Origin of the sequence: Vibrio sp. J1-1, assembly GCF_021728395.1 — a bacterium.
GTDB lineage: Bacteria > Pseudomonadota > Gammaproteobacteria > Enterobacterales > Vibrionaceae > Vibrio.
Window position 1 is genome coordinate 57,672 of sequence record NZ_JAKKCM010000005.1, and the last position, 55,788, is coordinate 113,459.

At 45.8% G+C, this 55,788-nt stretch carries 67 protein-coding genes and 1 riboswitch (2 of these 68 running past the window's edge); of the genes, 22 read left to right on the top strand and 45 right to left on the bottom strand.

The window, feature by feature from the left end; all coding sequences use genetic code 11:
• The 4 genes from thiP to mpl all read right to left on the bottom strand — a co-directional run.
• On the bottom strand, positions 1-908 hold the 5' portion of the coding sequence (gene thiP, locus L3V31_RS09530; protein ID WP_237315844.1) for a thiamine/thiamine pyrophosphate ABC transporter permease ThiP. Its footprint begins 685 nt before the window's first position; 908 of the gene's 1,593 nt are visible here — the first part of the coding sequence; it begins with the start codon at positions 906-908; the stop codon falls past the left edge of the window.
• A gap of 9 nt (positions 909-917) precedes the next feature.
• Entirely contained in the window at positions 918-1,910 is a 993-nt protein-coding gene (gene thiB / locus L3V31_RS09535; protein WP_237315845.1) for a thiamine ABC transporter substrate binding subunit, read from the bottom strand.
• 71 nt (positions 1,911-1,981) lie between these two features.
• Positions 1,982-2,130: riboswitch (TPP riboswitch) on the bottom strand.
• 103 nt (positions 2,131-2,233) lie between these two features.
• A complete protein-coding gene (locus L3V31_RS09540) occupies positions 2,234-2,869 on the bottom strand; it encodes a flavin prenyltransferase UbiX (RefSeq protein WP_237315846.1) in 636 nt (211 codons plus the stop codon).
• 5 nt (positions 2,870-2,874) lie between these two features.
• Complete coding sequence (gene mpl, locus L3V31_RS09545) at positions 2,875-4,233, bottom strand: UDP-N-acetylmuramate:L-alanyl-gamma-D-glutamyl-meso-diaminopimelate ligase (RefSeq protein WP_237315847.1); 1,359 nt, start codon at positions 4,231-4,233, stop codon at positions 2,875-2,877.
• A gap of 311 nt (positions 4,234-4,544) precedes the next feature.
• Between mpl and fbp the strand changes: the two genes are divergently transcribed.
• Together fbp and ppa are read left to right on the top strand one after the other, a co-directional pair.
• Entirely contained in the window at positions 4,545-5,558 is a 1,014-nt protein-coding gene (gene fbp, locus L3V31_RS09550; RefSeq protein WP_237315848.1) for a class 1 fructose-bisphosphatase, read from the top strand.
• A 114-nt stretch (positions 5,559-5,672) separates the two neighbouring features.
• The gene (gene ppa, locus L3V31_RS09555) at positions 5,673-6,203 is read left to right on the top strand and encodes an inorganic diphosphatase (RefSeq protein ID WP_014230697.1); all 531 of its coding nucleotides are present in this window, start codon (positions 5,673-5,675) and stop codon (positions 6,201-6,203) included.
• 148 nt (positions 6,204-6,351) lie between these two features.
• On the opposite strand, the gene L3V31_RS09560 is transcribed toward ppa, so the two are convergent.
• Genes L3V31_RS09560 through L3V31_RS09570 form a run of 3 tightly spaced genes read right to left on the bottom strand, consistent with a single transcriptional unit; the run spans position 6,352 to position 12,344 of the window.
• Entirely contained in the window at positions 6,352-6,699 is a 348-nt protein-coding gene (locus L3V31_RS09560) for a gamma-glutamylcyclotransferase (RefSeq protein ID WP_237315849.1), read from the bottom strand.
• 27 nt (positions 6,700-6,726) lie between these two features.
• Positions 6,727-10,632 (bottom strand): translocation/assembly module TamB domain-containing protein, encoded by a 3,906-nt coding sequence (locus tag L3V31_RS09565; RefSeq protein ID WP_237315850.1) that lies wholly within the window; start codon positions 10,630-10,632, stop codon positions 6,727-6,729.
• Positions 10,629-12,344, bottom strand: coding sequence for an autotransporter assembly complex family protein (locus L3V31_RS09570; RefSeq protein ID WP_237316082.1), 1,716 nt, complete (start codon positions 12,342-12,344; stop codon positions 10,629-10,631). Before L3V31_RS09570 ends, L3V31_RS09565 begins: the two co-directional genes overlap by 4 nt.
• A 175-nt stretch (positions 12,345-12,519) precedes the next feature.
• Here L3V31_RS09570 and msrA point away from each other — a divergent pair, with 175 nt between their 5' ends.
• Positions 12,520-13,158, top strand: a complete 639-nt coding sequence (msrA, locus tag L3V31_RS09575) for a peptide-methionine (S)-S-oxide reductase MsrA (protein ID WP_237315851.1) — start codon at positions 12,520-12,522, stop codon at positions 13,156-13,158.
• Between the two features lie 87 nt (positions 13,159-13,245).
• Here the strand turns inward: msrA and L3V31_RS09580 are convergent, their stop codons facing one another.
• Entirely contained in the window at positions 13,246-13,449 is a 204-nt protein-coding gene (locus tag L3V31_RS09580) for a DUF1107 domain-containing protein (protein WP_237315852.1), read from the bottom strand.
• 279 nt (positions 13,450-13,728) lie between these two features.
• On the opposite strand from L3V31_RS09580, the gene L3V31_RS09585 reads away from it, so the two are divergent.
• The 7 genes from L3V31_RS09585 to L3V31_RS09615 all read left to right on the top strand — a co-directional run bounded on the left by L3V31_RS09585 (position 13,729) and on the right by L3V31_RS09615 (position 19,368).
• Positions 13,729-14,280, top strand: coding sequence for a YtfJ family protein (locus L3V31_RS09585; RefSeq protein ID WP_237315853.1), 552 nt, complete (start codon positions 13,729-13,731; stop codon positions 14,278-14,280).
• A 146-nt stretch (positions 14,281-14,426) separates the two neighbouring features.
• Positions 14,427-14,750 carry a DUF2607 family protein gene (locus L3V31_RS09590; protein WP_237316083.1) on the top strand — a complete coding sequence of 108 codons (324 nt, stop codon included), beginning with the start codon at positions 14,427-14,429 and terminating at the stop codon, positions 14,748-14,750.
• 107 nt (positions 14,751-14,857) lie between these two features.
• Positions 14,858-15,604 carry a DUF2796 domain-containing protein gene (locus L3V31_RS09595; RefSeq protein WP_237315854.1) on the top strand — a complete coding sequence of 249 codons (747 nt, stop codon included), beginning with the start codon at positions 14,858-14,860 and terminating at the stop codon, positions 15,602-15,604.
• 52 nt (positions 15,605-15,656) lie between these two features.
• Positions 15,657-16,385: an ABC transporter ATP-binding protein gene (locus tag L3V31_RS09600; protein ID WP_237315855.1), complete on the top strand. Its 729-nt coding sequence runs from the start codon at positions 15,657-15,659 to the stop codon at positions 16,383-16,385.
• Positions 16,382-17,641 carry an FtsX-like permease family protein gene (locus L3V31_RS09605; RefSeq protein ID WP_237315856.1) on the top strand — a complete coding sequence of 420 codons (1,260 nt, stop codon included), beginning with the start codon at positions 16,382-16,384 and terminating at the stop codon, positions 17,639-17,641. The genes L3V31_RS09600 and L3V31_RS09605 overlap by 4 nt, the downstream gene beginning before the upstream one ends.
• Before the next feature lie 4 nt (positions 17,642-17,645).
• Positions 17,646-18,143 carry a DUF3299 domain-containing protein gene (locus tag L3V31_RS09610; protein ID WP_237315857.1) on the top strand — a complete coding sequence of 166 codons (498 nt, stop codon included), beginning with the start codon at positions 17,646-17,648 and terminating at the stop codon, positions 18,141-18,143.
• Positions 18,144-18,462: 319 nt separating this feature from the next.
• Positions 18,463-19,368 carry a TIGR03899 family protein gene (locus L3V31_RS09615; RefSeq protein ID WP_237315858.1) on the top strand — a complete coding sequence of 302 codons (906 nt, stop codon included), beginning with the start codon at positions 18,463-18,465 and terminating at the stop codon, positions 19,366-19,368.
• 89 nt (positions 19,369-19,457) lie between these two features.
• On the opposite strand, the gene cysC is transcribed toward L3V31_RS09615, so the two are convergent.
• From cysC to cobA, 5 genes are all read right to left on the bottom strand, one after another.
• Positions 19,458-20,075 (bottom strand): adenylyl-sulfate kinase, encoded by a 618-nt coding sequence (gene cysC, locus L3V31_RS09620; RefSeq protein WP_237315859.1) that lies wholly within the window; start codon positions 20,073-20,075, stop codon positions 19,458-19,460.
• 24 nt (positions 20,076-20,099) lie between these two features.
• On the bottom strand, positions 20,100-21,824 hold the full coding sequence (locus L3V31_RS09625) for an SLC13 family permease (protein WP_237315860.1): 1,725 nt from the start codon (positions 21,822-21,824) through the stop codon (positions 20,100-20,102).
• Positions 21,825-22,067: 243 nt separating this feature from the next.
• A complete protein-coding gene (cysN, locus tag L3V31_RS09630) occupies positions 22,068-23,498 on the bottom strand; it encodes a sulfate adenylyltransferase subunit CysN (protein WP_237315861.1) in 1,431 nt (476 codons plus the stop codon).
• 18 nt (positions 23,499-23,516) lie between these two features.
• Positions 23,517-24,425: a sulfate adenylyltransferase subunit CysD gene (cysD, locus tag L3V31_RS09635; protein WP_014230681.1), complete on the bottom strand. Its 909-nt coding sequence runs from the start codon at positions 24,423-24,425 to the stop codon at positions 23,517-23,519.
• Between the two features lie 58 nt (positions 24,426-24,483).
• A complete protein-coding gene (gene cobA / locus L3V31_RS09640) occupies positions 24,484-25,359 on the bottom strand; it encodes a uroporphyrinogen-III C-methyltransferase (RefSeq protein ID WP_237315862.1) in 876 nt (291 codons plus the stop codon).
• Positions 25,360-25,623: 264 nt separating this feature from the next.
• On the opposite strand from cobA, the gene L3V31_RS09645 reads away from it, so the two are divergent.
• A complete protein-coding gene (locus L3V31_RS09645) occupies positions 25,624-27,585 on the top strand; it encodes a bifunctional 2',3'-cyclic-nucleotide 2'-phosphodiesterase/3'-nucleotidase (RefSeq protein ID WP_237315863.1) in 1,962 nt (653 codons plus the stop codon).
• Positions 27,586-27,700: 115 nt separating this feature from the next.
• Entirely contained in the window at positions 27,701-28,273 is a 573-nt protein-coding gene (locus L3V31_RS09650) for a Crp/Fnr family transcriptional regulator (RefSeq protein WP_237315864.1), read from the top strand.
• A 54-nt stretch (positions 28,274-28,327) separates the two neighbouring features.
• Here the strand turns inward: L3V31_RS09650 and dbpA are convergent, their stop codons facing one another.
• Positions 28,328-29,707: an ATP-dependent RNA helicase DbpA gene (gene dbpA / locus L3V31_RS09655; RefSeq protein ID WP_237315865.1), complete on the bottom strand. Its 1,380-nt coding sequence runs from the start codon at positions 29,705-29,707 to the stop codon at positions 28,328-28,330.
• A 147-nt stretch (positions 29,708-29,854) separates the two neighbouring features.
• Between dbpA and L3V31_RS09660 the strand changes: the two genes are divergently transcribed.
• Positions 29,855-30,316 carry a GNAT family N-acetyltransferase gene (locus L3V31_RS09660; RefSeq protein WP_237315866.1) on the top strand — a complete coding sequence of 154 codons (462 nt, stop codon included), beginning with the start codon at positions 29,855-29,857 and terminating at the stop codon, positions 30,314-30,316.
• 94 nt (positions 30,317-30,410) lie between these two features.
• Here L3V31_RS09660 and L3V31_RS09665 read toward each other — a convergent pair whose 3' ends face one another.
• Positions 30,411-31,010 (bottom strand): LysM-like peptidoglycan-binding domain-containing protein, encoded by a 600-nt coding sequence (locus tag L3V31_RS09665; RefSeq protein WP_237315867.1) that lies wholly within the window; start codon positions 31,008-31,010, stop codon positions 30,411-30,413.
• A 230-nt stretch (positions 31,011-31,240) separates the two neighbouring features.
• On the opposite strand from L3V31_RS09665, the gene L3V31_RS09670 reads away from it, so the two are divergent.
• Positions 31,241-31,861, top strand: coding sequence for an FKBP-type peptidyl-prolyl cis-trans isomerase (locus L3V31_RS09670; protein ID WP_237315868.1), 621 nt, complete (start codon positions 31,241-31,243; stop codon positions 31,859-31,861).
• Positions 31,862-32,003: 142 nt separating this feature from the next.
• Positions 32,004-32,480, top strand: a complete 477-nt coding sequence (locus tag L3V31_RS09675; RefSeq protein WP_237315869.1) for a DUF2780 domain-containing protein — start codon at positions 32,004-32,006, stop codon at positions 32,478-32,480.
• A 166-nt stretch (positions 32,481-32,646) separates the two neighbouring features.
• Here L3V31_RS09675 and rplQ read toward each other — a convergent pair whose 3' ends face one another.
• The 29 genes from rplQ to rpmE all read right to left on the bottom strand — a co-directional run bounded on the left by rplQ (position 32,647) and on the right by rpmE (position 46,985).
• Positions 32,647-33,027: a 50S ribosomal protein L17 gene (rplQ, locus tag L3V31_RS09680; RefSeq protein ID WP_005383141.1), complete on the bottom strand. Its 381-nt coding sequence runs from the start codon at positions 33,025-33,027 to the stop codon at positions 32,647-32,649.
• Positions 33,028-33,053: 26 nt separating this feature from the next.
• On the bottom strand, positions 33,054-34,046 hold the full coding sequence (rpoA, locus tag L3V31_RS09685; protein WP_014230672.1) for a DNA-directed RNA polymerase subunit alpha: 993 nt from the start codon (positions 34,044-34,046) through the stop codon (positions 33,054-33,056).
• A gap of 23 nt (positions 34,047-34,069) precedes the next feature.
• Positions 34,070-34,690, bottom strand: a complete 621-nt coding sequence (rpsD, locus tag L3V31_RS09690; RefSeq protein ID WP_014230671.1) for a 30S ribosomal protein S4 — start codon at positions 34,688-34,690, stop codon at positions 34,070-34,072.
• A 27-nt stretch (positions 34,691-34,717) separates the two neighbouring features.
• The gene (gene rpsK / locus L3V31_RS09695; RefSeq protein ID WP_001118870.1) at positions 34,718-35,107 is read right to left on the bottom strand and encodes a 30S ribosomal protein S11; all 390 of its coding nucleotides are present in this window, start codon (positions 35,105-35,107) and stop codon (positions 34,718-34,720) included.
• Between the two features lie 18 nt (positions 35,108-35,125).
• Positions 35,126-35,482 (bottom strand): 30S ribosomal protein S13, encoded by a 357-nt coding sequence (gene rpsM / locus L3V31_RS09700; protein WP_005383154.1) that lies wholly within the window; start codon positions 35,480-35,482, stop codon positions 35,126-35,128.
• Between the two features lie 151 nt (positions 35,483-35,633).
• Positions 35,634-35,747 carry a 50S ribosomal protein L36 gene (gene rpmJ, locus L3V31_RS09705; RefSeq protein ID WP_000868186.1) on the bottom strand — a complete coding sequence of 38 codons (114 nt, stop codon included), beginning with the start codon at positions 35,745-35,747 and terminating at the stop codon, positions 35,634-35,636.
• A gap of 38 nt (positions 35,748-35,785) precedes the next feature.
• Entirely contained in the window at positions 35,786-37,120 is a 1,335-nt protein-coding gene (gene secY / locus L3V31_RS09710; protein WP_237315870.1) for a preprotein translocase subunit SecY, read from the bottom strand.
• Positions 37,121-37,140: 20 nt separating this feature from the next.
• A complete protein-coding gene (rplO, locus tag L3V31_RS09715; protein WP_005383155.1) occupies positions 37,141-37,575 on the bottom strand; it encodes a 50S ribosomal protein L15 in 435 nt (144 codons plus the stop codon).
• A 5-nt stretch (positions 37,576-37,580) separates the two neighbouring features.
• Entirely contained in the window at positions 37,581-37,757 is a 177-nt protein-coding gene (rpmD, locus tag L3V31_RS09720; RefSeq protein WP_000201159.1) for a 50S ribosomal protein L30, read from the bottom strand.
• Positions 37,758-37,764: 7 nt separating this feature from the next.
• Complete coding sequence (gene rpsE / locus L3V31_RS09725; protein ID WP_004745894.1) at positions 37,765-38,268, bottom strand: 30S ribosomal protein S5; 504 nt, start codon at positions 38,266-38,268, stop codon at positions 37,765-37,767.
• A 14-nt stretch (positions 38,269-38,282) separates the two neighbouring features.
• On the bottom strand, positions 38,283-38,636 hold the full coding sequence (gene rplR, locus L3V31_RS09730) for a 50S ribosomal protein L18 (protein WP_005435088.1): 354 nt from the start codon (positions 38,634-38,636) through the stop codon (positions 38,283-38,285).
• Positions 38,637-38,645: 9 nt separating this feature from the next.
• Entirely contained in the window at positions 38,646-39,179 is a 534-nt protein-coding gene (gene rplF, locus L3V31_RS09735; protein WP_237315871.1) for a 50S ribosomal protein L6, read from the bottom strand.
• A 13-nt stretch (positions 39,180-39,192) separates the two neighbouring features.
• Positions 39,193-39,585 carry a 30S ribosomal protein S8 gene (gene rpsH / locus L3V31_RS09740; protein ID WP_005450567.1) on the bottom strand — a complete coding sequence of 131 codons (393 nt, stop codon included), beginning with the start codon at positions 39,583-39,585 and terminating at the stop codon, positions 39,193-39,195.
• Between the two features lie 29 nt (positions 39,586-39,614).
• Complete coding sequence (rpsN, locus tag L3V31_RS09745; RefSeq protein WP_004410442.1) at positions 39,615-39,920, bottom strand: 30S ribosomal protein S14; 306 nt, start codon at positions 39,918-39,920, stop codon at positions 39,615-39,617.
• Positions 39,921-39,937: 17 nt separating this feature from the next.
• Positions 39,938-40,477: a 50S ribosomal protein L5 gene (gene rplE / locus L3V31_RS09750; protein WP_005455660.1), complete on the bottom strand. Its 540-nt coding sequence runs from the start codon at positions 40,475-40,477 to the stop codon at positions 39,938-39,940.
• A 24-nt stretch (positions 40,478-40,501) separates the two neighbouring features.
• Positions 40,502-40,819, bottom strand: a complete 318-nt coding sequence (gene rplX, locus L3V31_RS09755; protein ID WP_014230668.1) for a 50S ribosomal protein L24 — start codon at positions 40,817-40,819, stop codon at positions 40,502-40,504.
• A gap of 13 nt (positions 40,820-40,832) precedes the next feature.
• Positions 40,833-41,204 carry a 50S ribosomal protein L14 gene (gene rplN, locus L3V31_RS09760; protein ID WP_004410450.1) on the bottom strand — a complete coding sequence of 124 codons (372 nt, stop codon included), beginning with the start codon at positions 41,202-41,204 and terminating at the stop codon, positions 40,833-40,835.
• A gap of 162 nt (positions 41,205-41,366) precedes the next feature.
• Complete coding sequence (rpsQ, locus tag L3V31_RS09765; protein WP_005379575.1) at positions 41,367-41,621, bottom strand: 30S ribosomal protein S17; 255 nt, start codon at positions 41,619-41,621, stop codon at positions 41,367-41,369.
• Positions 41,621-41,812: a 50S ribosomal protein L29 gene (gene rpmC / locus L3V31_RS09770; RefSeq protein ID WP_098416675.1), complete on the bottom strand. Its 192-nt coding sequence runs from the start codon at positions 41,810-41,812 to the stop codon at positions 41,621-41,623. The genes rpsQ and rpmC overlap by 1 nt, the downstream gene beginning before the upstream one ends.
• Complete coding sequence (gene rplP, locus L3V31_RS09775) at positions 41,812-42,222, bottom strand: 50S ribosomal protein L16 (RefSeq protein WP_005379577.1); 411 nt, start codon at positions 42,220-42,222, stop codon at positions 41,812-41,814. Before rplP ends, rpmC begins: the two co-directional genes overlap by 1 nt.
• Before the next feature lie 11 nt (positions 42,223-42,233).
• Complete coding sequence (rpsC, locus tag L3V31_RS09780) at positions 42,234-42,932, bottom strand: 30S ribosomal protein S3 (RefSeq protein ID WP_005383161.1); 699 nt, start codon at positions 42,930-42,932, stop codon at positions 42,234-42,236.
• 18 nt (positions 42,933-42,950) lie between these two features.
• Positions 42,951-43,283: a 50S ribosomal protein L22 gene (rplV, locus tag L3V31_RS09785; protein WP_014230666.1), complete on the bottom strand. Its 333-nt coding sequence runs from the start codon at positions 43,281-43,283 to the stop codon at positions 42,951-42,953.
• Positions 43,284-43,293: 10 nt separating this feature from the next.
• A complete protein-coding gene (gene rpsS / locus L3V31_RS09790) occupies positions 43,294-43,572 on the bottom strand; it encodes a 30S ribosomal protein S19 (protein WP_004394525.1) in 279 nt (92 codons plus the stop codon).
• Positions 43,573-43,593: 21 nt separating this feature from the next.
• Positions 43,594-44,418 carry a 50S ribosomal protein L2 gene (gene rplB, locus L3V31_RS09795; RefSeq protein ID WP_237315872.1) on the bottom strand — a complete coding sequence of 275 codons (825 nt, stop codon included), beginning with the start codon at positions 44,416-44,418 and terminating at the stop codon, positions 43,594-43,596.
• Between the two features lie 15 nt (positions 44,419-44,433).
• On the bottom strand, positions 44,434-44,736 hold the full coding sequence (gene rplW / locus L3V31_RS09800; protein ID WP_004398471.1) for a 50S ribosomal protein L23: 303 nt from the start codon (positions 44,734-44,736) through the stop codon (positions 44,434-44,436).
• Positions 44,733-45,335: a 50S ribosomal protein L4 gene (gene rplD / locus L3V31_RS09805; protein ID WP_041156801.1), complete on the bottom strand. Its 603-nt coding sequence runs from the start codon at positions 45,333-45,335 to the stop codon at positions 44,733-44,735. Before rplD ends, rplW begins: the two co-directional genes overlap by 4 nt.
• A 17-nt stretch (positions 45,336-45,352) precedes the next feature.
• On the bottom strand, positions 45,353-45,982 hold the full coding sequence (gene rplC / locus L3V31_RS09810; protein ID WP_237315873.1) for a 50S ribosomal protein L3: 630 nt from the start codon (positions 45,980-45,982) through the stop codon (positions 45,353-45,355).
• Between the two features lie 14 nt (positions 45,983-45,996).
• A complete protein-coding gene (gene rpsJ / locus L3V31_RS09815; protein WP_004410492.1) occupies positions 45,997-46,308 on the bottom strand; it encodes a 30S ribosomal protein S10 in 312 nt (103 codons plus the stop codon).
• Positions 46,309-46,766: 458 nt separating this feature from the next.
• Entirely contained in the window at positions 46,767-46,985 is a 219-nt protein-coding gene (rpmE, locus tag L3V31_RS09820; protein ID WP_237315874.1) for a 50S ribosomal protein L31, read from the bottom strand.
• 296 nt (positions 46,986-47,281) lie between these two features.
• Between rpmE and priA the strand changes: the two genes are divergently transcribed.
• The 7 genes from priA to rraA all read left to right on the top strand — a co-directional run bounded on the left by priA (position 47,282) and on the right by rraA (position 55,555).
• Entirely contained in the window at positions 47,282-49,486 is a 2,205-nt protein-coding gene (gene priA / locus L3V31_RS09825; RefSeq protein WP_237315875.1) for a primosomal protein N', read from the top strand.
• A 335-nt stretch (positions 49,487-49,821) separates the two neighbouring features.
• Positions 49,822-50,829 carry a DNA-binding transcriptional regulator CytR gene (cytR, locus tag L3V31_RS09830; RefSeq protein WP_237315876.1) on the top strand — a complete coding sequence of 336 codons (1,008 nt, stop codon included), beginning with the start codon at positions 49,822-49,824 and terminating at the stop codon, positions 50,827-50,829.
• A gap of 161 nt (positions 50,830-50,990) precedes the next feature.
• Positions 50,991-51,536: a cell division protein FtsN gene (gene ftsN, locus L3V31_RS09835; RefSeq protein WP_237315877.1), complete on the top strand. Its 546-nt coding sequence runs from the start codon at positions 50,991-50,993 to the stop codon at positions 51,534-51,536.
• Between the two features lie 321 nt (positions 51,537-51,857).
• The gene (hslV, locus tag L3V31_RS09840; RefSeq protein WP_237315878.1) at positions 51,858-52,409 is read left to right on the top strand and encodes an ATP-dependent protease subunit HslV; all 552 of its coding nucleotides are present in this window, start codon (positions 51,858-51,860) and stop codon (positions 52,407-52,409) included.
• A 23-nt stretch (positions 52,410-52,432) separates the two neighbouring features.
• Entirely contained in the window at positions 52,433-53,764 is a 1,332-nt protein-coding gene (hslU, locus tag L3V31_RS09845; protein ID WP_237315879.1) for an HslU--HslV peptidase ATPase subunit, read from the top strand.
• A gap of 257 nt (positions 53,765-54,021) precedes the next feature.
• Complete coding sequence (locus tag L3V31_RS09850) at positions 54,022-54,939, top strand: 1,4-dihydroxy-2-naphthoate polyprenyltransferase (RefSeq protein WP_237315880.1); 918 nt, start codon at positions 54,022-54,024, stop codon at positions 54,937-54,939.
• A gap of 76 nt (positions 54,940-55,015) precedes the next feature.
• Positions 55,016-55,555, top strand: coding sequence for a ribonuclease E activity regulator RraA (gene rraA / locus L3V31_RS09855; RefSeq protein ID WP_237315881.1), 540 nt, complete (start codon positions 55,016-55,018; stop codon positions 55,553-55,555).
• Positions 55,556-55,629: 74 nt separating this feature from the next.
• Here the strand turns inward: rraA and zapB are convergent, their stop codons facing one another.
• Positions 55,630-55,788: the 3' portion of a cell division protein ZapB gene (gene zapB / locus L3V31_RS09860; RefSeq protein WP_237315882.1), read on the bottom strand. Its footprint extends 84 nt past the window's final position; only the last 159 of its 243 coding nucleotides appear in the window; the start codon falls outside the window, past its right edge; its stop codon occupies positions 55,630-55,632.

Consider the following 55,788-nt stretch of genomic DNA (forward strand, 5'->3'; position numbering starts at 1 on the left):
ATCACCATCGCAAGTGGCGGGATAACCAGTAAAAAGGCACCAATGATCCAAAAGCTATCCCAAGCTTTTGACCACCTATGATCCTTCGTTAAGTATTGCTGTACTGATGTGCTGCCAGAGCTTACCGATACTGGCTTTGTCAGCTTCTGTACTCCTATCGCAAGTACCCCGCACAACAACATTTGCCACAGTGCTAATAGGGCGCCAGCCTGCAGGTCAAAGTCAAATTTAATCGCTTGGTAAATAGCCAGCTCAATGGTGGTCGACTTAGGTCCGCCCCCTAGCGCCATAACCGTGGCGAAACTGGTAAAGCACAGCATAAAGACTAGGCCGCTTACATGAGGTAATTGTTGTCTTAACCGCGGCCATTCAACCCAGTGAAACTTATCCCAATTACTCATGCCGAGATGAGCACATAGCTTATGTTGCTCAGCAGGAATCGACTCAAGTGCTTGCAACAATAATCGCGCAGCATAAGGCAGATTAAAGAACACATGCGCCAGTAAAATACCGTTCAAGCCATAGATAGAAAATGGCAGCTTAGCATCAATATTTTGTAGCCACTGAGCGATCAGACCGCTGTTGCCATATATCGCCAACAATCCAAAAACCCCGACTAAAACAGGCAGTACCAACGTTGAAGCGAATAGTTTGAGCAGTAGTGATTTACCAAAAAATTCACGGCGGGAAAGCGAATGTGCGACGGGAATCGCCAAGCCCACACTGAGTAACGAGGATAGAAAAGCCTGATAAAAGCTGAACTTAGTGACGTGCTGATAATAGGGATCATTCCAGATCAGCGATACATCTAGAGACGGTGCCTGAAAAGCCAAAGCACTCAGCGCAGAAAGAACAAAGGCCGCGATGACTATCGCGACCCCTATGCCTAATTTGGGTACAGTATTCAAAGCTAACTCTTAGAAAGTCAGGGCGCTTTGCCATTCACGAATCCAAGTCTTACGCATTTTCGCCACTTCATCGGCGCTAAAGCTCAGTGACTTACTTGGCACGTTCAAGGTTTCAAAGCCTTTTGGAAGAGCAACGTCAGTGACTGGGTACATCCAGTTCCCAGTAGGCATTGCTGACTGGAATTCATCACTCAAAATGAAATTCATGAACTCGTCTGCTAACTCGGCATTCTTCGAATCTTTCACCTTGGCAGCGACTTCCACTTGCATGTAATGCCCTTCAGCAAAGTCAGCGGTAGCAAACTTAGCATCTTGCTCAGCAATCAGGTGGTAGGCCGGTGATGTAGTGTAAGAAAGTACTAAATCAGACTCTCCATTGAGGAACATGGAATACGCTTCAGACCAACCTTTGGTCACCGTGACTGTTTTACCAGCCAACTGCTGCCAAGCTTGTGTTGCATTGTCGCCGTATATTGACTTCATCCAAAGCATTAAACCCTGCCCCGGTGTTGAAGTGCGTGGGTCCTGATAAATCACTTTAAGGTCATCACGTTCTTCAACCAGCTCTTTCATGCTTTTTGGCGGGTTAGCCAATTTTTCTTTATTGTAAACGAACGCGAAATAACCGTAGTCATAAGGAACGAATACTTTATCGCTCCAACCGTTTGGTAAAATGGTTGTAGAGGTATCAACCTTGTGCTCTGTCAGCAGGCCTGTTTTCTGTGCCTCTACCATCAGATTGTTGTCCAGCCCCAAAACAATATCGGCTTTGCTGTTGCTACCTTCCAAACGAAGACGGTTCAAAATCGACACACCATCATCAAGGGCAACAAAATTTACGTCACAGCCGCATTTCGTTTCAAAAGCTTGTTCGATTTTAGGACCCGGTCCCCAATCCGCAGCGAATGAGTCATAGGTGTAGATGGTTAATGTGTTTTCAGCCGCAAAGGCTGAAGTTGTTGTCATTGCAGCAAGGGCAATCAGGCTTAGAGTGGGTTTCACTGCTCGCTCTCCATGTCTATTTCAGAGAAATTAGTTGAGCGGCACAGGTATGAGGTGGCTATTTGGGATTGCTAATATCCAGACTCAATTCCTACGCCAGCATTATCTGGTTCAGGTATTACGGGTCCCCGTAGCCTAACTAGGTTAAGCCATTAGGTCTCAGCGCCCTTATGTCTTGATGAACACAATACAAAATGGGGTTGCTCCCCGATGAGTTGAATGGATTGTATACCCAAACACCCTCGCGATGCTAGGTTACGCGAGGGGAATTGCTTTGGGACTTAACTACAGATAATGATCAGAATACTTTGCGAGATAACTATTTATGAGCGTTGGTCGTATCCCCAGCGAGGGACCAAACCTTGCTCAATCCCCAGATGATCGAGAATTCGCGCCACCATAAAGTCGATTAAGTCTTCGATGCTCTTTGGTTGATGATAAAAACCCGGCGCCGCCGGCATAATGGTGACCCCCATTTGCGACAGTTTATGCATATTTTCCAGATGCAGGGTTGAGAACGGCGTTTCTCGCACAACCAGAAGCAACTGGCCACGTTCTTTCATCACCACATCGGCTGCACGCTCAATCAGATTATCCGACATGCCGTGGGCAATCGCCGCGACGCTCCCAGCCGAACACGGACAAACCACCATTTGTTTTGGTGCTGCGGAGCCTGAAGCAACAGGTGAGAACCAGTCATCTTTACCACACACAGTAATGTTGTCAGGATCGCACTTAAGGTGCTCCACCAGCGCTTTTTGTGCAGCTTCAGGACCACTCGGTAACTTCAGGTCATGCTCGGTTGCCATCACAACCCTCGCCGCGGAAGATATCAACACATAGACGTGATAATCCGCAGCGACCAAACACTCCAGAAGTCTCAGACCATAAGGCGCGCCAGAAGCGCCAGTGAGAGCTAAGGTAATGGCTTTTTTTTGCTGCTGTTTTTTGTCAGACATAACGATTAAGCTTTTTGTTTTAATTGTTCGAGAAGTTTACCGTGAATACCGCCAAAGCCACCATTACTCATAACCAGTATTTGGTCACCAGGCTTTGCACGTTCAACGATTTTCGTAACAAAATGGTCTAGATCAGCGTCAATAAAAGCCGGCTGCTGACATTGGTCAGCAATTTCCTGTACAGACCATTCAATATTATCTGGCTGGAACAAGAACACTTCATCGGCATTGTGCAATGAATCTGCCAGCGTATTCTTGTGTACACCTCGCTTCATGGTGGCTGAACGAGGCTCAAGTACTGCTAAGATACGTTTTTCACCCACCTTATTACGCAAACCGCCAACCGTTAATTCAATCGCCGTAGGATGATGAGCAAAATCGTCGTAAACCGTTACACCTTGCTCTTCACCTTTAAGCTCTAAGCGGCGTTTGGTATTGATAAAACGGCCCAATGCCTGACAAGCTAAATCTGGAGTCACGCCAACGTGCCTTGCAGCAGCGATCGCCATCAGCGCATTATCCACGTTGTGATCGCCCACTAAGTCCCACTCCACAACACCGACTTTCTCACCTTGCAACGATACTTCGAACTTAGATCCATCGACAATTAGTTTATGCGCTTGCCAGTCGCCATCTTCACCAGAAAACTGCTTTTCCGTCCAGCAACCACGCTCAAGTACATCAGAAAGTGCTTGATCTTGTTTAGGAGACAGAATAAGACCATTGCCCGGAACAGTTCGTACCAAATGGTGGAATTGACGCTTAATTGCTTCAAGATCGTCGAAGATGTCTGCATGATCAAATTCAAGATTATTCATGATTAACGTACGTGGATGGTAATGGACAAACTTAGAACGCTTGTCGAAAAAAGCACTGTCGTATTCATCCGCTTCAACAACGAAAAACATGCTTTCTCCCAGCCTGGCAGAAACGCCAAAGTTACCCAGTACGCCTCCGACCAAGAAACCAGGTTGGTAACCGCAGTCTTCCAGTATCCATGCCAGCATGCTTGAGGTGGTCGTTTTGCCGTGCGTACCAGACACGGCTAACACCCAGCGATCGTGAAGTAAAAACTCATTCAACCATTGCGGTCCAGAGGTATAGCGCATATTACTGTTAAGTACATGCTCTACGCATGGATTCCCACGGCTCATTGCATTGCCAATCACGACCAAGTCAGGTTGAGGTTCAAGCTGAGAAGGGTCGAAGCCTTCAATAATTTCAATGCCTTGAGATTCTAGCAATGTACTCATCGGTGGGTAAACATTCGCATCAGAGCCCGTAACTTTGTGTCCGAGCTGACGAGCTAAAATTGCCGCGCCACCCATAAACGTGCCGCAGATACCCAAGATATGGATGTGCATAAACTTAACCTTGTAATGCCTTGTTTGATGCTTTCATTATCGCGATAACCACCAGAAAAGCGAGTGACTTTCACCTTGTTCTTACTGTCACTTTCAAAAATATAACAAGTCTGAACACGGACTGTACAGTCACCGAACTAAATGATGAACTCGTCAGTGACAAGACAATTAAATTGAGATCTCAGACGGTTACTTCATTACCATTAAAAAGATCTTCGACATAAAATCACGTTTAGCGCAAACGTTTAACATCCGTAAAGAGATGCACCGTTGCGCAACACCCCCATTAAATAAAAATGTAAGGATTAACCATGTCTGGATTGCGCACCCTAGGCGAATTCATTGTCGAGAAACAATCGGATTTCCCCCACGCTAGTGGTGATCTATCATCTCTTTTAGCATCCATTCGTTTGGCAGCTAAAATCGTTAACCGCGAAATCAACGCTGCCGGCCTTGGTGATATTACTGGTGCTGTCGGCACAGAGAATGTCCAAGGCGAAGCTCAGCAAAAACTAGACGTTTATGCAAACGACAAGTTTAAAGCGGCACTTGAAGCTCGTGACCAAGTTTGTGGCGTAGCCAGCGAAGAAGAAGATGAGGCGGTTGCATTCAATAAAGAACTCAACCAAAACGCCAAATATGTTGTATTAATGGATCCACTTGATGGTTCATCTAATATCGACGTGAACGTCTCTGTAGGTACTATTTTTTCAATCTACCGTCGTGTATCCCCAATTGGTACTCCAGCAACAGAAGAAGATTTCCTTCAGCCAGGTCACAAACAAGTTGCCGCTGGCTATGTGATTTATGGCTCTTCAACCATGCTGGTTTACACAACTGGTAACGGTGTTAATGGCTTCACGTACGATCCTTCTATCGGCAGCTTCTGTCTTTCTCATGAAAACATGATGATCCCTGACGATGGCAAAATCTACTCTATCAACGAAGGTAACTACATCCGCTTCCCACTTGGTGTGAAGAAGTACATCAAGTACTGTCAGGAAAACGTGCCTGAAGATGGTCGTCCATACACGTCTCGCTACATTGGCTCTTTGGTGGCTGACTTCCACCGCAACCTGCTTAAAGGTGGTATCTATCTGTATCCAAGCACACAAAGCCATCCACAAGGAAAACTGCGCCTACTTTACGAGTGCAACCCAATGGCCTTCCTGATAGAACAAGCCGGTGGTATCGCTTCTGACGGCGTGAATCGCATCATGGACATCAAGCCGACAGAATTACACCAACGTGTGCCGTTCTTCGTTGGTTCAACAAGCATGGTACGCAAAGTCGAAGAATTCCTTGAAAATAATCGCGACGAATAGACCTTTGTCCTACTCGGCAGGTGTTTACCTGCCGTGTTTTTGTCGCTAAAGTGAGTTGCGAATAAATCGTAATAAGATGAGGTTCCCTCATCCTCAATGAAAAGGAAGTTTCAAATGAGCCTAAACCATGTACCAGCAGGTAAATCTCTGCCTGAAGATATCTATGTCGTTATCGAAATCCCTGCCAACGCAGACCCTATCAAATACGAAGTAGATAAAGACTCTGGTGCTGTATTTGTTGACCGTTTTATGTCCGCGCCAATGTTCTACCCATGTAACTATGGTTACGTGAACAACACACTATCTCTTGATGGTGATCCTGTAGACGTACTTGTTCCGACTCCATACCCATTGATGCCAGGTTCAGTAATTCGTTGCCGCCCTGTTGGCGTGCTTAAGATGACGGATGAGTCTGGTGAAGATGCTAAAGTTGTCGCGGTTCCTCACTCTAAAATCTCTAAAGAGTACGAGCACATCCAAGATGTCGGCGACATCCCAGAGCTACTGAAAGCGCAAATTACGCATTTCTTTGAGCGTTACAAAGAACTGGAATCCGGTAAATGGGTGAAGGTTGATGGCTGGGCTGATGTTGAAGCCGCTAAAGCTGAAATCCTAGAATCTTACGATCGCGCTCAAAACAAATAAGTTAAAGCGGGTACGACAAAAAAGAGCTGCAAGTACGCAGCTCTTTTTTATGTCTGAACGCCAGATTAGCTTGAGTAGGTTTATCGATCGAATAGCATACGACCAACGTCGTAGTCATACTATAAATGCGTAGAGGTACCCCGCCGACCTATACTCTTTGGCACCAGTCACCGGATGATATCTCTTCGGTCAAATGCTCGGTATCTTGATAAATATAAATCCAAGCCTGACCAAACGGAGTACTGATGCTCTCACGACGGTACTCCACCGGAACATCCTCAAGCTTATCGAGTGCAACCAGCGTATCGTCATCAATCATATACACTTCCCCCTGCACTGAGCGGTGACCTTCAGACACTCCTGGGTATGGCCCTAAGTCGTACAAAGTATATTGAGCATCACTTTCATGGAGACCAAGAAATTGTGCCGAACTCAAATAGTGATGATTGTATTCCCCTTTGCGTAACGTTCCGTATACAAAGACTAAATGCTGCATAACCACTCCTTAGCTATGAGTTACGCCTTAATCAAACTCAAATTGATAGAGTAGGTCAACTGCGCTGTCTACACCAGAAACCGCTTCTAAATACAGATCCTGCATTAATCGGTAACGAACGGTAAATTCACCTAAAGAGTTAAAGATCCCTACGCCATATTTCACCTGTAGACCCGGTAAAATATAACCACTGACCGTCACCTGAGAATCATCTCCCGAACCAGCGGTATCGAGCTGCAAATCTTGCACGCCAAAGGCTTCTCCTATCTGACCAACAACACGACCACTTTTCGCCAGGCTCAAGCCAATCAAGGTGGTGGTCATGGCATTACCGCCTGACTCTGCATCGATATCCTGGCCACGTAACAGATAGGACAGCGCGTTAGCCTGAGCCATCGACGGTTCCGAGAAGATCTCCAAACTTGGGTTAGATGCGGGGCCAGTAACACGAACCCCAGCGATCACATCATCTTGAGTGTTATCAGGATTACGAATGGCAGAAATCGACAGATAAGGTTCATCCGCTGGTCCGTTCATCATAATTTTACCTTCTTCAATGACCAGGTCCTGGCCAAATGAGCGGTAAGAACCATCGACGATGTTTACTTCACCGACGATAAACGGGCCTTTATCTTTTTGAGTTACGTTGAGATTACCTCGCAGATCACCTTCCAAGCCAAACGCCGAAAGCCGGAAGTCGTTACCAATCTTGATGTTAATATCGGTTTCGACATTAAACGGTACCTCCACGGTATCATCGACCGGCTGTAAGTTTTCATCCAGAATAACCAAGTCATCTGAGACACCAACGGCACTAGGAGGCAACTCTTCAACGACAATGCGACCCCAAGGCAGATTAATATTCCCTTGTACCTTGGCAAGGTTCGGCGTCACCTCAATCGTCATGTCTGGCTCAACTTTGATTTTCACCATTGGCGGCATATCGACTTTTAACTCTTTAGCAAACACACGAGCGTTGGTGCGCCAGTTTTGTAAGTCTTGCCAATCGGCGTCACCCGTGATTTCCAGTTTTCCGTCAGGTGTATTGATACCGGCACTTAGGTCTGCTTGATGGCCTTTAAAGTTAATCGCAACCTGACCCGAGTCGATATCGATTGGTGTCACTTCACCGTTTAGTTCAATTTGGTCAATCAGGAACTGGCCGTTCACCATAGGGTGCATGACATCACCAGATAGCGTTAAATCGGTATTCATATTAGATTTGAACAGACTGTACTGGCCAATCAATGGCGCTAAGAAGTCCAGATGGAGCGTCGAAAGTGACACATTACCTGCGATCTCTGGAGACTCAGAAGAAACATTAATCAGCGAGACATTCCCGGATAGATCACCATTATCTGCCACGTCTACCAGCCACTGTGCATCTAGCTTATCTTTTGCTAAAGCCGCTTTAAAGCTGATACTTTCCCAGCCAACCGTAATTGGCTGTTCTAATGCTTGTTGTACCTGACCTTGTGGCATATCGACATTCAGCGTCACTTCTGGCTTCATATTTGGAGCCCACTTGGCAAAAGCTTGCGCATTCAATTCGCCTTGCAGCTTAGTTTCTGCCGGTAATAGTGTCTTGATTTGGCTAAAGTCAAAGTTATTCACCGCTAATTTCGCCTCGCCACTTTTACCCACACTGATGTTTTCAGATAAACACACGCTCGAATCAGCTTGCAGCCAACAATGCGCCTGAACATCCGCTATCTGCTTATCGATATTGATCTTTACAGGCGTCGACTTTTGCAGGGCCCAAGGTCCTTGAATGGTATCAAGTGACAAACGAGTTAAGGCACCATCCCAGATCATTTCTGGCTTTTGCGCCAATGAGCCTTGGATTTCTAAGCTAGTTGATACGATATCCGAAACCACATCTAAGGTGAGTTGATGCAGTTTTTCATCTCCTGAAACTTCAAGGTCTGCGCTATCAATATTAACGCTGTCATAGGTGATATTATTTGCCACTAGGCTCACGTTAGCTTTGGGTACGGGTAACGGTGAGACATCACCTTTCAGCCTGACCGTTTCTACTTTGGCTAGCTGCTGCCAGTTCGCTTTATTTACAGCGAGATCTAGGTTGATATCCGGCTCTTTCAAGCTGCCTCGTACGGCAATTTTACCGTTCATGTTACCGCTAAGATCAGGCACACTTTTCGCAAAATCAGGGAAGTTAACGTCAACATCCATCAAGATTTTTTTATCGATCTTACCCTTGGCACTCAGCTGGTTAGGACCATGAGCCAGTACTAAACCTTGAGTTATGAGCTGGATATCTTCGGCTTTCCCACTGTTATCGGATGCTTCTAACTGCCCTTTCACTTTTAGTGGGTAACCGCGTAAAACACCATCAATATCAAGCGTAGGAAGGCTAACCTGCCAGCCGCCCAGCTCTGTCAACGAACCTGAAGTTGATAAGCTACCACTAATGTCTCCTTCGGCTTCCTGCCACTGCAGACCAGGCTGAATATGTTGCAGGTTGAGATCGGCTTGCCAGTTAATTGGCGCCGCCCAGTTAGCCATGACCTTGCCCGACAGTTCTCCACCTAAGGTTTTTACCACAAGACTTTGTAGATCAATTTGTTCTAAGGTTCCTTTTCCGTTTAATGCCACATCAACAGCTGGAATATCCTTACCGGATGCTTTAGTTTCCAGCGCCACCTCGTAGCCATCTAACGAGCCTTTAGCGGTAAGACTCGGTACTGCAACCTGATAATCACTTTCTCCCAGCAGTGGCCACTGCGCTTCCACATTGTTAATCGTCACATCAAACGGTAACTGAACTTTCAGCGGCTGAAGTTTGGCTTGGATTTCGGCTTTAGTCAGTTCAGACAGCGTAGCTTTTAGTGATAAGTCCCCCGCTGAACCAGATGCCGACAGCGACAATTTCTGTCCTTTCACCTCAGCATGCTTCACTAACGCATCCAGTTGTACATTTAGAGGATAGTCTGCGGAAAGTGTCGCTTGCGTACTCAGCGTAGCCTCAACTTCAGGCATATCGAGCTCAAGCGTTTGCAGATCAACACGATCGCGGCCCGCCTTCGCCACCAGACCGAGATGATGAACGATAACAGGCGTTTCACCCGCTAACTTAAAGTTATGGATATCGAGGCGACGAACATCGACTGTCAACGGAATCCAGATTTCAGGTAAAACAATATCTTGCGGTTCTACATCGGCTGTTTTTACTGCTTCCGAATCCGTCGCCTTAGCTGCGTCACTCAGGGAGTCGGCGGCGTCAGTATCAGTCCCCTCGACTACGGTATTCTGCTGCTGACCTTCCTCACCTTCAGCACCTTCGGCTGCAGGAGTCTGGGACTGTGCAATTTCCGGATCAGCTGGTACCTGCTCGGTATCAGCTGGTGCTAATGCAACATTAATCTCTTTCAATGCCGTTGGAGCGATGACTAAGCGATCGCCTTGCATCGATAATGCGGTCGAGAAATCCTGCCAATCAACTTGATTACCCAAAATATTCAGATTGATATCATTAAGGCTAACTTTATTGACGAAGATTGGTACTGGCGTACTGACTGAACGAAGCGGTGGCGTCTCTTCTTCTGGCTCGTCACTCGCCGGTGGAAGTTCCGGCATCTGGAAGTTCACGCCCTGCAGAGATAACTCATCGACACACACTCTAGGATCGAAAAAGCAGCGGAAGTTCACCGCCAGTGTCAGGCGGTCTACTTTCGCATCAATATTCAGAGATTCATCAACAAAGCTGAGCTTTTCCAGTGCAAATCGTGGAAATAACGCGCCCTGAACTTTCTCCACCTTCAATTGTGGTACGGCCGTTTCTGCCCCCCATATGGCGAGCTTTAATCCAGGGTGAGTAAAGAGCACTGTTGAGAGTAAAATGATGAGCAACAACAGAAGACCAATCAAAACTAGCGATAGCCATTTGGTCCACTTAAACATCTTTTTCATCATAGTTCAGGCCCCAAAGAGAAATGGATACGAAATTCGTTCTTCTGTGGCTCATCCAATCCCCATGCAAAATCAAAGCTGATTGGGCCAACCGGCGAAGCCCAGCGAATACCTACCCCGGCGCCCGCTTTCCATTCGGGTGTATTATCAAATGCGTCACCAATATCGTAGAAAGTCGCGCCCCACCAGTTACCAGTAATACGGTACTGATATTCCAGTGTGCTACTCAGGATATATTTTGCCCCCGTTAACGCGCCACTTTCATCGACAGGCGAGATGGACTCATAACCATAACCACGGATGTTATTGTCACCACCCGCAAAGAAACGCAACGATGGAGGCAACTTATCAAACTCTTCCATAAAGTTAGCGCCGCCTTCTAAGCGGAAAAGTCCACGATGGTTTTCACCAATCCCTCGAATCCAAGAGGTTCGGCCCAAAAAGCGAAATACTCGGGTCGCAGACAAAACGCCTGGGTCACCATATTCAAAAGTGATGGTTTGCTTATCGCCCCACATTGGCATACTGCCCCCACGACTTCTCGTACGTGAAAACGTTGCTCCAGGTAGCAAAAAGTGCACCCCATCTTCCTGTAGACCCTGAGAAAAGTTTTCATACAAGTGACGTATGTACAAGGTCTTACGCCAGCCATCATCCACGATCCAGTGGCGTTCGACCGCTAAATTCGTTTCTAAACTATCGGTATCACGGCTGTCCAAATGTTTTAAGCCAAACTGGAGCTGGTAGTATTCATGCAGAACGTCATCAAGCGGTATTTTGTAGCCTGCAGTGATGGTTTGTTCCGGTTGGGACAGGGAAAGTGCGGTGTCTAGACTGTGGCCTCGAGAGCTGATCCAGGGTTTGTTCCATTTCAATGTGCCACGTACGCCAGTATCAGTGGAGTAACCAAGACCGGTTTCTATCTGGTTTTTGGCCGCCGGAGCAAGCGAAACCTTAACTGGTAATTCACGCCCTTCCTCCAGCATTGCCAGGTCGGGCTCAACAAATACAGACGAGAACCAGTCGGTATTAGACAGGTTCTGGTTGTACTCACCAACACTCGAAACTAAGTAAGGTTCGCCCGCTTCAAACGGTCTTAACGAAGCAACGCGCTCGTCCCAGATCTGGCTGCCGGTGATATTGATGGAACCAAAGTGATAGCGGATACCACTGTCATAATGCAAACGAATATTCGCTTCATTTAATGCGGGTACCACCTCCAAACGGCTAAGTTGATAATCCCCTTTGAAGTAACCGCGCTGCAACGCTAAATTACGTATTCCTGACTTGAGGCTATCGTATTCGCTTTGATTCAGAACCCGGCCCACTTTTAAAGGAGACGCCGCGAGAAGCGCTTCAAATGCTTCATCCTCTTGCGCTTCGCCAGTGATCACGACATCCATAACTTTAATTTTGACTGGTAAGCCTTTCGCAATATCGATGATCAATTCATCATTATTTTCAGTAACAGAGTATGAGATATCTGCGTGATAATACCCAAGCGCGTTGAGTGCCTCATTGATGCTTTCATCTAATCGCGCTTGAAAACGCAACGAAGTCGAGTAATCTTCTTCAGGAATCGAAGTCAGATAAGCGTTGACATTTTCTTCTAACGCGCCGTCTATACCTTGTAGCTTAATAGATACTTTGGCAGAGGCGTTATGGGAAAAGGCAAACAAGCCAACAACAATGATCGGGAGAGCTTTTTTTATCATGCGTTTTAGATGCGTGAGATTCGTGAGATTAAAGAAACATGTGTCATAATAACGCCAATTAAAGGCTAAGTCTGTAATATTCATAACTTTACCGCAGCCTTTGTAAATCCATATTCACATAAAGACGAACTGGGAAAAGTTCGCAAATTTAAGACAAATTTAAAGGACAGATAGCATGCTCAACAAACAGACATTAATCAGTATAGAAGATGCTCTACCTGGTCGAGAGCAGCCGATGCAAATTGAAGATACTCATTTTGTTAATCATTCCAGTTTAACGGCACCATTGCAGGCTAACCAACAGCAAATTCTTTTAGGTATGGGCTGCTTTTGGGGAGCAGAGCGCTTGTTTTGGCAACTGGATGGCATCATCTCAACATCAGTAGGTTACTCTGGTGGGTACACGAAAAACCCCACTTATGAAGAAGTATGTACGGGAAAAACCGGACATGCTGAAGTCGTTAGAGTGGTATTTGATGAGCAAGTTATCTCTCTGGAACAACTTCTGGCTGCATTTTGGGAAAAACACGATCCAACACAAGGGATGCGTCAGGGCAACGACCTCGGCACGCAATATCGCTCCGCTATTTATACTTATTCGCAAGAGCAGCAAGACATCGCAGAAAACTCAAAGCGTCAGTATCAACAAGCGCTGCAAGAGGAACAAAGAGCCTCTATCACCACCGAAATCCAGCCGGCGGGGACATACTACTTTGCTGAAACATACCACCAGCAATATCTGGCGAAGAACCCTGAAGGCTACTGTGGTCTTGGCGGAACAGGCGTGTGCTTTCCACCAAGTTTACAAAGCTGATTTGATTCAGAATCGAATAATATCAATAACCTATAACAAAAAAGAGCGACCTTCGTCGCTCTTATTATAACTTTGCCTGTTACCTGCTCATCGTAGTTTCAACGATGCTATCTCCTGATTCACTTCTTTGAACACAGTGAGTCTTTTCTGATCTGTTACATCAGGTAGAAGAACCTTGCCATTGTCAAAATCAAAGTTCCCGACGCCTGCGATGAAAAACTGACCTTTAAACAGCGTCTTTACAAAACGAGCCACCTGGAGTGGTCGGTATACCGTGAATTCACGAAGCATAATTCACCTCAATTCCTTTGAGAAAACACAGATTGTCTAGCCTTAACAATCTAGTAGCGCAATTTGCGAGCGGCTTCATTCTAGCAAATCCTAATTACAACGCAATATTACACCATTTCATACGTTAAATAAATGTTAACAAGCTCGCTGTAATTTTACTTGTTCTACTTATATACTGGCGACATCCAAATGGTTCCTGTAAACCAAGCTCACCTGACTGTATCAATCACTCAGAGGTGACTTGGTTGTAAAGCTCTCACTTGTATGGAATATAACAATATGAAAATTAAGACTCTCCTACCACTTCTTCTGGCTATGACGCCAAGCCTTTCATTCGCAAATAATTTAACCATCGGCGAAAATCTTCCAGACGTCCGAGTTGGTGCTTATGGTGAAATTGTGATGCAGGGCGAAGGCGTAGCGTACCAACCGTGGGTCACGCAGAACATGTTGGGCAAAGTACGCGTTATTCAGGCGATTGCCGGACGCAGCAGTTCGAAAGAGATGAACGCCCCGTTAATGTCTGCCATTACCGCCGCGAAATTTCCTCAAGAAAGTTACCAAACCACAACGATCATCAATCAAGATGATGCGATTTGGGGTACCGGCTCTTTCGTCAAGTCTTCAGCGCAAGACAGTAAGAAGGCGTTTCCTTGGTCATCGATGGTACTGGATGAAAATGGCTTAGTCGCAAAAGCTTGGGGGTTAGAGCAAGAGAGTTCAGCAATCATCGTTCAGGATAAACAAGGGAAAGTGCTTTTCACCAAAGAAGGTCCTTTAGAACAAAACGAGATCACGCAAGTGATTGAGTTAATCAAACAAAATATATAACCCGCATCAAAAGGCTCCTTGTCCCGACAAGTGCAAGGAGTCAGCTCCTCAGCATGGCCTGAATTTTCCCTTAACTGACAAAAGAGTAAACTTTTACCAAAAATGAGTGTTATATTATAACACTCAATTGGGTCTCAGGCACTATGATGGTTCTCTCCAGGCAAACAACATTTCAACATTGCTATCGTACTGTTGTACTTTTCAGTACGGCATTGCTGATCGTATGGAATTTTGCCAGCCTTTTTCATCAATTGGATGTAACGCCTGAGCACCACACGCACCATCACTGTCAAATGTTTGCCGGGACTCACCATGGTCTGGCAAAAGCTCTACCCACCATAACAGCCCAGACTTACACTCGGCTCAAGTTTCATGATGTAGCCGAAAGCTCACTCCACACTGAAAAAGTGCACAGTTCTGCCCGCGCTCCGCCTGATTTTGCTCATCTCTCCTCAACTCAAAATATTTAGTGTTATTTGCTCGCACATTCGCGGCTTTTAACAATGTATTAAAAGACTTAATATCAACTGGAATGCATAATCATTCAAATTGATAGACGCAAAATTAGGAAAGTAAAATGCCATCTAAACACACTTTGGCTCTTGTTATCGGCTTGTCTCTGTCTACAACAGCAATGGCAGAAGAATATCGACAACACAATGCGCACGAGCATGGCCATGTAGAGTTTAACATTGCACAAGACGGCAAAGATTTGTTAGTTGAAATCACCGCTCCGGGCGCCGACGTGGTTGGTTTCGAACACGCTCCAGAGAACGCAGAGCAAGAGCAGCAATTAAAACAAGCGATCGCAAAGCTGGAAGATACCAGCAGCCTTTTTACTATCAACTCACAAGCTGAGTGTGACATCGCAGATGTACATGTAGAGCATACCCTTGGTGGCTCTCACGACGAACATGACCACGAAGGTCACGAACATGATGAACACAAAGACCATGACGAACATGAACACCACGATGATCATGCTGCTCATGAAGGTCACGACCATGATGAACACAAAGGCCATGATCACAGCGCACATGACGAGCATAAACACCACGATGAGCATGAAGGTCACGAAGGTCACGAAGGTCACGAAGGTCACGAAGGTCACGAAGGTCACGAGCATGATGAACACAGCAGCCATGGCGAATTCTCTGCGCAATACCGCTTCAACTGTGAAAAGGTCAGCGATCTGAGCACAATCAAAACGGCTTGGTTCAATCAATTCCCAAACACAGAGTCAGTCAGCGTTAACCTGTTCACGGATACCACGCAATCAGCGACTAGCTTGAACAAAGGCAACGCCGAAATCGTAATCAAATAAACCGCATAGCGTGTAAGTACCCACTTACACGCTATTACTTTGGTAACTTTCTATGACTGATTCAATATCAAGCGTTGTTGAACTCAATAACGCCCAGTTTATTTGGCCGGGTTCAGACATCGCTACCATCGATATCCCTCACTTACGTATCATGCCCGGTGAGCATGTATTCATCAAAGGGCCTAGCGGGTGTGGTAAGTCGACGCTTCTCGCGCTGCTGACCGGCATTAACACATTGAGTGCGGGTACTTTATCGGTACTGGATACCGATTTATCGACACTGTCTGCAAGCCAAAGAGACAAGTTTCGTGCAGACCATATTGGCTATATTTTCCAGCAATTCAATTTATTACCCTACCTGAACGTGGTTGAAAATGTCTTGCTGCCGTGCCAATTCAGCAAAGTGAGACGTAACCGTATTGCAGCGAATGCCAGCCATGAGGCGCTAACTGAACAGGCTTCGGAATTATTAGAAAGACTGCATTTGCCACAAAGCCTGCATTCGCGTCCGGTCTCCGAGTTGAGTATCGGCCAGCAGCAGCGCGTTGCAGCAGCACGAGCGTTGATGGGGCATCCAGCGTTAGTGATTGCTGACGAGCCAACCTCCGCTTTGGATCATGACAATAGGATGGCGTTTATTGAGCTGCTCATGGAACAAGCCAATCAAGTCAACGCGACATTGGTATTTGTCAGCCATGATCCAACCTTAGAGCCTTTGTTTAACCGCACTATTAATCTCCCTGAAATAAACCAAGCGAATTCGTTAGGAGGTTTATCATGACTGTCGTTATCAGCCTTGCCTGGAAGAGTTTGATAAACCGTAAAGCGACCGCATTACTCACCGTGATGACCGTTGCGATTTCTGTGGTTTTGCTACTTGGTGTCGAGCGCATTCGTACACAGGCAAAAGACAGTTTTGCCAATACGATTTCTGGCACCGACTTAATAATTGGTGGCCGCTCAGGTCAGGTAAACTTATTACTTTATTCGGTATTTCGAATCGGCAATGCCACCAATAACATCGACTGGAAGAGCTACCAGGAATTCAGCCAGCACCGCTCTGTGGATTGGGCTATCCCAATTTCTCTGGGTGACTCCCACAAAGGCTTTCGTGTCATGGGAACCAACCACAGTTACTTCGAGCATTTCAAGTATGGAAGTAAGCAACCACTTACTTTCGAAAAAGGTCTAGAGTTCAATGGATTATTTGAAACCGTCATTGGTGCAGATGTTGCTAAAGCACTGGGTTACCAGATAGGTAGCGAGATCATCATTGCCCATGGCATCAGTGATGTGGGCTTTAGCCGCCATGACAACCTGCCTTTCAAAGTCGTGGGCATTTTAGCCCCCACGGGCACACCAGTAGATAAAACTGTTCACGTTTCTTTAGAAGCGATTGAAGCCATTCACGTAGGCTGGGAAAGTGGTGCGAATTTAGGTGCAACACCAAAGGCCGAAGATTTAAAAACCGTCGATTTTCAACCGAAGCAGATCACCGCCATGCTCGTCGGTTTAAAATCACGCATTCAGACGTTCGCCTTACAAAGACAAATCAATACCTACCCGCAAGAGCCGCTCAGCGCGATCATGCCGGGCGTTGCGCTGCATGAATTGTGGGGAATGATGTCAGTCGCAGAACAAGCATTAATGGCAGTATCAGGTTTTGTCGTCGTAGCCGGTTTACTTGGCATGCTAAGCAGCCTATTGACCAGTTTACAGGAGAGACGCCGAGAGATGGCTATTCTGCGTGCCATGGGAGCAAGACCACGCCATGTGTTCTCACTCCTGATAAGCGAAGCTAGTTTACTAACAACAGCCGGTATTATTACTGGGGTGGCTGGTCTTTATTCGATTCTGGCTCTATTGCAACCCATCATGCAGCAACATTATGGTATACATCTAACACTAAGCTTTCTTTCTTCATATGAATGGATGCTACTCAGTTTTGTACAATGTGCTGGTATTATGATTGGTTTCATCCCTGCACTACGCGCTTATCGACAATCTCTGAGTGATGGAATGACAATAAGGATTTAAACAAATGTGGAAAAAAATATTCGCTAGCTGCTTGCTGGTGATTTCTTTTACGACCCCGGCAATGGCAAGTGAAGATCCATTGAAACTCGACTGGCTTGATCTGGTTCCCGAATCGGAACGGAAACTGTTTGACAGTGTCGGCATGCCGTCGGCGTCAGAGCATAGCGGTGGTGCCGCACAACAATCTAAGATTGGCAGTGTAAGAACGGAGTTGAATGGCAGTCTGGTAAAAATACCGGGATTTGTGATCCCGCTAGAAGGTGATGCCAACACAGTGACTGAGTTTCTGTTGGTACCCTACTTCGGCGCATGTATTCACGTTCCACCACCACCACCAAATCAAATCATTTACGTGAAGTTCCCAGAAGGGGCGCCAGTTCAGGAGCTATGGGATGTTGTTTACGTCGTCGGGACGCTTAAAACAGAAGTCATTAGCCATGAGCTAGCTCAAACCGCATATTTGATAGAAGGGACGAAAATAGAAAGTTACGACGATATGTAATATCCCGTCTTTTCAGATACAACAATGGCGTCGCTTCGGCGCCATTTTTTAATCCAAAGCTAAATGATATAGCGAGACAGATACCCTAAAACGCCCACATAGAGAATCAAAAGAAACGCTATCGACAGGTGCTTTTTCAGTTTGCTTTCTTCTGAGAACTTCATTGCCCCTCCAAAGTAACGATAACAACTTTAACAATTCATTATCATTTTGGATAGCTTAATTTGATCAAATTTTGAAGTACACTTTCTGGTCGTTAGACAGATTAAGAGGTAAATTGAGGCAAGCGTTACTCATAACTCACTGAGTAGGAACATCAATGGCAGAATCAGCAAAGCAACCTAGCGAAATGGTACACCAGCCTCACTCCGAACAACGTTCTAAAAACGACAAGAAAAACAGCTATATCAAAGACAGTGCCAGCCAAATTCATAACATTGCGCAAAGTTATGGGTTCGATGCATTGCTTCAAGCTGACACTCCGAAGAAGTCTGCCCTTGAAAGAGCTCAACTGTGTGAGCAACGGCGTCAAGAGCAACGGCAAAAGAACCTGGAACAGGTTTTAAAATTAGCCCATAACGCCTGCCGCGATGAAACAGCGGGTGAGCCAGAACCGGATTGGTTGTACCGCTTTTTCGACATGGCGCAGGATATTCACAACAGCTCAATGCAAAAGCTCTGGGCGCAGATACTCAAACGTGAAGTCATCAATCCCGGATCAACATCGATGAAGGCGCTTAAAGCCCTCAAAGACATGTCACCAAAAGAAGCCCAAACACTGCAAAGAGCAGCCTCTTTGGCTTGCAGCTTTGGTGGCGATGGCAGCCGCAAATTATTGATTGGTTATAAAGCCCATAACGGTATTTTCAGCTTTGGTAAGCGGGATACCACCAGCAACCTCAATATGGGGACGTTCCAACTCCCTTATTCCAGCTTGTTAGTGTTGATTGAGTTGGGGCTGCTGCACAGTACCGAGATCGAGTCTGGAGAAATCGGTGTTGAAACTCCCTTAATACTCTCGTACCAAGGTAAAAACTTATCACTCCACGCCAACACCAAAGGAGTAAGGTTGCTTTACTATCGATTTACCTTAACGGGCAACGAACTGTGCAAACTGCTCGGCAACAAACCTAATACAGAGTACTACGATCAATTGCTCGCGCTTATAAATCATAAATTTACTGTACACACGGAATCACACAGTCGCGTAGATCATACCGTTTAGTTGTACTTTAAGAGCTTTTGGTCACCTATGTTCCAAAAGCTCTTTAAACACTTCACGACCTTTTAGTCACCCATGATCTAAATGCTTATTTAGCGGATCACACCACGCTGTTTTAAGTCATTGATGCACAGTTCTACCAACTCATCGACACTCTTTTCTCCCGCAGGTAAATCTATTTCTGGGTTTTCAGGTGCTTGATATTCGGAGTCAATACCCGTGAAGTTTGGAATTTCTCCCGCGCGAGCTTTACGGTACAACCCTTTAGGATCACGTCCTTCACACACCGCTAGAGATGCATTGACAAACACTTCGATAAACTCACCTTCAGGTAATAAATCACGCACCAGTTGGCGCTCAGCTCGATGAGGAGAGATAAAGGCAGACAGCACAATCAAACCAGCATCGGCCATCAATTTAGCCAGTTCTCCAATGCGGCGAATATTCTCGCGACGATCCTGCTCGGAAAAGCCTAAATCACTGCATAAACCATGACGAACATTATCACCATCAAGTAAATAGGTATGGTAACCAAGCGCGGCAAGGCGATTTTCTAATGCGCCCGCTACCGTTGATTTACCCGCACCAGATAAGCCCGTAAACCAGAGCACTGCTGGTTTTTGTTGCTTTAAGTCAGCACGAAACTGTTTATCGACCGAGTGCTGATGCCAAACAATGTTTTCATCTTTTACCGTGGTGTCGGCTGTCATAACGTATCCTTGTAAATATCGGAATTAAAAAGGAAAGAAGACCGGAATCAGTGTCAGTACTAATACGGAATACACAATAGAAATCGGCACACCAATTCGCACATAATCGGTCAATTTGTAATTACCTACGCTGTAAACCAACAAGTTAGTTTGATATCCGTAGGGAGAAATAAAGCTTGCACTTGCACCAAACAATACCGCCATGATGAATGGCATAGGATCGACGCCGTACCCTATCGCCATACTATAGCCAATAGGGAAAGAAAGCGCGGCGGCGGCGTTATTGGTGACTAATTCAGTTAACACCAGCGTCATAATATACGTCGCGATCAATGCCCCCAAAACGCCCCAACCGTTAAAGGCCTGAATAAACATCTCCCCCATCCTGACGGATAAGCCAGAGGAGATCATTAACTGAGCAATCGAGAGCGCGGAGCCGACAATCACGACAATATCAATAGGAAAACGTCGTCGCAGCTCTGAAACTTGTATAATGCCAAACGCCAACAGGGAAATAATGTAAACCGAAAGCCCTTTTATGATTGGCACCAAATCCAGCAACGCACAGCCAATGACCGCAGCGAAACCGAGCAATACGATAGATGATTTGTTCGCGTCCAGACGAGCACTGGAGTCCAAATCATGAACTAATACGAACTCTTTACGATGCGCGCGACGCTCAGATTCAAATCGCTTACCCGGAACCAACACTAAAGTGTCACCCGGGGCTAATTTTATACTGCCCAACCCGCCTTCGAGTCGCTCATGGCCACGGCGAATTGCGACAACAACCGCATCAAAACGGTCACGAAATCGACTTTCTTTTAGAGTTTTATGACAAAAAGTAGCAGAAGAACTGACGACAACTTCACGAAAATTTTGTCCATTCAAGTGCTGATGACCAAACAGCGTCAGCCCGGGAATTTCTTGCAGCGTCGCGACACTTTCTACATCCCCACAAAACAGTAGGCGATCTTTGGCATTGAGCACAAACTCCGGACCGACTGACGAGACAGTAACGCCATCACGTATGACTTCTGCCAAGAACAGTTTGCGTAACGCACGTAGATTATTTTCGCTAACGGTGCGCCCCACTAATGGCGAGCCTGGTTCAACGCGTGATTCAAGGAAATAAGGCAGATCTTCCTGAGTTTGATCGTCATAATTCGGCAGCAGGTAGCTCAGTGGAATCAAAATCAGTAACCCACCAGCCAGAACAGCTAAACCAATCAGCGTCGGGGTAAAAAATCCTAAGCTAGGTAAGCCTACATCTTCCACAAAGCTGTTGATAATGAGGTTGGTCGACGTACCGATCAAGGTCAATGTGCCGCCCAAAATCGCCGCGTATGAAAGTGGGATTAATAGCTTTGACGGCGCATGCTGCTGGTTTCGTTTGATGGCGCCAATCAGAGATACGACAACAGCCGTATTGTTGGTGAACGATGATAACAACGCCGTAGAGAGTCCCAACTTAGCGATAACACTACCTAAACGTCCTTCAGAGATACTGCGACTGACCCAGCTGATAAGAAGCGTTTTTTCTAAAGCACACGACGCAAGTATTAGTAACACTAAGGTTAGTAATGACGAGTTGGTAAAGTTAGAGGCAATGGATGTCAAATCCATCATACCAGCTAGAAACGAAATAAAGGCTGCACCAGCAAAAACATAACTAGGCTTAATTTTCGTGACAAGCAAACAAGTGATAATGCCAAGCAAAATCGCTAATACAAATCCTTGTTCCCACATAGCCTTTCCTTACCAAATAGCCCGTTTGGGGCGAAAACAGCCACTGCACATCACATGTTGCAGAGCGAGAAAATAAGTAACCAGAGCAAAACAAGCGAAAAAGAAAGCCAGAATGACTCACACTTCACAGTGCATTCTGGTTTCTGGAGGAAAGAGCCTGACTGCATTTCGCAACTCAGTCGGACTAAAAACCTGAGCAGAAAAAGAGGCCACATTGGCTCCTTCACTGCTCAGTAACACCATTTACTTTTTAAGTAATTGGTTTAGGTCTTTAGCTTCCCAATGCGGGAAGTGTTTGCGAACCAGTGCATTAAGCTCCAGTTCAAATGCAGAGATACCAGTCAAGTCACGCTCTACCAATGCTAGGCTTTCTTTCACCATACCCGCACCAACGGTAACGTTAGTCAGACGGTCAATAATGATGAAGCCGCCCGTGTCTGCACAGTCTTGGTAATTATCAAGTGCAACAGACTCGTTTAATGACCACTCACACAAACCAATACCATTCAGTGGCAATTCAGCCGCACTATGGCTAGAAAGGTTATTGATGTCGTATTGATGGCGAATCGTCTCAACGTGACCAACTGTTTTCTTACCCGCAATCTTAATATCGTAATCACGACCCGGTTGAAGTGGCTGTTCGGTCATCCACACAACGTCTGCAAGAAGATGGTTTGTGGTTTCTACCTGAGCATTTTCTAAAACAATCAGATCTCCACGGCTAATATCGATTTCATCACTCAAAGTCAGCGTTACGGCAAGGCCTGCTCGTGCTTCTTCGATATCACCATCGAAAGTGACGATTCGTGCAACTGTCGACGTTTTACCTGATGGAAGCGCTTTAATCTTGTCTCCCACTTTCACTGAACCTGAAGAAATCGTGCCAGCGAAACCACGGAAGTCGAGGTTAGGACGGTTCACGTACTGAACTGGGAAACGGAATTCACCACTGCCTTTCTCGTAGTCAACATCAACAGTTTCAAGCAACTCTAGTAGTGACGGGCCTTCAAACCAATCCAGATTGTCACCTTTGTCTACCACGTTATCGCCTTCAAGTGCTGAAATCGGAATGATTTGAATATCAATATCACCGGTCAGCTTTTCAGAAAACTCAAGGTACTCATCACGAATCTGTTCAAAACGCGCTTGCGAGTAGTCAACCAGATCCATTTTGTTGATCGCGACAACGAAATGCTTCAAGCCCAATAGGTTTGAAATGAATGAGTGACGACGAGTCTGATCAAGAATGCCTTTACGTGCATCAACAAGAATCACGGCTAAATCACACGTCGAAGCGCCTGTTGCCATGTTACGAGTGTATTGCTCATGCCCAGGAGTATCGGCGATGATGAACTTACGCTTCTGCGTTGAGAAGTAACGGTAAGCCACATCAATGGTGATCCCCTGTTCGCGCTCTGCCTGCAGACCATCAACAAGTAGGGCTAAATCAGGCTTTTCACCTGTTGTACCTACACGTTGGCTATCTGAATGCACGGCCGCAAGCTGATCTTCATAAATTTGTTTTGAGTCATGGAGTAAGCGACCAATAAGGGTACTCTTACCGTCATCAACAGAACCACAAGTCAGAAATCGAAGTAAAGACTTGTACTGGTGTTGTGTTAAATAGCCTTCGATACCAAGCTCGGCTAATTGAGCTTCAACTGCACTGTTCATTATCTTTCCTTAGATCCTTTAGAAGTAACCTTGACGTTTTTTAAGTTCCATCGATCCTGATTGATCATGGTCGATCGCTCGCCCTTGACGCTCACTCGATGTTGCCACCAGCATCTCTTCAATAATGCCCGTCAGCGTATTGGCTTCGGATTCGATCGCGCCGGTTAACGGGTAACAACCTAAAGTACGGAAACGAACACTCTTCTCTTCTACTACTTCACCTGGCTGAATCTCCATGCGGTCATCATCAACCATGATCAACATGCCATCTCGCTCGACAACCGGACGCTTGTCAGCAAGGTAAAGCGGTACGATCTCAATATTTTCTAGATAGATGTATTGCCAAATATCCAATTCTGTCCAGTTTGATAGAGGGAACACGCGAATGCTCTCGCCTTTGTTAACCTGACCGTTGTAGGTTTTCCAAAGCTCTGGACGTTGGTTTTTCGGATCCCACGTATGGTTCTTGTCACGGAATGAATACACACGCTCTTTCGCTCGCGATTTTTCTTCATCACGACGAGCACCGCCGAATGCCGCATCAAAACCGTATTTGTTTAGTGCTTGCTTAAGACCTTGAGTCTTCATGATGTCTGTGTGCTTTGAAGAACCGTGAACAAATGGGCTACAACCCATCGCAAGACCTTCTGGGTTCTTATGAACCAAAAGCTCAAAACCGTATTTTTCTGCAGTACGGTCACGGAACTCAATCATCTCGCGGAATTTCCAGTCCGTATCGACATGCAAAAGTGGGAATGGAATTTTACCCGGGTAAAACGCTTTACGCGCCAGGTGCAACATCACTGATGAGTCTTTACCAATCGAATACATCATGACTGGGTTACCAAACTCAGCCGCAACTTCACGGATGATATGAATACTCTCCGCTTCGAGTTGTTTAAGGTGAGTTAAACGTTGTTGGTCCATGTTTTGTATTTCCTTTTAAGCTTGAAGGCGCATTACGTCTCTAATCTTTGGACTGAAATTATATGGAGCTGGCAATAGCACTTTTGTTGAACTCTGTACTAGACAAAAACCAGTCTAATTTTTGAGACAATCGCACCACTTCACCTACCACGATTAAAGAAGGAGATTGAGCATCCTTCGATAAATCAGATAGTTGGGACAATTCTCCCTTAAATACTTTCTGTTCTATTTGCGTACCCCGTTCGATAATAGCTATCGGCGTTGAGGCTGAGCGACCGTGTTTAATAAGCTGATTTTGAATATAGTGTGATTTCATCAGTCCCATGTAGATCACTAAAGTCTGATTGCCGCGAGCCAGTGTCGACCAATCCATCTCATCACTTTCTTCTTTCAAGTGACCAGTGACAAAAATGGCGGATTGAGCGTAATCACGGTGAGTCAGAGGAATCCCCGCATAGGCTGTTGCTCCAGCCGCCGCTGTAATGCCAGGCACAACCTGAAAACGCACACCAGCATCAGCCAGAACTTCGAGTTCCTCACCACCGCGACCAAACACAAATGGATCGCCACCTTTTACTCGTACAACTCGGTAACCTTGTTTGGCAAAGTCCACCAGCAGTTGATTGGTTTTCTCTTGCGGTACGCTATGGTGTCCAGCGCGCTTGCCAACACAAACTAAGATCGTATCGCTTGGGATCAATGCCATGATCTCTTCAGAAACAAGATAGTCATACAAAACCACATCAGCTTGCTGTAAGCAGTTCAGTGCTTTCACAGTCAAAAGTTCAGGGTCACCCGGGCCCGCACCAACGAGTGCGACTTCACCAGGCTGCAGCGAGCGCTTTGCAAATCGCGTTGTCACAGCCATTGGGTTATCAGAAACCAATCGAGGCTTTGATGTGGGAAAAGTGGTGACTGAATCTTTCGCTGCCATGTGTTTGCTCATCGTCCATAGATTTTGGTATGCGTGCATTATGGCGGTGCGTTTATATTACCTGAAATTCTAAAATTTCATTTTTTATTCAAAAATCTGCTAAGAAGTTTTTGTTTGGTCTCATTCAAAAGTGTGAAAAAGCGGGCGTTTAATATGAAAAGGGTTCAGTAAAATGCGTTTGTTCACAGTTTTCTGCACTTAAATCATCACGTTGCAAATAATTTCGTTACATTTGTCTTTTACCCCCTTGAATTGGAGCACCTAATGAAATTGGCTGTTAATCCTATTTCCTTCGCGGTTTTAAGCGGAATGTTAACGCTTGCCGGACCCGCAATAGCTGACACGATCAAGCTGCGCATTATCGAAACCACAGACATCCACACCAACGTAATGGATTACGACTACTACAAAGACCAGCCGTCACAACAAATTGGTCTAAGCCGAGCCGCCACTCTGGTTAAACAAGCTCAATCAGAATCTGTAAACAACGTATTAGTGGATAATGGTGACCTCATTCAGGGCAGCCCTATGGGTGACTATATGGCGGCTAAAGGAATTAGAGATGGCGAAATTCACCCCGTGTATAAAGCCATGAACCAACTTCACTACGACGTCGGCAATATAGGCAACCATGAATTCAATTATGGTTTGGACTTTCTACAAAAAACACTCGCTGGTGCCAACTTCCCATACATCAACGCCAACGTCTTTGATAAAGAAACCGGTGAGCACTACTTCAACCCCTATCTGATCAAAACCTACACCATGCAAGACACTGATGGTGAAACCCACCAAATTAAGGTTGGCTACATTGGTTTTGTGCCACCGCAGATCATGGTTTGGGATAAAAAGAACCTAGAAGGAAAAGTCTTCGCCAAAGACATTAAAGAAACCGCTCAGAAGCTTGTCCCGCAAATGAAAGCGGAAGGTGCTGATGTGATTGTGGCAATCCCCCACTCGGGCGTTTCTACAGACCCATATAAACTCGGGGCAGAAAACTCGGTTTACTACTTAACCCAAGTTGAAGGTATTGATGCGATTGCTTTTGGCCACTCTCATGCGGTCTTCCCTGGAAAAGGGTTTGAAAACCTACAAGGCGTCGATAATGAACATGGCACTATTAATGGTGTAACCGCAGTGATGCCGGGCCGCTGGGGTAGTCATGTCGGAGTGATGGACTTAGTCATCAAACAAAAAGATGGCAAATGGCAAGTGGTTGATGGGCAATCTGAAGCACGTCCAATCTTTGACAAGGCCAGCAAGACATCTTTGGCAGAAGCTGACTCGGGCATCGTAAAAGCATTAGAGGAAGACCATAAAGGCACTCGCGAATTCGTTAATCAACCGATTGGTAAAGCGAATGACGTGATGTACAGTTTCCTGTCTTTAGTTCAGGATGACCCGACGATTCAAATCGTTAATTTGGCGCAAAAAGATTACGTTGAACGATTTATTCAGGGCGATCCAGATTTAGACGGCATTCCTGTACTCAGTGCAGCTGCGCCATTTAAAGCAGGCGGCCGTAAAAACGATCCCAATAACTTTACGGAAGTGGAATCAGGTCAACTGACTTTCCGTAACGCCGCCGATCTGTATTTGTACCCAAATACACTGGTCGCGCTAAAAGTGAAGGGCAAACAAGTTCAGGAATGGTTAGAGTGCAGCGCTGGTCAGTTTAAGCAGATTGATGTCACTAACACCCAACCTCAGTCTCTGATTGACTGGGATAATTTCCGTACCTACAACTTCGACGTGATTGACGGTGTTCATTATCAAATCGATGTAACCAAAGCACCTAAGTATGATGCAAGCTGTAAAGTGATAAACCCAGACTCGCAGCGTATTGTGAATCTGACTTTCAACGGCAAACCGCTCGACCCAAAACAAGACTTCCTCATCGCGACCAACAACTATCGAGCGTACAGCAACACCTTCCCTGGCACAGGGCCAGACTTTATCGCGTTTGACTCGCCAGATGAGAACCGCTCGGTCGTGGCGGCTTATATTTCTCGAGTCAGTGAAGAAAACGGCGAAGTCACACCAAGTGCGGACAACAACTGGTCATTTGCGCCAATTAAATCCGACCAACCACTGGATATTCGCTTTGAGACCTCACCAAGTAACAAAGCCGCGAAGTTCATCAAAGACAAAGCTCAATACCCAATGAAGCAAGTGGCAACCGATGAAATTGGCTTTGCCATCTATCAAATTAACCTGAACCAATAATCCCGGTTTTATCGATATAAGCGGCTCTCAGGGGCCGCTTTTTTATTTAGCCACTTTCTGTTGTTGAGAAAGAAGCGTTAGAATACATCAACGATTTTTAGACTTTTACCCCTTGATGCCAAACGACGTATTTTCTGACCTGACTCAAAATGGCTTTTCCGAACAAGAAGCCGCACAACTGATAGAACATGGGCAAGAACTCGAATTACCAACCAGACATATTCTCTGCCATCAGGGAGAATTTGGCTCGCACATCTATTTCATTCTTGAAGGGTTATGCCATGCCAGCTATCTCACAGAGCAAGGTAAGGAATTCAGTAAAGAGTTCTACTGGGAAAAAGACTGGGTGATAGGTTTCGAAAGCGTTATAAGCAATCAGCCTTCCCCCTATTTGTTGGAAACGCTCACTGCCTGTCGTTTATTTTGTTTACCTATAGAAACACTCCACCGTTGGCGTTCAGACAAGCATTCGATTTATCTCAAACTGCTGGAAACACAGTTGATAAATAAAGAGCACAAAGAACGCTTTATGCTACTGTACTCGCCAGAAGAACGCTATCAGTTGCTCTGCCAGCATTACCCCGATTTAGAACAACGAATTACCGATAGCCAAATTGCCGCCTATCTTGGTATTACGGCCATCAGTTTGAGCCGAATTAAAGCGCGGTTAGCAAAAGACAACCAGTAAGCCAAAAACAAAAAAGGCTCTTCAACAGAAGAGCCTTTACTTAAAATTAAATACTTATTTAAGAAGACGAGCGCGGAACTGACGTCCTTTCATCTTACCCGTGCTGATGATTTGCAGAGCTTTCTTCGCAGCTGACTTCTCTACCGCCACATAAGCACGCACTGGGAACAAATGAATCTTACCCACTTGAGCCCCCGGAATACCATTTTTCCCGGTTAAACAGCCTAGGATATCGCCCGGACGCACTTTTTGTTTTTTGCCACCGTCGATATTTATCGTCACCATTTTCGCTTGGTAAGGCTGTTGATTTGATTTTTCTGGCAACGTCGCAGGAAGGATATCCATATCTAAATATTCTTCGATACGTGCAACACGTAAACCATCTTTCTCGCCAAAGAAGCTGAACGCCAAGCCTTTACTGCCCGCTCGACCAGTACGACCAATGCGGTGTACGTGTACTTCTGGGTCGCGAGACAATTCAAAGTTAAATACCGCATCTAGGTTATCGACATCCAAACCGCGTGCCGCAACGTCTGTTGCCACCAAAATAGAAACGCTCTTATTCGAGAACTGAACCAACGCCTGATCACGCTCACGCTGTTCCAGATCACCATGAAGATCAATCACGCTGAAACCACGATGATGCAGCTCATCCGCTACACTTTGCACTTCTTTTTTGGTGTTGCAGAACACAACCGCAGACTCAGGTTGATGAGTAAGAAGAAGGTTTGCCAATGCCTCATCACGCGCTTCCGAACCTTCGACTTTATAGAAGTACTGGGCGATGCTCGAGGTATCGTGTGTCGATTCCACTTTGATCATCTCAGGTGACTGCATAATACGTTGGGCAATTTGCCCAATTTTTTCAGGAAAAGTCGCACTGAAAAGCAACGTTTGACGCTTTTTCGGCGCTGCATCTATGATAGCGTCCAGCGCATCCTGGAAGCCCATGTCTAGCATGCGGTCAGCCTCATCCAGTACCAGCGTATTTAGTTCAGAAAGATCAATTCGGCCTTTTTCAAGGTGATCAAGAATACGCCCAGGAGTGCCAACCAAAATATGAGCACCATGCTCCAGTGAACCAATTTGTGGTCCCATCGGCATACCACCACACAGTGTCAGCACTTTAATATTGTGGATACCACGCCCCAGAGTGCGGATTTCTTTCGCTACCTGATCGGCCAGTTCACGTGTGGGACACAGCACTAAAGACTGTACACGGAATCGCTTCACATTGAGGTTAGATAAAACCCCAAGACCAAACGCGGCGGTTTTGCCCGAGCCAGTTTTACCCTGACCAATCACATCACGCTGGTTCAGAATCGCTGGCAAGCTTAATGCCTGAATCGGCGTCATGTGGGTGTAATTCAATGAATCAAGCGTCGCGAGTAACGCCGGGCTTAGCCCTACGTGGTCAAAAGTTTGTTTGCTCACAGGGGAATATCCTCAGGTAGGATGAAAAAGAGGGCACATTATGACCAGATTTGTCAGGAAGACCAGTTAAAATTAACCATAGTTAATGAGTATTAGCAGAAAAATAAGTAAAGTCAGTAACACAAAAAATCAATAACGGAATATAGAATGCTTACCTGGATAACTTTGCCTTTCACTCAACTCACCACGATACAGCTTTACGAACTGATGCGATTACGTGTCGATGTTTTTGTTGTAGAGCAAACCTGCCCTTATCCAGAACTTGATGGCAAAGATACACTGGACGGAGTCTACCACCTTCTCGGCTATCAAGATGATGCATTAGTGGCTTGTGCTCGCTTACTACCTGCTGGCACAACCTACAGCAATGTCAGTATTGGTCGTGTCGTTACTAAACAGACAGCTCGCGGCGGGGGTTTAGGTCACAAACTTCTGGAAGAAGCATTAACGCAGTGTGAGTCATTATGGCCTAAGCAGACCATCGATATTGGCGCTCAGGAACATCTCATTGAGTATTACTCAAGGCACGGGTTTGATGTTGTTTCAGACTGCTACCTTGAAGATGGTATTCCGCATGTCGATATGCGTAGAGAAGCAACTACGAAGTAAATAGAGACCGTTGCATCCCTAGGAAAATCTCTTCCAACAAAAAAGACGCGTTCATCTCGCGTCTTTTTTCAACCGTGTGTTTTATCAGAGACCGCTACTTATTGCGTCCGAAGGTTCCATCAGATAAGCGGAAGAACATAACAGAATGGTCGCCCTTCTCGAGCTGTAACATATCAAGCTGACCATCATCAGAAAATTTAAAGCGAATCAACTGCCCCTGTCTGATATGACTAAGCGGCTTGTCGCTACCTTCAATTTTGACTAGTGAGCTGAGATCTGCCATGGATAACTGGTTATTGCGGAAGACCTGCGCGAGCGTATCGCCATTCTTCACTTGATACTCTTTCCAATTTTCAGACTTTGGACCTGAGTTCTGAGACGTACGTTGCTGACTCAAGCTCTGAGTATTTAAATTGATCGTAACACGTTGATGATCCACGGGCTGAGTTTGCTCGACTAACTCTTCGGTTTTCTTTGGCATCGGAACAATAAGAATCAAAAGCAGCAGTGGCACCAACACCATCAATGCTCGTTGATGGAATTTAGGCAGGCGTTGCCAAAACGCAGTAACTGGCTGTACGCGTTCTAACCACTTAGTTTTGTTGAACGGCTGCTTCCAGTCGATAGCAGCGTATTTTTGTTTGATCAACTCGACGTAGTCGACTTGCTGCTTTTTCTTTCTGCGACGATTCATTACGATAGACCCCTTAATGCTTACTGCCAGTATAAAAATACCAGCGCGGAGAGTATATGTTTTTCACTCAAGTAAAATGGAATTTGGATTAAATTAGCAGAAAATTCACTTGGAGTAAGAGATAAGTCACACCCTCAATGGTCAGACGAGACAATCTGAGCCAATCATTTAAACCTTAGTCCGAAACTGATATCCTGTGACCTTTAACACTCCTAATAAGAGCGACATTTATGTCTGAAATTAAATTTGAAACTGCAGAACAAAAAGCAAGCTACGGCATTGGTCTGCAAATGGGTCAGCAACTAGCAGGTTCTGGTCTAGAAGGTCTTAGCGTTGATGCAATCGCAGCTGGTATTGCTACTGCACTAGTTGGTGACATGCCAGCAATTGAAATCGACGAAATCAACAAAGCGCTACAAGAGCTACACACTCGCGCTGAAGCTGTTCGTCAAGAAGCAGCGCAAGCAGCAGCAGCTGACGGCGAAGCGTTCCTAAAAGACAACGCTCTACGCCCAGAAGTTAAAGTTCTAGAATCAGGTCTACAATACGAAGTTATCTCTGAAGGCACTGGTGAAATCCCAACAGCAGACAAATCTGTACGCGTTCACTACCACGGTGAGCTAACAGACGGCACTGTATTTGACAGCTCTGTATCTCGCGGTCAGCCAGCTGAATTCCCTGTAACGGGCGTAATCAAAGGTTGGGTTGAAGCACTACAACTAATGCCTGTTGGTTCTAAGTGGAAACTATACGTTCCACAAGACCTTGCGTACGGTGAGCGTGGCGCAGGTGCTGCGATTCCTCCATTCGCAGCGCTAGTATTCGAAGTAGAACTACTAGACATCCTATAATTGAAATCCATTTCAATTACAGTTTCTAAAGCGGCGCTCTAGCGCCGCTTTTTTGTTTAGGCTAAAGTCGTTGTTCTCTTAAACATAAACTGTCACTCTAACAATCTAATAATTAAAAACACGCTCAACCGTTGGAGGTACTATGCGTAAAACACTCCTGACGCTGGCACTGCTATCGATGCATATCGGCAGTGCACATGCTTTCCTTGATTCAGTAGTAGAAAAAAGTAACGAGAGCGGACTGATGGACATGGTCGGTCAAAGTTTAAGTACGGAATCTTCACCATTAACTGATTTACTGACAAGTCAATTACCTGTATCAACCGAACAAGCTGCAGGTGGTAGCAGTGCATTACTGGCGTTAGCACAAAGTCAACTATCCGGCGCAAATAGCAGCGAGTTAGAATCTTTGCTCCCTGGATTATCTAATTTGAGCAGCGCACAAAGTTTGTTAGGTAATGTCGAAAGTTTAAGCACTGTGCAAAGTGCATTCGATAAATTGGGATTAGACGCTTCGATGATCAGCCAGTTTGCACCAGTAATTTTGCAATATCTTAACGAGCAAGGTGCCAGCGAAGGCCTACTTAACTCTTTAACTGGTTTATGGTCCGCTGAATAAAGCGATAATAGAGAAGAAATAGAAAGCTAAGCGCTGTTAATTAACATTAGGAGAGACATGCTACCTTTGTTCTGAAGAGATAACACGCTTAGATTTCAATTAGTTTGAAAGTGACAGATACAAAAAAGCCGAGCTAACGCTCGGCTTTTTCGTTCTTACGAACTGATTACTCAGCAGCTTCTTCAGCAGCTGGGCGATCTACAAGCTCAATGTAAGCCATTGGAGCTTTATCACCAGCACGGAAGCCAGCTTTTAGGATACGAGTGTAACCGCCCTGACGAGCAGCAAAACGTGGACCTAGTTCGTTGAAAAGTTTTGCAACTACTTCGTTGTCACGAGTACGTGCAAATGCTAGACGACGGTTAGCAACACTGTCAGTCTTAGCTAGTGTAATCAAAGGCTCAACTACGCGACGTAGCTCTTTTGCTTTTGGCAAAGTAGTCTTGATAACTTCATGACGTACTAGAGAGCTAGCCATGTTGCTGAACATCGCTTTGCGATGTGAGCTGTTGCGGTTGAGTTGACGACCACTCTTACGATGGCGCATGACCTAATCCTTCTAACTAGTATCGATTAATCTTCAGCGATTGATGCAGGCGGCCAGTTTTCTAGGCGCATGCCCAGAGACAGACCACGTGACGCAAGTACGTCTTTAATCTCAGTAAGAGATTTTTTACCAAGGTTAGGCGTTTTAAGTAGCTCAACCTCAGTACGTTGTACTAGATCACCGATGTAGTGAATCGCTTCTGCTTTCAGACAGTTAGCAGAGCGAACTGTTAGTTCAAGATCGTCTACAGGACGCAGTAGGATCGGATCGAATTCTGGCTTCTCTTCCTTCTCCTCAGGAACACGTACATCACGAAGATCTACGAATGCATCCAATTGTTCAGCTAGGATAGTAGCTGCACGACGGATTGCTTCCTCAGGTTCTAGAGTACCGTTTGTTTCCATATCGATAACAAGCTTGTCTAGATCAGTACGCTGTTCTACACGAGCTGCTTCTACAGCGTAGGCAATTTTGTCTACTGGGCTGTAAGTAGCATCTACTAGTAGGCGACCAATTGGACGCTCGTCTTCTTCAGTATGGATACGCGCAGAAGCTGGAATGTAACCACGACCACGTTCTACTTTAATACGCATAGCGATTTCAGCATTGTCATCCGTTAGGTGACAAATAACGTGTTCAGGGTTAGCGATCTCTACATCACCATCATGGGTGATGTCACCTGCAACCACAGGGCCCGAGCCTGATTTGTTCAAAGTAATGAACACTTCATCTTTGCCTTCAGCCACACGCACTGCCAAACCTTTAAGGTTTAGGAGGATTTCAAGAATATCTTCTTGAACGCCTTCTTTAGTGCTGTACTCGTGAAGTACGCCCTCAATCTCTACTTCTGTCACTGCACAACCAGGCATAGAAGATAGAAGAATGCGGCGAAGTGCATTACCCAGAGTATGACCAAAGCCACGCTCTAATGGCTCAAGAGTTACTTTTGCGTGAGTCGAGCTGATTTGTTCGATGTCAACTAGACGTGGCTTAAGAAATTCTGTTACAGAACCCTGCATTGTGTCCTCTCTTTAGTTTAACCTTACTTAGAGTAAAGCTCGACGATCAATTGTTCGTTGATGTCAGCTGATAGATCAGAACGCTCAGGCATACGCTTGAATGTACCTTCCATCTTGCCACCATCTACTTCAATCCAAGTTGGTTTTTCACGTTGTTCAGCAACTTCTAGAGCAGCTTTGATACGAGATTGCTGTTTAGCTTTCTCGCGGATAGAAACAACGTCATTAGCCGCTACTTTGAAAGAAGGAACGTTTACAACTTTACCGTTTACTAGGATAGCTTTGTGGCTAACTAGCTGACGTGCTTCTGCGCGAGTTGCACCAAAGCCCATGCGGTAAACTACGTTATCAAGACGACCTTCAAGAAGCTGAAGCAGGTTTTCACCAGTGTTGCCTTTTAGGCGAGCAGCTTCTTTGTAGTAGTTACGGAATTGTTTTTCTAGAACGCCGTACATACGACGAACTTTTTGCTTCTCACGAAGCTGAACGCCATACTCAGATAGACGACCGCGACGAGCGCCGTGTACACCTGGTGCGTTATCAATTTTACACTTGGTATCGATCGCGCGAACACCAGACTTAAGGAATAAGTCAGTGCCTTCACGACGGCTAAGCTTCAGCTTAGGACCCAAATATCTTGCCATGATTCTTCTCCAATTGTCCTAGAAACGTTATACGCGACGTTTCTTAGGTGGACGACAACCGTTATGAGGGATTGGTGTAGCATCAACAATGTTAGTGATGCGGAAACCAGCGGCGTTTAGTGCACGAACAGTTGATTCGCGACCTGGACCAGGACCCTTAACCATAACTTCCAAGTTCTTTAGGCCGTATTCTTTAGCCATTTCAGCACAACGCTCAGCAGCAACCTGTGCAGCGAACGGAGTAGACTTACGAGAACCACGGAAACCAGAACCACCTGCAGTAGCCCATGCAAGAGCGTTACCTTGACGGTCAGTAATGGTTACGATTGTGTTATTGAAAGAAGCATGGATGTGCGCAACGCCATCTGCAACTTGCTTGCGTACGCGCTTACGAGCGCGAGTTGGTTGTTTAGCCATTGTACTCTACCTTCCCGATTATTTCTTGATCGGCTTACGCGGACCCTTACGGGTGCGAGCGTTGGTTTTAGTACGCTGTCCACGTAGTGGTAGACTGCGACGATGACGAAGACCACGGTAACAGCCAAGGTCCATAAGACGCTTGATGTTCATAGATACTTCACGACGTAGATCACCTTCTACAGTGTACTTAGCTACACCATCACGCAGTTGATCGATCTGCTCTTCAGTTAGTTCACTGATCTTAACATTTTCAGCAATACCCACTTCAGCTAGGATAGCTTGAGAGCGAGTTTTACCGATGCCGTAGATCGCAGTAAGTGCGATTACAGCATGCTTCTGATCAGGAATGTTAATGCCGGCTATACGGGCCATTATTCACTCCTAAGTGTGTTTCTATAAAAGAATTAGCCGCAGCAAAGCCCGTTATGGATACGCTGCGGAGTACTACTTCTTTTGCACGCAAAAGGTAGGCCGAGGAATATACTCGACCTAACCTTCGTTTTCAAGTAAAAATTTCTGCTAATTAGCCTTGGCGCTGTTTGTGCTTTGGCTCACTGCAAATCACGCGAACGACACCGTTACGCTTGATTACTTTACAGTTACGGCAGATTTTTTTAACGGAAGCACGAACTTTCATTGCTAAACTCCGTAAATGAAACTGAGTCTACCGCCGGATTAACGGCCGTAGCCTTTCAGATTCGCTTTCTTCAACACAGAATCATACTGTTGAGACATCATATGAGTCTGTACCTGTGCCATAAAGTCCATAATTACAACCACTACGATAAGTAGTGATGTACCGCCGAAGTAGAAACGTACGTTCCACGCGACCATCATGAACTCGGGAATCAGACAGATAAAGGTAATGTACAGTGCACCTGCAAGGGTAAGACGTGTCATCACTTTATCAATATATTTCGCTGTCTGCTCACCTGGGCGGATGCCGGGTACGAATGCACCTGACTTCTTCAAGTTATCTGCTGTTTCACGTGGGTTAAAAACCAACGCTGTGTAGAAGAAACAGAAGAAGATAATTGCTGCAGCATAAAGCATTACATACAGCGGTTGACCTGGGCTAAGAGCCAAAGACACGTCAGTTAACCAACCGAACGCGCTGCTCTCACCGTTCTGACCAAACCACTGAGCCAGTGTTCCTGGGAACAGGATAATACTTGATGCGAAAATCGCTGGAATAACGCCTGCCATATTAATTTTAAGTGGCAGATGCGAGCTTTGTGCAGCAAATACTTTACGACCTTGTTGACGCTTCGCGTAGTTAACAACGATTCGACGTTGACCACGCTCCATGAAAACAACGAAGTAAATTACTGCAAAAGACAATACCGCGATTAGCAACAGAAGAAGTACATGCAATTCACCTTGACGCGCTTGCTCGATTGTTTGACCGATTGCAGAAGGCAATCCCGCAACAATACCTGCAAAAATTAGTAACGAAATACCGTTACCAATTCCACGCTCTGTAATTTGTTCACCTAACCACATCAAGAACATGGTGCCGGTTACTAAACTTACGGTAGCAATAAGCGTAAACATGGTTTGGTTGATAACAACCAGATTATCGACCATGTTTGGTAAGCCCGTTGCAATACCTATAGCCTGGAAGGTTGCAAGTACAAGCGTGCCGTAGCGTGTGTATTGGCTTATCTTACGACGGCCTGCTTCACCCTCTTTTTTGAGTTCAGCTAACGCTGGATGAACTACAGTTAGCAATTGGACAACAATAGATGCCGAAATATACGGCATAATGCCCAATGCTAATATAGATGCACGCTCAAGAGCACCACCGGAGAACATGTTAAACATTTCTACGATGGTACCTTTTTGCTGGTCGAACAATTCGGCAAGTACAGCAGCGTCAATACCAGGGATCGGCACAAAAGAGCCTGCTCGGAATACTAAAAGTGCACAAATTACGAATAATAAGCGCGACTTCAGCTCACTTAAGCCGCTCTGAGCACTACGAAAATCTTGTCCTGGTTTCTTAGCCATCTGTACCTCGTTCCTCGAGATTATTCCTCGATTTTACCGCCTGCAGCTTCGATTGCAGCTTTAGCGCCTTTAGTCACACGTAGACCTTTAACAGTCACTGCTTTGTTGATTTCACCAGAAAGAACAACTTTTACGAATTCGATGTTCTTAGTGATGATGTTAGCAGCTTTAAGACTGTTAAGATCAACTACGTCACCAGAAACTTTCGCTAGCTCAGCTAGACGAACTTCAGCAGACACTAGGCTCTTACGAGAAGTGAAACCGAATTTTGGTAGACGTTGTTTCAGAGGCATCTGACCGCCTTCGAAACCTGGACGAACACTGCCGCCAGAACGTGATTTTTGACCTTTGTGACCACGGCCACCAGTTTTACCTAGGCCTGAACCGATACCACGACCTACTCGCTTCGCAGAAGTTTTCGCGCCAGCAGCCGGTGCTAGAGTATTCAAACGCATTCTGATTACTCCTCAACTTTAACCATGTAGTAAACCTTGTTGATCATACCGCGCACGCACGGAGTATCTTCAAGTTCTACTGTGTGGTTGATTTTACGAAGACCTAGACCGCGCAAAGTAGCTTTGTGCTTAGGTAGACGACCAATTGAGCTTTTAGTTTGAGTTACTTTAATAGTTGCCATGGTGTTCTTACTCCGAAATAGATTCAACAGTTAGACCACGTTTAGCAGCAACCATTTCTGGTGACTTCATGCTACCTAGAGCATCGATCGTTGCACGAACGATGTTGATAGGGTTCGTAGAACCGTATGCTTTAGATAGTACGTTGTGTACACCAGCAACTTCTAGTACTGCACGCATCGCACCACCTGCGATAACACCAGTACCTTCTGCTGCAGGCTGCATGTAAACTTTAGAGCCCGAGTGGCGACCTTTCACTGGGTGGTGAAGAGTGCCTTCGTTTAGAGCGATCGTAGTCATGTTACGACGCGCTTTTTCCATTGCTTTTTGAATCGCTGCAGGTACTTCACGAGCTTTGCCGTAACCGAAACCTACACGACCATTACCGTCACCAACTACTGTTAGTGCAGTGAAGCTCATGATTCGACCACCTTTAACCGTTTTAGAAACACGGTTAACTGCGATTAATTTTTCTTGCAAATCATTCGCTTGAACTTGTTGTTCTTTAGCCATCTTCCAACCCTACCTTAGAATTTCAGACCAGCTTCGCGAGCAGATTCTGCTAGCGCCGCTACTCGACCGTGGTATTGGAAACCAGAACGATCAAATGCAACTGCAGTTACGCCTTTTTCAAGAGCGCGCTCTGCAACAGCTTTACCTACTGCTTTAGCTGCATCAACGTTACCAGTGTATTTCACTTGCTCACGGATCGCTTTTTCTACAGTAGAAGCTGCTGCGATAACCTCAGAGCCATTAGCCGCGATAACCTGTGCGTACACGTGACGAGGAGTACGGTGTACAACTAGGCGAGTCGCACCCAGTTCTGCAATCTTACGACGTGCGCGTGTAGCACGACGGATGCGAGATGCTTTCTTATCCATAGTGTTACCTTACTTCTTCTTAGCTTCTTTAGTACGCACATTTTCATCTGCGTAACGAACACCTTTACCTTTGTAAGGCTCAGGTTGACGGTAAGAACGAATGTCAGCCGCAACTTGACCAACTAGTTGCTTATCAGCACCAGTGATCACAATTTCAGTTTGGCTTGGACATTCAGCTTTAATACCCGCTGGCAACTCGTGCTCAACTGGGTGTGAGAAGCCTAGTGTTAGACCTACAGCGTTGCCTTTGATAGCAGCACGGTAACCAACACCTTTAAGAGTTAGCTTCTTAGTAAAGCCTTCAGTAACACCAACAACCATGTTGTTTACTAGTGCACGAGCAGTACCTGCTTGTGCCCAAGCGTTAGCAACACCTTCTTTAGGACCGAAAGTTAGGTTGTTTTCTTCCTGAGCGATAACTACTGCATTGTTAAGAACGCGAGTTAGTTCGCCCTTAGCACCTTTAACAGTGATTTCTTGGCCGTTTAGTTTCACCTCTACGCCAGCTGGAATAGCGACAGGTGCTTTTGCAACACGAGACATAGTCTACTCCTTATTAAGCTACGTAGCAGATGATTTCACCACCAAGACCTGCTTTACGTGCAGCGCGGTCTGACATAAGACCCTTGGAAGTAGAAACGATAGCAATCCCAAGACCACCCATTACAGAAGGAAGTTGATCTTTCTTCTTGTAAACACGTAGACCTGGACGAGAAACACGTTTAAGTTGCTCGATTACTGGTTTAGCTTGGAAGTACTTAAGAGTAACTTCTAGCTCAGGTTTTGCTTCGCCTTCAACAGCGAAGTCAACGATGTAACCTTCAGCTTTTAGTAGTGCAGCAATTGCAACTTTAAGCTTTGAAGAAGGCATTTTTACAGCAACTTTGTTTGCTGCCTGACCGTTACGAACGCGGGTCAGCATATCCGAAATCGGATCTTGCATGCTCATATGATTTACTCCAAATGATTAAGTGGCAATTACCAGCTAGCCTTACGAAGACCCGGAATCTCGCCTTTCATGCAAGCTTCACGAACCTTAATACGGCTTAGACCGAACTTACGTAGGTAACCGTGTGGACGACCAGTTTGGTTGCAACGGTTGCGCTGACGTGATGCACTTGAATCACGTGGAAGAGATTGCAGTGTAAGAACTGCGTTCCAACGATCTTCTTCAGATGCGTTTACATCGCTAATGATAGCTTTAAGCGCAGCACGCTTCTCAGCGAACTTAGCTACTAGCTTCGCACGTTTTGCTTCACGTGCTTTCATTGAATTTTTAGCCATAACAGTAACCCTTCACCTTACTTACGGAATGGGAAGTTAAAGGCAGCCAGCAGAGCACGGCCTTCCTCATCAGTACCAGCAGACGTCGTAATAGTGATGTCTAGACCGCGTACTCGATCAACTTTATCAAAGTCGATTTCCGGGAAGATGATTTGCTCGCGAACGCCCATGCTGTAGTTACCGCGTCCGTCAAAAGACTTAGCGCTAACGCCACGGAAGTCACGTACACGTGGAAGAGCGATGTTAATCAAACGCTCAAGAAAATCCCACATACGTTCGCCACGCAAGGTTACTTTACAACCGATAGGGTAGCCTTCACGGATTTTGAAACCTGCAACAGATTTGCGCGCTTTTGTGATAAGTGGCTTCTGACCAGAGATCGTTGCCATATCAGACGCTGCATTTTCTAGCAGTTTCTTATCGTTGATTGCTTCACCAACACCCATGTTCAGGGTGATTTTCTCGATTCTAGGGACTTGCATGACGCTTGTGTAGCTGAACTGTTTGGTCAGTTCAGCGACTACAGACGACTTGTAGTAATCATGCAGTTTCGCCATAGTAGAACTCCAAATTACTTCTAATTAGTTAGAAACGGTTTCGCCATTAGACTTGAAGAAACGAACTTTCTTGCCGTCTTCAAAACGGAAACCGATACGGTCAGCTTTACCAGTAGCTGCGTTAAAGATTGCAACGTTAGAAGCGTCAATAGCTGCTTCTTGTTCAACGATGCCACCTTGTTGACCTAGAGCCGGAACCGGCTTTTGGTGTTTTTTAACAAGGTTGATGCCTTCAACGATAACTTTACCAGTTGCTAGAACCTTAGTTACTTTACCTTTCTTGCCTTTGTCTTTACCAGCAAGAACGATTACTTCGTCGTTACGACGGATTTTAGCTGCCATTTCTACGTGCTCCTTACAGAACTTCTGGAGCCAGTGAAACGATCTTCATGAACTTATCGCCACGAAGTTCGCGTGTCACAGGACCAAAGATACGTGTACCGATTGGTTGCTCTGTATTGTCGTTCAACAATACGCAAGCATTTCGGTCGAAGCGAATGACAGAACCGTCAGGACGACGTACGCCTTTACGGGTGCGCACTACCACCGCCTTCAGAACATCACCTTTTTTTACTTTACCGCGAGGAATTGCTTCCTTCACAGTAACTTTGATGACGTCACCGATATGTGCATAACGGCGGTGAGAGCCACCCAGAACCTTAATACACATTACGCTGCGTGCGCCTGAGTTATCAGCTGCGTCCAGCATACTTTGCATTTGGATCATGTTAGTGCTCCGCTAAATATTAATAACTAGACCCATCACGGGTCGGGCTGCCTCTTTAAAAGGGACGCGAATTGTACCACCCTTTTTTGTGATTGGGTAGTCAAAAAATAAACGGCTCCAAAAATATTTTGGAGCCGCTTTAGTTTCATAGAATTAACGAGATTAAATCTTCGCCTTTTCTAGAACTTTTACCAAAGTCCAAGACTTAGTCTTAGACAGTGGACGACACTCAGCGATTTCAACTGTGTCGCCTAGGCCACACTCGTTGTTCTCGTCATGTGCGTGTACTTTAGTCGTACGTTTAACGTATTTACCATAGATAGGGTGTTTTACGAAACGTTCGATAGCAACAGTGATAGACTTGTCCATCTTATCGCTAACAACACGACCTTGTTGAGTACGTTTTACTTCGCTCATTATGCGCCTGCCTTCTCAGTCAAAACAGTTTTCACACGTGCGATATCACGGCGTACAGCTTTCAGAGTATGAGTTTGCTGTAGTTGACCAGTTGCAGCTTGCATGCGCAAGTTGAACTGTTCACGTAGCAAATTCATTAGCTCAGCGTTAAGCTCTTCAACGCTTTTCTCGCGTAGATCTTGTGCGTTCATCACATCACCTGCTTAGTTACAAATGTAGTTTTGAAAGGCAGTTTACGTGCCGCAAGACGGAACGCTTCACGTGCCAATTCTTCAGGTACACCACCCATTTCGTACATAACCTTACCAGGTTGGATTTGGGCTACCCAGTACTCAACGTTACCTTTACCCTTACCCTGACGAACTTCAAGTGGTTTTTCTGTGATTGGTTTGTCTGGGAACACACGGATCCAGATTTTACCTTGACGCTTAACGTGACGTGTCATTGCACGACGTGCCGCTTCGATTTGACGAGCAGTTAGACGACCACGGCCAACAGCTTTAAGACCGAATTCGCCGAAGCTTACATCAGTACCCTTAGCTAGACCACGGTTACGACCAGTCTGAACCTTACGGAACTTAGTACGTTTAGGTTGTAGCATCTGTCGACTCCTTACTTACGGCCTTTACGCTGCTTCTTAGGCTTGTCGCCTTTAGGCTCAACAGCGTTAGCTGCTGGCATACCACCTAGAATCTCACCTTTGAAGATCCAAGTTTTAATGCCGATCACACCGTATTGAGTGTGAGCCGAAGAAGTTGCGTAATCAATGTCAGCACGTAGAGTGTGTAGAGGCACACGGCCTTCACGGTACCACTCTGAACGTGCGATTTCAGCGCCGCCTAGACGACCGCTTACTTCCACTTTGATACCTTTAGCGCCTAGACGCATTGCGTTTTGTACCGCGCGCTTCATAGCACGACGGAACATAACACGACGCTCTAGCTGAGACGCGATGCTGTCACCAACAAGTTGCGCATCCAGTTCAGGCTTACGTACTTCAGCGATGTTAATTTGCGCTGGTACACCTGCAATTTTAGCTACAGCTGCGCGTAGCTTCTCTACGTCTTCACCTTTCTTACCGATAACAACGCCTGGACGAGCAGTGTGAATAGTCACACGGATGCTCTTAGCAGGACGCTCGATAACGATGCGTGATAGAGACGCTTTTTTCAGTTCACTTGTAAGGAACTGACGTACCTTGAAGTCGCCGTCTAGGTTGTCAGCGAAATCTTTGGTGTTAGCAAACCATGTAGCATTCCAAGGCTTAACGATGCCTAGACGAATACCATTAGGATGTACTTTTTGACCCATTGCTTACTCTCCTAGTCTCTAGCGATCTGCTACAACAACAGTGATGTGGCTTGAACGCTTCAAGATACGATCCGCACGACCTTTAGCACGAGGCATAATACGCTTCATGGTTGGGCCTTCATCTACAAAGATTTTTGCGACATTCAGATCGTCAATATCTGCACCTTCGTTGTGCTCCGCGTTAGCGATAGCAGACTCTAGAACTTTCTTAACTAGTTCAGCAGCTTTTTTGTTGCTGAAAGTTAGGATTTCTAGAGCTTGGTCAACAGATTTACCACGGATTTGATCCGCAACTAAGCGAGCTTTCTGAGGCGAAATGCGAGCAAAGTTATGTTTAGCAATTGCTTCCATTATCTACTCCTTAGCGCTTCTTAGCTTTCTTATCCGCAGCGTGACCGCGGTAAGTACGTGTTGGTGCGAATTCGCCCAGTTTGTGACCGATCATTTCATCAGTTACAAATACTGGTACGTGCTGACGACCATTATGGACAGCGATGGTCAAACCGATCATCGTAGGGATGATCATTGAACGACGGGACCAAGTCTTAATAGGCTTTTTGTCTCCGCTTTCCACCGCTTTCTCTACCTTCTTCAGCAAGTGTAGGTCAATAAAAGGACCTTTCTTGAGAGAACGTGGCATGGCGATTCCTCTTTATATAGATTACTTGTTACGACGACGTACGATGTACTTGTCAGTGCGTTTGTTCTTACGAGTCTTGAAGCCTTTAGTTGGCATACCCCAAGGTGATACTGGATGACGGCCACCAGAAGTACGACCTTCACCACCACCGTGTGGGTGATCAACCGGGTTCATTACCACACCGCGAACGGTTGGACGAACACCGCGCCAGCGAGTAGCACCAGCTTTACCAAGTTCACGTAGCATGTGCTCAGAGTTACCAACTTCACCGATTGTTGCACGGCCTTCAGAAAGAACTTTGCGCATTTCGCCAGAACGTAGACGGATAGTTACGTATGAACCGTCGCGAGCAACGATTTGAGCGTAAGCACCAGCTGAACGAGCTAGCTGACCGCCTTTACCAGGCTTCAGTTCAACGTTGTGTACAGTTGAACCTACTGGGATGTTACGCATTGGTAGAGTGTTACCAGCTTTGATAGGTGCATCAACACCTGACTGAATAACATCACCAGCTACAACACCTTTAGGTGCTAGGATGTAGCGACGCTCACCGTCTTTGTAAAGAACTAGAGCAATATTTGCGCTACGGTTTGGATCGTATTCAAGACGCTCAACTGTCGCTGGGATACCGTCTTTAGTACGTTTGAAGTCAATTACACGGTAGTGATGCTTGTGACCACCGCCGATATGACGTACTGTGATACGACCGTTGTTGTTACGACCACCATTCTTAGAGTTTTTCTCTAGAAGAGGTGCGTATGGCTTGCCCTTGTGTAGGTCAGCGTTAACAACTTTAACAACGTGACGACGACCAGGGGAAGTCGGCTTACATTTAACAATAGCCATTTTTAACTACTCCTGTTATTCCGCGCCGCCAACGAAGTCAAGATCTTGACCTTCTTTCAAAGTAACGTACGCTTTCTTAACGTCGCTGCGGCGACCTTGGCGTAGACCTTGACGTTTGGTCTTACCCTTAGTGATAAGAGTATTTACAGACTTAACTTCAACTTCAAATAGCTTTTCTACAGCTGCTTTGATCTCTTTTTTAGTAGCATCTTTAGCTACTTTGAAAACGATAGTGTTCGCTTTCTCAGCTGCCATAGTTGCTTTTTCAGAGATGTGCGGTGCACGTAGAACTTTTAGGATACGCTCTTCAGTGATCATGCTAGCATCTCCTCAACTTGTTTAACTGCCTCAGCAGTCATTACAACTTTGTCGAACGCGATTAGTGAAACTGGATCAATACCAGCGACATCACGTGCGTCAACTTTGTATAGGTTACGAGCCGCTAGGAATAGATTCTCATCTACTTCGCTAGTCACGATTAGAGCGTCAGTTAGCTCAAGCTCTTTCAGCTTAGCTACTAGCTCTTTAGTCTTTGGTGCTTCAACTGAGAAGTTATCAACAACGATTAAACGCTCTTGACGAACAAGCTCAGAAAGAATGCTCTTCATAGCACCGCGGTACATTTTTTTGTTTACTTTTTGGCTGTGATCTTGTGGTTTCGCAGCAAAAGTAACACCACCCGAACGCCAGATTGGGCTACGGATTGTACCAGCACGTGCACGGCCAGTACCTTTTTGACGCCATGGCTTAGCGCCACCGCCAGAAACTTCTGAACGTGTTTTTTGAGCACGAGTACCTTGACGAGCACCTGCTGCAAATGCAACAACTACTTGGTGTACAAGAGCTTCGTTAAACTCACGTCCGAAAGTAGTTTCGGAAACAGTTAGTGCATCGGCACCTTTAACCATTAGTTCCATTACTTACTCCTGAGACGTTATGCTTTAACAGCTGGTTTAACGATCACGTTGCCGCCAGTTGCGCCTGGGACTGCACCTTTAATAAGAAGCAGGTTGCGCTCAGCGTCAACACGTACGATCTCTAGGTTTTGAGTCGTTACACGCTCAGCACCCATGTGACCTGCCATTTTCTTGCCTTTAAATACGCGACCTGGAGTCTGACATTGACCGATAGAACCAGGAGCACGGTGAGACAATGAGTTACCGTGAGTCATATCTTGAGTACGGAAGTTCCAACGCTTAACAGCGCCTTGGAAGCCTTTACCCTTAGATGTACCAGTAACGTCTACTTTCTTAGTTTCGTTGAATAGTTCAACAGTTAGTTCAGCACCAACTTCGAACGCTTCGCCGTTTTCTAAACGGAATTCCCAAAGACCGCGACCAGCTTCAACACCAGCTTTAGCAAAGTGACCTGCTTCAGCTTTGTTTACGCGGTTAGCTTTCTTTGCACCAGCAGTAACCTGGATTGCAGCGTAGCCGTCAGTTTCTAGAGTTTTCACTTGAGAAACGCGGTTTGCTTCAACTTCAACAACTGTTACTGGGATAGAAACGCCGTCTTCAGTAAATACGCGGGTCATGCCCACTTTACGACCGATTAGACCAATCATTCTTCTAATCTCCCTTAACCTAGGCTAATTTGAACGTCAACGCCCGCAGCAAGGTCTAGACGCATTAGAGCATCAACAGTTTTGTCTGTTGGCTCAACGATGTCGATTAGACGCTTGTGAGTACGGATTTCGTACTGATCACGTGCTTTCTTGTTAACGTGTGGAGAGATAAGAACTGTGAAACGCTCTTTACGAGTTGGTAGTGGGATTGGACCACGAACCTGTGCGCCAGTGCGCTTAGCTGTTTCAACGATTTCCGCTGTAGAAGCGTCGATTAGTTTGTAATCGAAAGCTTTTAGGCGGATACGGATACGTTGGTTCTGCATGAGACAGAGCTCCAAAATTGATAAATTACACAAACAATATCGCCACTCATACTCGTCAAGACGAGAGAATGCCGATTGATTTATGTGAAACCGTAGCATCCAAGATTAGGACGCATTGTCAGTTAATTTTCGATTAACTATCCCTACATACCAAAGTCACCTTTGGGGATAGTTTTTCCGAAGAAAAGATAGCTAATTGTATTAACCGCGAACATAAGCTGAGTCTACATTACCTAATAAATCCTTGGATTTATTAGCTCCTCACTGCTCATTGGTTCACAACTGGCTTAACCAGTGCGCTGCATTATACAGATCACATTTTAGGTTGCAAGCATTGAGTGAAAAATAATCGAGACTATTTTTAACTCGCTGTTTTTAATGTAACCACAGAGTTCAACATAAACAAAAAGGACGCCGAAGCGTCCTTTTCCAAACTGTAATCGTAATAGCGTCTACTATTATTTCTTACTTGATAGTGCACCGAAACGCTTGTTGAAGCGATCAACACGGCCGCCTGTATCAACGATACGTTGCTTACCAGTGTAGAATGGGTGGCACTTGTCACATACGTCTAGGTGGATAGAATCCTTTGCTAGAGTTGAGTTGAACTCAAAAGTGTTGCCGCAAGAACAAGTAGCAGTTACTGCTTTGTATTCTGGGTGGATACCAGTTTTCATGGGATAACCTCAATAGTAGGCCGTGTCGCTATACGAGTCTAAGCCGCACACCACACGTAATTAATATAAAAGTGCGATACCGCATCAGCTTTATGCCGAAGCCATATCTCAAGGCGCGATATACTAATGAATCGCACTGTTGGGATCAACACATTTGGCAATTTTTTCGCCACTTTTTTAGCCAGTCTATTGCTCATCGCCTGTTTGAACGGTGATCAGTCAGCTTTACTCGAATTTTCATCCCAACTTTAATAGACTCTAAGCTCCTTTCCCTCTTTATATTACAGCCGAACTTTATGCGTCCATCCATTGCCAGAGTGGCATTGCCCGTTCCACTCGACAAACAGTTTGATTATGCCATTCCGGGACACTTATTTCCGATCATTGGTGGGCGCGTGTCGGTACCTTTTGGCCGTCAAACCTTAGTTGGCATCGTCACCGCGCTGGTGAACCACTCTGATTTCCCTAAAGAGCAACTCAAGCCAATTAAAACCGTATTGGACTCACAACCCATCTGGTCAGAAAAGCTGTATTCATTACTTACATGGTGTAGTCAGTTTTATCAGTACCCATTGGGCGATACGCTGCACAATGCGATGCCTGCGGCACTGAGAAAAGGCAAGCCAGCAGATTTTGCCACTTTACAGGAATGGCAGATAACCGAAGCTGGTAAAGACAAACTGATGCAAGGGCTCGATCGTCGAGCCGTGAAGCAACAAAAAGTCCTGCAAATTCTGGTAGACGGAGCAGTGCCGCACCAAGAACTTGTAGACCAAGAGATCGCCTCAACAGTACTGAAGTCTTTAGAAGAGAAAGGTTGGATTGAGCGAATAGAGAAAATGCCGACCATTTCAAAGTGGCCTCAGCAGGTAGAAAACGCTGTCGACAAACCCAAACTAAACCATGAACAGGCGTTAGCCATCGCCAGTGTCAACAGCCAGAATGGTTTTGCCTGCTATTTATTAGAAGGCGTAACAGGTTCAGGGAAAACTGAGGTCTACCTGAACCTGATCAAGCCAGTGTTAGAAAAAGGGCGACAAGCGTTAGTTCTGGTGCCAGAGATTGGCCTGACACCACAAACCATTAACCGCTTCAAGCACCGCTTCAATGTGCCAGTTGATGTTATACACTCAGGTTTAAATGATACCGAACGTTTAAACTCTTGGTTATCGGCTCGTGATAAAGCGGCTGGAATTATAATCGGGACACGCTCAGCCCTACTGACACCATTTGCTGATCTGGGCATTATTATTGTCGACGAAGAACACGACTCTTCATATAAACAACAAGATAGTTTGCGCTACCACGCTCGTGATGTTGCTGTTATGCGAGCACACAAAGAGCAAGTGCCTATTGTGCTGGGCTCTGCAACTCCGGCACTTGAAACGCTACACAATGCGTTATCTGGTAAATATCATCACCTGACGTTAACCCAGCGAGCAGGCTCTGCGGTACCAACAACGAATAAAGTGCTCGACGTTAAAGGTCAGTACCTAGAAAGCGGATTGTCGGCGCCACTGATTGCTGAAATGCGCAAACACTTAAAGGCGGGCAATCAGGTGATGCTGTTTCTTAACCGCCGAGGTTTTTCCCCTGCCCTAATGTGCCATGAGTGTGGTTGGATTGCAGAGTGTAAGCGCTGTGATGCTTACTACACCTTCCATCAATACAGTAACGAAATCCGCTGCCATCATTGCGGCTCACAACAACCTGTCATTCATCAGTGTCAGGGATGCGGTTCCACTCACTTGGTGACGGTCGGTGTCGGTACAGAGCAGTTAGAACATCAATTGGCGCAACTCTTCCCAGAGTACAAAGCCATTCGTATCGATAGAGACAGCACCCGCCGCAAAGGCAGCTTAGAAGATGCCCTTGAGTCAATTCGTAAAGGTGAATACCAAATTTTGATTGGCACACAAATGCTTGCCAAGGGACATCACTTTCCGAACGTAACACTGGTGGCGCTCTTGGATGTGGATGGCTCTTTATATAGTAGTGATTTCCGTGCTTCTGAACGCCTCGCGCAGCTTTTTATTCAGGTTGCTGGGCGAGCTGGTCGTGCGAGCAAACCTGGCGAAGTAATTTTGCAGACTCACCACCCAGAGCACAGCTTACTACAGGCACTGCTACAAAAAGATTACCGCCACTTTGCAATGACCGCCTTAGAGGAGCGAAAATTGGCGCAGCTCCCTCCATATAGTTACCTGACGTTATTTAAAGCCGAAGCTACCCAAAGTGAAGTGGTCGAAGACTTCCTGCGCCAAGTTCGTTTTACGCTAGAGTCTCATCCATTATTTGACGACACCTGCATGGTACTTGGCCCGACCCCCTCGCCTTTGGCTAAGCGAGCAGGCAAATATCGCTGGCAACTTTTGCTGCAAACCCAACATCGCTCACTAATGCAAAAGTTATTAACCAGTGCAAAACCTGCTATTGAGTTGTTACCTAATGCCAAAAAAGTACGTTGGAACTTAGACATAGAACCACAGGATCTCAGCTAGCAAACGTTTAGCTATGTAATGAATTACCCTTTAATGTGACAAATGTCACATTGTCATTGTAAATTTTGTTAAACAGACCGTAACTTTCGCCAAAGAAATGAATAGACTATCCCAATTAGAAAAGTCTTAAGTACTTTGTAGAAAAAGACTTTAAATGAACATCATAGCGATTCCCCACATTTGAAGTGTCGTTCTGGTCATTAATACATACTTTACTCGACAAATAGACACCAGAAATGTGATGGTAAAGTGCGAATTTATCTGTACTCAATGACAGTAATTTCACTACAGGGAATAACGTCAACTTGGCGAACAAATTGAGAGGTTAAAAAACTATGGCGACAATGAAGGATGTTGCCCAGCTTGCTGGAGTGTCTACCGCGACGGTATCTCGAGCATTAATGAACCCAGAGAAAGTCTCCTCTTCAACCAGAAAAAGAGTTGAAGACGCGGTACTCGAAGCAGGTTACTCACCAAATTCATTAGCGCGTAATTTACGACGAAACGAGTCGAAGACTATTGTTACGATCGTTCCTGACATCTGCGACCCTTACTTTTCCGAAATCATACGTGGTATCGAAGATGCCGCGATGGAGCACGGCTATCTCGTTTTACTGGGAGACAGCGGCCAGCAGAAGAAGCGCGAAAGTTCATTCGTAAACCTGGTATTTACGAAGCAAGCTGACGGGATGCTGCTACTAGGTACTGACTTACCATTTGATGTGAGTAAACCAGAGCAGAAGAACCTACCACCCATGGTTATGGCGTGTGAATTTGCTCCGGAACTGGAGCTGCCAACCGTTCATATCGATAACCTAACTTCTGCGTTTGAAGCGGTAAACTATCTGACTCAGCTTGGTCACAAGCGTATTGCGCAAATTTCAGGTCCCGATACCGCGGTATTGTGCCAATTCCGTCAACAAGGCTACCAGCAAGCGCTGCGTCGCGCAGGGATCAACAAAGATCCGCAATACAGTATTGTCACCGAGTTCTCGTTTGACGGCGGTGCAAAAGCAGTACGTAAGCTGCTGGAGCTAGCGGAGCCACCAACAGCGATTTTCTGTCACTGTGACACGATGGCAATCGGCGCTATTCAAGAAGCGAAAAAGCTCGGCTTCCGTGTACCACAAGATCTATCGGTAGTCGGTTTTGATGACATCAACTTCGCGCAGTACTGTGATCCACCGTTAACGACCATCTCTCAGCCTCGATATGAGATTGGCCGACAAGCGATGCTAATGATGTTAGAACTTTTAAAAGGCCACGATGTACAGTCAGGCTCTCGCCTTCTGGAAACGAACTTAATTGTACGCGGAAGTGCTGCGCCTCCTCAACGAGCGTAAGTTTTTCTCACCAATGGCAGTTAAGTCTCTGTCCATTAAAAGCAGCACTCATTTGGTGCTGCTTTTTTATATGTACCTATCAAGATTAGAGAAACAGGGTGTTTTCTCAACTCGTTCTGGATTAACATATTTGGAAGAATTCTTGATGACCAGAAATGACCGTGGCAAACAAAGATTATGTAAGAAGGGGGCGTGGTACCCCAAAAAAGTCGACAAAAAAACAGCCTTCAAGAAAGAAACCTTGGCGTAGTGGTCTGCTGGCAATCGTGCTAGTGGGTGGTTTTGGCTACGGGCTATACTTGCTAAACAATGATCCAGAGCCCCAGCCACCAGTGGTGAAGCAATCAACGACTCCAGTCAGCAAACCTAAGGCGAAAGCAGATTTACCTCCCCCACCCGAAGAGAAATGGGAATACGTAGAATCTCTCCCCAAGCGCGAAGTGGAAGTTGTAGCCAAAGAAATCGAAGTTTCGAAAATCCCTTACATAATGCAATGCGGAGCCTACAAAACTAAGGCGCAGGCCGAAGAGCGAAAGTTATCAATTGCCTTCCAGGGGTTGTCGAGCAAGATAGTTAAGAAGGAAGGCAGTTCTTGGTATCGCATCATTTTAGGCCCATACAAATTTAAACGCGACGCTGAAAAGGATCGTCATAAATTGCAACGCGCTAAAATCGAGCCGTGTGCAATTTGGAAAGAGAATTATTAAAAACACAGGACCTAGTTCCTAGGGGTTAGGTCCTAGGTTTCGGACTACCGAAAGAACCAACGACACCGTCATTCCGATGAGCCTAGGCGACATCAGGAATCTACTAACAGCTACAGTATCAATCGAAGTGAACACCTTTCACATCACACTCTCGGGAAGTAGATCCTGAATCACGCTCCTTCGTCGCGGTTCAGGATGACAACGAGTTTAGGACCTAGGATCCTATCACCTAGGATCTCTGTCTCTTTCCCCCTTGAATCCCCTTTTCCTCTCCCCCATATACAATATTACTTCCAAAGAGAAATAATTAAGAGGTCGACTGTGACTACCATTGTATCTGTACGTCGAAATAATAAAGTCGTCATCGCGGGTGATGGCCAGGTATCTCTAGGCAATACCGTAATGAAAGGTAACGCGCGTAAAGTTCGCCGCCTATACAACAACAAAGTACTTGCTGGCTTTGCTGGCGGCACCGCGGATGCCTTCACCCTTTTCGAGCGCTTCGAAAGCAAACTGCAAATGCACCAAGGCCATTTGACCAAAGCAGCTGTGGAACTGGCAAAAGACTGGCGTAGTGATCGCGCGCTTCGTAAGCTGGAAGCACTACTGGCCGTTGCAGACGAAACCGCATCTTTAATCATCACGGGTAATGGTGATGTCGTACAGCCTGAAAATGATTTGATTGCGATTGGTTCTGGTGGTGCGTATGCGCAAGCGGCAGCGACGGCACTGTTAGAAAACACCGACCTGGATGCTCGTGAAATCGCAGAAAAAGCATTGAACATTGCGGGTGATATTTGTGTATTCACCAACCACAATCACACTGTAGAAGAGCTAGAATCAACTACAGAGCTGGCAGCTCCAACCGAGTAATCGTAACGAAGTAAGGAAAGAATATGTCTGAAATGACCCCTCGCGAAATCGTTCATGAACTGAACCGCCATATCATTGGTCAAGACAAAGCAAAACGTTCGGTTGCGATTGCTCTTCGTAACCGCTGGCGTCGTATGCAGCTTGAAGAAAGCCTGCGTGTCGAAGTAACACCAAAAAACATTCTGATGATCGGTCCAACCGGTGTTGGTAAAACTGAAATCGCTCGTCGCCTTGCTAAGCTGGCAAATGCGCCGTTCATCAAAGTAGAAGCAACAAAATTCACCGAAGTGGGTTACGTTGGTAAAGAAGTAGAAACTATCATCCGTGATCTTACCGATGTTGCCGTGAAGCTCACTCATCAGCAAGAGATGGAAAAAGTCAAATTCCGCGCTGAAGAACAAGCAGAAGAGCGTGTTCTTGATGCGCTACTGCCACCAGCACGAGACAGCTGGGGACAAACAGAACAGACCGAAGATACCTCTCACACTCGTCAGATTTTCCGTAAAAAACTACGTGAAGGTCAGCTGGACGATAAAGAGATTGAAATCGATGTCGCTGCACCACAAATGGGTGTAGAGATCATGGCTCCTCCTGGTATGGAAGAGATGACCAACCAGCTGCAAGGTATGTTCCAGAACTTGGCTGGCGATACCAAGAAGAAGCGTAAGCTGAAAATCAAAGACGCTATGAAAGCCCTTGCCGAGGAAGAAGCGGCGAAGCTTGTGAATCAGGAAGATCTAAAAGAAGCAGCGATTTACAACGTTGAAAACAACGGTATCGTCTTCATCGATGAGATAGACAAGATCTGTAAACGCGGTGAAAGCTCTGGCCCTGACGTATCACGTGAAGGTGTTCAGCGTGACCTACTACCTCTGATTGAAGGCAGCACAGTGTCAACAAAACACGGCATGGTAAAAACAGACCACATCTTGTTTGTGGCTTCTGGTGCTTTCCAGGTCGCGAAGCCTTCTGATCTTATCCCTGAGCTGCAAGGCCGTCTGCCAATCCGTGTTGAGCTTGAAGCACTAAGCAGCAACGACTTCAAACGTATTCTGACCGAACCTAAAGCGTCATTGACTGAGCAATACATCGCGTTGATGAAGACAGAGGATGTAGACATTGAGTTTACTGAAGACGGTATCACGAAAATTGCTGAAGCCGCTTGGACAGTCAACGAAACCACCGAAAACATCGGTGCTCGTCGCCTGCATACCGTCATGGAGCGTCTGATGGACGAAATCTCTTACGACGCTACAGAGCAAACAGGCGCTAAGTTTGTGATTGATGCGGCCTACGTAAAAGCACGTCTCGGCGATACGATTGAAGATGAAGATCTAAGCCGCTTTATTCTTTAATAATCATCCCTTTCGACAAAGCCCAGAGCAACAAATCTCTGGGCTTTTAGTTTCCAGCCAGACAACTTAACAACCGTTTACAAATGCAATCACAGAGAACTTGCACTTTAACTGAACTTCCCATCCTTCAAAATCCAAAACCTCGCTTTTCTGCCAGCCCTTTAACTTTCTGACTCTCGTTGACTTGCTTTAGGTCAATAGCGCATCTGCCTCTTTGTGCTTATACTGGACGAATCGGTTACTAGCACGAAATATCCATGAAACAATCTCTACAGATCTGGCTCGACGCAGCTCGTCCTAAAACATTACCGCTGGCATTGGTCTCTATTCTAACAGGGAGTGTGCTTGCGTATGCCGCAGGTCAATTCTCACTCCCTATTTCCCTAATGGCTTTTGTCACGGCGACTCTGTTGCAAATCCTTTCCAATCTGGCCAATGATTATGGTGACGCAGTAAAAGGTACGGACAATGAAAAACGCCTTGGCCCAATGCGCGCCTTACAATCCGGCGCGGTAACCAAAGGGCAAATGAAACAGGCAATTAGCTTCAATATCGTGCTCACAGTCATTTCCGGCCTGATCTTAGTGTTTTACTCTTTGAGCTCTCTGGAAAGCATTCTCACCTTTATCGGACTGGGTATTCTTGCCATCCTTGCCGCAATCGCCTACACCATGGGTAGTAAGCCGTACGGTTATGTTGGACTCGGTGATATCTCTGTCTTTCTGTTTTTTGGCTTGCTTGGCGTATCCGGCACCTACTTCCTTCACACCGGACATGTCGATACCACACTATTCTTACCCGCTTTAGGTTGTGGCTTACTTGCTGTTGCCGTGCTGAACATCAATAACATGCGTGACATTGATAACGACCGTGAGTGTGGGAAACGTACTGTAGCGGTACGCTTGGGGCAACAGAAAGCAAAGCAGTACCACTTCATCTTATTAGGTGGCGCAATTCTCGCTTTCGCTGTTTATCTACTCATTCAGGACAAGCCAGTTTGGATCAGTCTGCCATTCTTATTGAGCATTTATTTTGTCGCTCACCATGGCAAAGCCGTTTGGGAAACCGAGAAGCCTGCACAGATCGCTCCTATGCTGCCAGTCATTGTGAAATGTTCTTTAGCCACCAACGTTTTATTTGCAACAATTGTGGTAGCTCAAACTCTGGTAAGTTAAAAAAGGAATGTCATTGCATTGACTTACTGCCCAGATATACTCAAAGACAACCAGTTTCTGTTTAGAAAGGTACGCTATGGAATACAATACCTCAGCACTCTGTGATATCTACCTCGAGCAGGTAGATGTGGTTGAACCAATGTTCAGTAACTTTGGCGGTCGCGCTTCCTTTGCCGGACAAATCACCACCATCAAGTGTTTTGAAGACAATTCGCTTATCCGTGAAACATTAGAGCAAGATGGCCTAGGGCGCGTGTTGCTAATTGACGGAGGTGGTTCCTTACGCAAAGCCCTTGTAGACGCAGAAATCGCAACCATCGCAGAAGAAAATGAGTGGGAAGGCATTGTCGTATACGGCTGCGTTCGTGAAGTCGACGAACTGGAAGATATGAACCTTGGTATTCAGGCTTTGGCGTCTATTCCTGTTGGCGCATCCAGTCAGGGTATTGGAGAGTTCGACGTACCGGTGAACTTTGGCGGCGTGAGTTTTCTACCAGAAGACTACATATACGCAGACAGCACTGGCATCATTCTGTCTCCAGAACCGCTTAATATCGACCTTGAGCTAGATGAGGCAGAGGAAGAAGAGTTAGAGGAGCAAGGTCCTAGCGCTTAGAGCTTATCCCAAGGCCCAAATACACAAACACCCGCTTATCGCGGGTGTTTTCAATTCTGGACAGAAAAGTAGAATTATTCCACTTCTTCCATTTTGCCAAGTAGTGCACGAATACGCTCTTGCCATTGCGTGTGCTCTTGCTGAGCCTGCTCAGCTTTTTGCTCTAGCTCTTCACGTTGAGTGCGAAGATCGTTCGCTTCTGCTTCTAGTTTTGCTTTATCTTCTTTCAGCTC

Bases quoted from the DNA above. Each gene is read 5' to 3' on its own strand.
- L3V31_RS09540 (WP_237315846.1), bottom strand. From the start codon at position 2,869: ATGTCTGACAAAAAACAGCAGCAAAAAAAAGCCATTACCTTAGCTCTC.
- mpl (WP_237315847.1), bottom strand. From the start codon at position 4,233: ATGCACATCCATATCTTGGGTATCTGCGGCACGTTTATGGGTGGCGCG.
- fbp (WP_237315848.1), top strand. From the start codon at position 4,545: ATGTCTGGATTGCGCACCCTAGGCGAATTCATTGTCGAGAAACAATCG.
- ppa (WP_014230697.1), top strand. From the start codon at position 5,673: ATGAGCCTAAACCATGTACCAGCAGGTAAATCTCTGCCTGAAGATATC.
- L3V31_RS09560 (WP_237315849.1), bottom strand. From the start codon at position 6,699: ATGCAGCATTTAGTCTTTGTATACGGAACGTTACGCAAAGGGGAATAC.
- L3V31_RS09565 (WP_237315850.1), bottom strand. From the start codon at position 10,632: ATGATGAAAAAGATGTTTAAGTGGACCAAATGGCTATCGCTAGTTTTG.
- L3V31_RS09570 (WP_237316082.1), bottom strand. From the start codon at position 12,344: ATGATAAAAAAAGCTCTCCCGATCATTGTTGTTGGCTTGTTTGCCTTT.
- msrA (WP_237315851.1), top strand. From the start codon at position 12,520: ATGCTCAACAAACAGACATTAATCAGTATAGAAGATGCTCTACCTGGT.
- L3V31_RS09580 (WP_237315852.1), bottom strand. From the start codon at position 13,449: ATGCTTCGTGAATTCACGGTATACCGACCACTCCAGGTGGCTCGTTTT.
- L3V31_RS09585 (WP_237315853.1), top strand. From the start codon at position 13,729: ATGAAAATTAAGACTCTCCTACCACTTCTTCTGGCTATGACGCCAAGC.
- L3V31_RS09590 (WP_237316083.1), top strand. From the start codon at position 14,427: ATGGTTCTCTCCAGGCAAACAACATTTCAACATTGCTATCGTACTGTT.
- L3V31_RS09595 (WP_237315854.1), top strand. From the start codon at position 14,858: ATGCCATCTAAACACACTTTGGCTCTTGTTATCGGCTTGTCTCTGTCT.
- L3V31_RS09600 (WP_237315855.1), top strand. From the start codon at position 15,657: ATGACTGATTCAATATCAAGCGTTGTTGAACTCAATAACGCCCAGTTT.
- L3V31_RS09605 (WP_237315856.1), top strand. From the start codon at position 16,382: ATGACTGTCGTTATCAGCCTTGCCTGGAAGAGTTTGATAAACCGTAAA.
- L3V31_RS09610 (WP_237315857.1), top strand. From the start codon at position 17,646: ATGTGGAAAAAAATATTCGCTAGCTGCTTGCTGGTGATTTCTTTTACG.
- L3V31_RS09615 (WP_237315858.1), top strand. From the start codon at position 18,463: ATGGCAGAATCAGCAAAGCAACCTAGCGAAATGGTACACCAGCCTCAC.
- cysC (WP_237315859.1), bottom strand. From the start codon at position 20,075: ATGACAGCCGACACCACGGTAAAAGATGAAAACATTGTTTGGCATCAG.
- L3V31_RS09625 (WP_237315860.1), bottom strand. From the start codon at position 21,824: ATGTGGGAACAAGGATTTGTATTAGCGATTTTGCTTGGCATTATCACT.
- cysN (WP_237315861.1), bottom strand. From the start codon at position 23,498: ATGAACAGTGCAGTTGAAGCTCAATTAGCCGAGCTTGGTATCGAAGGC.
- cysD (WP_014230681.1), bottom strand. From the start codon at position 24,425: ATGGACCAACAACGTTTAACTCACCTTAAACAACTCGAAGCGGAGAGT.
- cobA (WP_237315862.1), bottom strand. From the start codon at position 25,359: ATGGCAGCGAAAGATTCAGTCACCACTTTTCCCACATCAAAGCCTCGA.
- L3V31_RS09645 (WP_237315863.1), top strand. From the start codon at position 25,624: ATGAAATTGGCTGTTAATCCTATTTCCTTCGCGGTTTTAAGCGGAATG.
- L3V31_RS09650 (WP_237315864.1), top strand. From the start codon at position 27,701: ATGCCAAACGACGTATTTTCTGACCTGACTCAAAATGGCTTTTCCGAA.
- L3V31_RS09660 (WP_237315866.1), top strand. From the start codon at position 29,855: ATGCTTACCTGGATAACTTTGCCTTTCACTCAACTCACCACGATACAG.
- L3V31_RS09665 (WP_237315867.1), bottom strand. From the start codon at position 31,010: ATGAATCGTCGCAGAAAGAAAAAGCAGCAAGTCGACTACGTCGAGTTG.
- L3V31_RS09670 (WP_237315868.1), top strand. From the start codon at position 31,241: ATGTCTGAAATTAAATTTGAAACTGCAGAACAAAAAGCAAGCTACGGC.
- L3V31_RS09675 (WP_237315869.1), top strand. From the start codon at position 32,004: ATGCGTAAAACACTCCTGACGCTGGCACTGCTATCGATGCATATCGGC.
- rplQ (WP_005383141.1), bottom strand. From the start codon at position 33,027: ATGCGCCATCGTAAGAGTGGTCGTCAACTCAACCGCAACAGCTCACAT.
- rpoA (WP_014230672.1), bottom strand. From the start codon at position 34,046: ATGCAGGGTTCTGTAACAGAATTTCTTAAGCCACGTCTAGTTGACATC.
- rpsD (WP_014230671.1), bottom strand. From the start codon at position 34,690: ATGGCAAGATATTTGGGTCCTAAGCTGAAGCTTAGCCGTCGTGAAGGC.
- rpsK (WP_001118870.1), bottom strand. From the start codon at position 35,107: ATGGCTAAACAACCAACTCGCGCTCGTAAGCGCGTACGCAAGCAAGTT.
- rpsM (WP_005383154.1), bottom strand. From the start codon at position 35,482: ATGGCCCGTATAGCCGGCATTAACATTCCTGATCAGAAGCATGCTGTA.
- rpmJ (WP_000868186.1), bottom strand. From the start codon at position 35,747: ATGAAAGTTCGTGCTTCCGTTAAAAAAATCTGCCGTAACTGTAAAGTA.
- secY (WP_237315870.1), bottom strand. From the start codon at position 37,120: ATGGCTAAGAAACCAGGACAAGATTTTCGTAGTGCTCAGAGCGGCTTA.
- rplO (WP_005383155.1), bottom strand. From the start codon at position 37,575: ATGCGTTTGAATACTCTAGCACCGGCTGCTGGCGCGAAAACTTCTGCG.
- rpmD (WP_000201159.1), bottom strand. From the start codon at position 37,757: ATGGCAACTATTAAAGTAACTCAAACTAAAAGCTCAATTGGTCGTCTA.
- rpsE (WP_004745894.1), bottom strand. From the start codon at position 38,268: ATGGCTAAAGAACAACAAGTTCAAGCGAATGATTTGCAAGAAAAATTA.
- rplR (WP_005435088.1), bottom strand. From the start codon at position 38,636: ATGGATAAGAAAGCATCTCGCATCCGTCGTGCTACACGCGCACGTCGT.
- rplF (WP_237315871.1), bottom strand. From the start codon at position 39,179: ATGTCTCGTGTTGCAAAAGCACCTGTCGCTATTCCAGCTGGCGTAGAG.
- rpsH (WP_005450567.1), bottom strand. From the start codon at position 39,585: ATGAGCATGCAAGATCCGATTTCGGATATGCTGACCCGCGTTCGTAAC.
- rpsN (WP_004410442.1), bottom strand. From the start codon at position 39,920: ATGGCTAAAAATTCAATGAAAGCACGTGAAGCAAAACGTGCGAAGCTA.
- rplE (WP_005455660.1), bottom strand. From the start codon at position 40,477: ATGGCGAAACTGCATGATTACTACAAGTCGTCTGTAGTCGCTGAACTG.
- rplX (WP_014230668.1), bottom strand. From the start codon at position 40,819: ATGGCAGCTAAAATCCGTCGTAACGACGAAGTAATCGTTCTTGCTGGT.
- rplN (WP_004410450.1), bottom strand. From the start codon at position 41,204: ATGATCCAAATGCAAAGTATGCTGGACGCAGCTGATAACTCAGGCGCA.
- rpsQ (WP_005379575.1), bottom strand. From the start codon at position 41,621: ATGAGCGAAGTAAAACGTACTCAACAAGGTCGTGTTGTTAGCGATAAG.
- rpmC (WP_098416675.1), bottom strand. From the start codon at position 41,812: ATGAACGCACAAGATCTACGCGAGAAAAGCGTTGAAGAGCTTAACGCT.
- rplP (WP_005379577.1), bottom strand. From the start codon at position 42,222: ATGCTACAACCTAAACGTACTAAGTTCCGTAAGGTTCAGACTGGTCGT.
- rpsC (WP_005383161.1), bottom strand. From the start codon at position 42,932: ATGGGTCAAAAAGTACATCCTAATGGTATTCGTCTAGGCATCGTTAAG.
- rplV (WP_014230666.1), bottom strand. From the start codon at position 43,283: ATGGAAGCAATTGCTAAACATAACTTTGCTCGCATTTCGCCTCAGAAA.
- rpsS (WP_004394525.1), bottom strand. From the start codon at position 43,572: ATGCCACGTTCTCTCAAGAAAGGTCCTTTTATTGACCTACACTTGCTG.
- rplB (WP_237315872.1), bottom strand. From the start codon at position 44,418: ATGGCTATTGTTAAATGTAAGCCGACTTCCCCTGGTCGTCGTCACGTT.
- rplW (WP_004398471.1), bottom strand. From the start codon at position 44,736: ATGATCACTGAAGAGCGTATCCTAAAAGTTCTACGTGCACCGCACATC.
- rplD (WP_041156801.1), bottom strand. From the start codon at position 45,335: ATGGAACTAATGGTTAAAGGTGCCGATGCACTAACTGTTTCCGAAACT.
- rplC (WP_237315873.1), bottom strand. From the start codon at position 45,982: ATGATTGGTCTAATCGGTCGTAAAGTGGGCATGACCCGCGTATTTACT.
- rpsJ (WP_004410492.1), bottom strand. From the start codon at position 46,308: ATGCAGAACCAACGTATCCGTATCCGCCTAAAAGCTTTCGATTACAAA.
- rpmE (WP_237315874.1), bottom strand. From the start codon at position 46,985: ATGAAAACTGGTATCCACCCAGAATACAAAGCAGTAACTGCTACTTGT.
- priA (WP_237315875.1), top strand. From the start codon at position 47,282: ATGCGTCCATCCATTGCCAGAGTGGCATTGCCCGTTCCACTCGACAAA.
- cytR (WP_237315876.1), top strand. From the start codon at position 49,822: ATGGCGACAATGAAGGATGTTGCCCAGCTTGCTGGAGTGTCTACCGCG.
- hslU (WP_237315879.1), top strand. From the start codon at position 52,433: ATGTCTGAAATGACCCCTCGCGAAATCGTTCATGAACTGAACCGCCAT.
- L3V31_RS09850 (WP_237315880.1), top strand. From the start codon at position 54,022: ATGAAACAATCTCTACAGATCTGGCTCGACGCAGCTCGTCCTAAAACA.
- rraA (WP_237315881.1), top strand. From the start codon at position 55,016: ATGGAATACAATACCTCAGCACTCTGTGATATCTACCTCGAGCAGGTA.